The organism is Nocardioides caricicola (genome assembly GCF_039541135.1).
Lineage (GTDB): Bacteria > Actinomycetota > Actinomycetes > Propionibacteriales > Nocardioidaceae > Nocardioides > Nocardioides caricicola.
Window position 1 is genome coordinate 957,642 of sequence record NZ_BAABFQ010000003.1, and the last position, 55,868, is coordinate 1,013,509.

Here is a 55,868-nt window from a genome sequence, read left to right on the forward strand (position 1 = left end):
GGACGGTGCCTTCCTTCTCGTCGTCGATGTCGACGACCTTGCGCAGCTTGGACGTCGCCTCGTCGTTGCCGGTCTCGGCGGCCAGCTGGACGGCGCGGCCGAGCTTGGTCGTGGCGGTCGCGGTGTCGCCCGCGGCCTTGGCGGCCAGGCCTTCCTGGATCATCGCGGCGAGCTCGGTCTGGCCGGTGTAGTGCGCGACCTGCGGGTCGATCTTGGCCGTCTGCTCGGAGTTGTTGGACCAGGTCGCCTTGACCAGCCCCTGCGCGACGACGTTCTCCCCGATCGCGAGCTGGACGCGGGCCGCGAGCTGCTCCTGCCCGATCGCCTTCGCCGCGACCCGGACGCCCACGTGGTAGTCGCGGGACTCGTCGGCCCAGGCACCGGTCGGGTAGGCGCCGGTGAGCGCGTTGACCTCGACCCGGCGTCCGGTGAGGTCGTCGACCGACGGCGCGACCTGGCGGACGAACAGGATCTGCGCGCCCTGCGGGGTCCACACCCGCAGCTGCGCGTCGGCGACGCCGCGCGCCATCGAGTTGCGCATCATCTCCTGGAACTGCGCCTGCATCTGCGCCGGCTCCGGGATGATGTCGACGGTCCCGAGCAGCGCCTGCGAGATCCGGCGGAGCTCCTCGACCTGCCAGTCGGTGCCGGCGCCGCGGCAGTCGCACTGGAAGTAGCCGGTGGCCCGGCCGATCGCCTCGGTGAGGGCGCCCTCGGACTCGCGGTTCTCGCCGTCGGTCAGCAGGATCGCGTGCCGCTGGGTCACCTCGGGCACGGACGCGAACACCGAGCCGGCCAGGTCCAGCCAGGTGCTCATCGCCGTACCGCCCGAGCCGTGGAACCCCTCGATCGCCTGGCTGGCGAACTCCCGCGCGCGTGCGTCCATCGGCACCATGGCCGGGCCGGAGCGGACCTGCGGGAAGACCAGCTGGGCGCGGTTCGAGCCGGAGATCACCGCGACGTACGTGCCGTCGACGATCTCGGCGAGCGCGGCCTGCGCCGCCCGCTTCGCGGCCGCCATCGTCTCCGGACCCATCGACCCCGACGTGTCCACGATGATGATCTCGCCCGCCGAGCCCGCCCCGGTCTGACCCGCGGTGCCGGCACCGGAGCAGGTCACGGTGACGATCGCGTTGACGTCCGTGCCCCCGTCCGGGAGGAACTCGTTCTGGTAGACGGTGGCGCTGAACTCAGCCATCAGGCTCCTCCTGCGGTCGCGGGTTCGCTGGCATTCTGCTCTACGCGGGCAACGGCCGCGGTGATGTTGTCGCGCCCGCCCTGGGCGTTCGCGAAGGCCACCAGGGCGAGGGCGAGGTCGAGCGGTACGGCGGTGCCGGCGGCCGCGACCTGGGCCGCGAGGGCGTCCGGCTCGGACGCGTAGTTCCACAGCCCGTCGGAGCACGCGACGAGCCAGCCGGGGCCGGTGAGCTCGACCTGACCGGTGCGCGGCGTGACGTCGGGGGCGTCGCGGCCGAGCCACTTCGTGATCGCGTGCGCGTCCTTGGACGTCTCCGCGACCGCCCGCGGGACGCCGGCCTCGATCTGCTGCTGCGCCGCGGAGTCGTCGACGGTGAGCTGGACGGCCGGTCCGCCGTCGGGCAGCCAGTACACCCGGGAGTCGCCGATGTTGGCGTAGGCCAGCAGGCTCCCCTCCAGCACGGCGACCGCGAACGTCGCGGACGCGGGGTTGGTCGACGCCGGGTCCGTGGCGGCGACGACGGCGTCGTTGGCGGCGGTGGCTGCCTCGGCGAGCACCTTGGTGATCGCGCCGGTGCGGCTGGCCGGCGTACCCATGCCCTGCGGGAACGGCGTCGCGAGCACGTCGCGCGCGGCCTTGGCGCCGGCGAGCGAGGCGACGTCGGAGTCGATGGAGTTCGAGACCCCGTCGAGCACGACCAGCACCGCGCGTCCCTCAGACGCGAGCAGCGCCATCGCGTCCTCGTTGCGGTGGTGGACGATGCCGCGGTCGCAGACGCCCGCGACCCACGACGCCGGGGTCTCGCGGAAGTGGTCGCGCTCGGTCGGCGCCTTGGCCCCGCACGTCTCGCAGTAGCCGTCCGGTCCCACCGCTCCCCCGCACGACAGGCAGGGGCGCGGGCCTGCCACGACGTCGGAGTCGGCGACCTTGCGGTGCGTGGGTGCGCTGATCGGGCTCAGGTCGTCGACCGCGGTGGGCGCAACCGGAGCGGCCGGCGGGTTACCGCCGAGCGGCTTGCCGCAGCTCTCGCAGAACTTCGCGCCGACGGCGACGACGGCGCCGCAGGACGGGCAGGTGGCGTCGGTCATGTCAGCGTCCAGCTCCTGACGGCGTTCGCCTGGTTGACCAGGCTGACCCGGTCCTCGCGCAACGGCGCCTCGCGAGCGAGCGTGCGGAACGCCTTCTCCAGCCCGTCGCGGATCCCGTCCTCGGTCGCGGGGTAGCTGCCGATGGTGCCGCCCGGCGTGCCGGTCGCCACCGCCTCGAGCGCCTCCGACAGGATCCGCACCGTGTAGAGCTGGCGTGCGGTCGCGTCCATCGACACCGACTCGATCGAGCGCATCGCCTGGTCGAGCACGGCCAGGTCGGCGCTCCCGCCGGCGAGGAGGACCTCGGCGCGCAGCTGCCGGCTCTCGGGGTAGCCGCGGCTGGTCGACGGCACCATGTCGAGCGCGGCGACCGCGCCCTGGGTGTCCGAGCGCTGGGCGCGCACGCGGGCCATGCCGAACGCCGCGGGCGCGACGTACGTCGCGTCGGTCGCGGCGCACGTGCCGTACAGGCCCTCGGCGACGTCCGGGAGACCGCCCTTCTCGCACGCGATCGCCAGCGCGAGCTTGGGCGCGAGCTCGCCGGGCACCTGCTGGTAGACCGCGTTGAACGCCGACTGCGCCGACGCCCAGTCCTCCTCCTGCATGGCGGCGAGCCCGTCCATCCACAGCGCCCGCCAGTCCCACGGGTCCTGGGCGAGCAGCTCGTCGGCGAACGCGTGCGCACGCTTCGGGTCCCCCAGCTCGAGCGCCGCGTGCGCGCGGGCCAGCAGCACCTCGGCGGTCGAGTCGGCCGCGGCCGCGAGGTCCTCGAGCCGCCGGGCCGGGTCGTCGCTGCCGATGGTGGACAGCCAGGCGTGCTGGGGGTCGGTGGTGTCGGGGCGCAGCGCGGGCAGGTCGTCCCAGTGCAGCACCGAGGCCGAGGCCGACGGCGACTCGAACAGCACCGACGCCGCCGAGGTGAGCGCCGTGCCGGCGGTGCGCGCGGCGACGACCTCGCGCAGGACGCCGAGCAGCTGGCCGCGCAGCTCGTCGGCCGACGCGAACCGGTCGGCCGGGTCGGGTGCGCAGCACTTGGCGATCAGCTGGTACAGCGAGTCGTGCTGGGCGAACAGCGGCGTGGACTCCGGCGGGGGCAGCGTGTGCAGGTAGGTGCCCTGGTAGCCGCGGAACTCCATGCACAGCACGACGAGGGTGCGCCCGATCGTGTAGATGTCGCTGGCCACGCTGGGGCCGACGTGCGCGACCTCGGGCGCCTGGTACCCGACGGTGCCGTAGATCGCCGACTCCTGGTCGTCGATGCGGCGGACGCCGCCGAGGTCGATCACCTTGACCGCGTCGCCGACCTGAATCAGGTTGTCCGGCTTGAAGTCGCAGTAGACCAGGCCGAGGTCGTGGAGGTACTGGAACGCCGGCAGCACCTCGAGGATGAACGCCAGGGCCTGGTCGACCGGCAGCGGGTCGTAGGCGCCGTTGTTGGCGGCCATCCGGGCCTTGAGGATCTGCTTCAGCGACTTGCCGCCGACGTACTCCATGACGATGTAGCCGGCGCCCTCGTGGGTCACGAAGTTGTAGATCTCGACGATCAGCGGGTGCTCGACCTGGGCGAGGAAGCGCTGCTCGGCGATCGCCGCCGCGAGCGCGTCCGGGTCGCCGGAGTTCAGCAGGCCCTTGAGCACGACCCAGCGGTCGGAGACGTTGCGGTCCTTGGCGAGGTAGATCCAGCCGAGACCACCGTGCGCGATCGCCCCCGCCACCTCGTACTGGTTGCCCACGACGTCGCCGGGCTGCAGCTTCGGCGTGAACGAGAACTCCTGTCCGCACTGCGGGCAGAAGCCCTCGGTCCGGCCGGGCTTGCCGTCGATGCTGCGGCCGATCGCGTTGCCACACTTGGAACAGGTGCGCTTGTCCTCGGGCACCCGCGGATCTGGGTTGATCGCCTTGCTCGCGTCCACCGGCGGCGCGGGAGGCACGACCGTGAGCCCGGCGCCGAGGCGGGCGGCGCGGACCCGCTGCGAGCCGGTGCGGGTGCGGTGGGTCGACGTGGATCCGGTCGAGCTGGCGAGCCTCGACCCGATCGCGGCCGACTGCATCTTGCTGGCGGACGCGGTCGCGACGGACACACCGCCCGAGAGTGGCTGGGCTTCGTGGGCGACCGACGGCGCGGCCGCGGCGGGCGAGCCGCAGACGTCGCAGTACCCGTCGAGGATCTTGCCGGTGCAGCCCGGCTGGGTGCAGGCCGAGCCGTCGGACGCGGCCGGCGCAGGCGCGGCGGCCGCAGCGCTCCCGGGCTGGGCGGCCATGCCGCACACGTCGCAGTAGCCGTCGGCGATGGTTCCGCTGCAGCCGGGCTGGGTGCACCTCATGCGGACTCCTTCGAGTGGTCGAGCTGGCTGAGCCACGTCTGGTACGTGCTCACCAGCTGGCGGCACACGGCCATCGGCGCCGGCTCGCGGTCGAGCACCTCACGCGCCCGGCGCTCGCTGTCGGCGAGGTCGGGCCGGTCGGCGACACCCAGCGAGCGCGCCTTGGTGACGTACGCGTCGAGCAGCTCCACGAGCTGGGTGTGCTCGGCGAGCGCGCCGGCGTACTCCTGCTCCGCCAGGGTGAGCGCGGCCGCGACCCGCTGCAGCTTCTGGACGTACGCCGCCAGCGCGTCGGGGGTGTTCGGGATCGGGCCGAGCGCGTCGACGTCGGGCACCGCGTAGCGCGGTGACGGGTCGACGGTGCGGACGCACGTCTCGGCGAGCACGTGCAGCGCCGCGGCCCGCGCGGCCAGGTCGGCGCGCAGCTCGCGCGCGTCCTCGAGCTGGTCGCGCGCCTCGCGGCGCCGGGCGTTGCCGACGATCAGGTCGCGCTCGAAGGTGGACGCGTCCGCCTCGAGCGGGCCGAGCAGCCCACCGACGTCGGCGCCGCGCGAGGCGCGTTCGGCGACCTCGGCCAGCCGCTGCAGCAGCCCGGCGAGCCGCTCGACCGGCTCGTCCCGGGCGATCGCGGGCTCGAGGGCGACCTGGTCGCGGACCCGCTCGAGCTGGGCGCGCAGCTCCTTGATCCGGGCGGCCGCGGCATCCGCGCCGGGCATCAGCGACAGGGTCGCGCGCAGCTGAGCCGCCAGCGCATCCGACAGCCGGCAGGCCTCGGGCACGGACACGGCGCCGGTCGTACCGTCCAGGCGGCCCCAGGCCAGCGTGGTGATCCGGGCCCGCTCCGCCTCCCCCACCCGGCCGCCGTCCCACGTCGCCCACATCAGCTGCCAGCGGTCGGAGACCGCCTTCCAGAGCGAGAGGGCCAGCGCCATGTCGGCGGCGACCTCGTCGCCGCGGCCGGCCGCCAGCGCGGCGGCGTCCAGCTCGTCCAGCTCGAGCTTGCGGGCGCGCACCCACGCGTCCAGGTCGTTCAGGTAGCCCTGGAGCACGATCGGCTCGGGCGCGGAGCCGAGCGCGCCGGGAGGCGTGGGGGCAGCCGTCATCGGCCGTAGACCGGTTGCGGCTGGGTGGCGGGCGCCTTCAGCGAGGGCTGCAGCCACTTCTTGTACGACGCCTGCCACGACCCGTCGGCCCGCATGTCCTCGAGCACGCCGTTGATGAGCTGGACGAGGTCGACGTCGTCCTCGTTGACGCCGATGCCGTACGGCTCGTCCGTCAGGGCCTCGCCCGTGAGCACCTCGGCGTACGGGTCCTGCGCGGCCAGGCCGGCGAGCACGGTGTCGTCTCCGGTGATCGCGTCGGCCTCGCCGTTCTGGAACTTCAGCAGGCAGCCGGTGTGGTTGCCCGCGGTCACCGGGATCGCGTCGGGCGCGATCTGCTGGATGTTGTCGAGGCTGGTCGTGCCGGACGGCGCGCAGACGCGCTTGCCGGACAGGTCGGCGACGCTGCGGATGCCGGAGTCCTGGGCGACCAGGACCTTCTGGCCGGAGCGGAAGTACTCGGCGGAGAAGGCGATGTCCTTCCACCGCGAGCAGTTGATCGTCATGTTGCGGGCGACGATGTCGAGCTCGCTGCTCTGCAGCAGCGGGATCCGGTCGGCCGCGGAGATCACCCGCAGCTGCACGTGACCCTGCGCGGTGCCGAAGATCGCGGCTGCGATCGCGTTCACCATGTCGATGTCGAAGCCCTCGATCTGCCCGGTGAACGGATTGCGCGAGCCGAGCAGGTAGCTGTCGGCCGACACCCCTGCGCGCAGGAACCCACGCTCGCGGATCTCGGCGATGGTGGGGCCGTTGGTCACGCCCGCAGGCGCGTACGACCGGGTCGGGTCGCCGGTGTCGTCACAGGGCGGGGCCGGCGTGACCTTCGCGGGTTCCGGCGTGACTGCGGCCGGGACCTCGGTGTCGGAGTAACCGCACCCGGCGAGCAGGGCGAACGTCGCGACGGCGAGAACGAGGCGTCTCATGCGTACTCCCTCCGTCGCAGGCCGATCCCCCAGGTCGCGGCGCCGGCGGCGGCGATCCCGATCGCCAGCGTGAAGAACGCGAGGACCAGGATCCCGGTGTTGCCGCTGCGCAGCGCGTCGGTCGTCTCGAAGCCGGCGTCCGCGATGACCTCCTGCGAGCGGGAGTCGAACGCGTCGAGCGTGGTGTCCGTCGTCGACAGCTTCACGGCCTGGTCGTACTGACCCTCGGTGTCGAGCCGGACGACGTCGTCGTGGACCGCGACGTAGTCGGCCCAGAACGGCAGCGTCTCGCTCGAGGCGTTGTCCTCCACGGTCTGCGAGGCGACCACCCACTTGTCCTCGTAGACCTGGCCGGATCCGCGCGAGATCAGCCGCAGGCTCTCGTTGGCCTTCGCGTCGTTGGCGGCGGTACGGGCGGTCGACTCGCGGTACGACGTGGCGTAGCTGCCGTCCTCGAGGTCGTTGTTGTTGCCGGCCTGGACCGCGGCTACGAAGAAGCCGACGACGGTGAGGACTCCCACGGCGATGAACGCGGCCGCGAGCCCGACGTTGATGCGCCGCCGGAAGCGGCTCGCGATCTGGCGGTTGACCCAGTACAGGACGCCGAGAGCGGCCAGCCCGGGCAGCAGGATGAGGTACGGGTGCTGGGCGCCGAGCTCGTCCTCGGCACGCTCGGCGTTCGCGGCCACGAGCGCCTGCGCGATCGGGATCGCCGAGCCCTCGACCGCGGTGTTGCGCAGCCCGGTCGAGGCGGTGCGGAGGTACTCCGCGCCCACCGGGAAGCCCTGGCGGTTGTTGGCCCGCGCCTGGGCGATCGTCGCGTTGTAGTCCGTGACAGCTGTGTTGAGCGCCGCGAGCGCGTCGCGGTCGGCCGGCTGGGCCTCGGCCGCCTCGGCGATCTGCCGGGTGACCGTCTCGATCGCCTCGTCGTACTCCGCGCGCTGCTCGGGCGGCTCGAGACCGCCGGTGAGGAACGCCGTCGTCGCGAGCGCGTCGGCGCGAAACAGCGTCGACTGGATGTTCTGCACCCGCACCAGCTGCTCGGTGTTGTTCGCGGCCTGGCGGTTCGCGTTCCACGACAGCGCCTGGATGCCGGCGGTCAGCGCGGCGAAGACCAGGCACGCCAGGACGGCGAACAGCTGCCAGCGGCTGAGCAGGCCGGGGACGTCCTCGGTGCGCTTCTCCGCCTTCGCGGGAGGCGCCTGGGTCACCGTCATGATGGCTCCTCTGCGACCGGGGCGAGGTCCTCGGCGAGGATCGTGCGCAGCTGCTCGACCGTCGGCGACCCGACGTCGCGCAGCCGCCACGCGTGGGCGCCGATCGCGGCTTCGAGGAGGTTGCGCACGTACCGAGCATTGCCGAAGGTCGGCCCGCGCGTCACCGTCCCGAGGATCTCGCGCAGCCGGTCGACCACGGTCTCGGCGACGTCGTACTCGGCCGCGGCGGCCATCACCCGGAAGATCTCGGCGAGCTCGTCGTCGGTGTAGTCCGCGAAGTCGATGGTGGTGCGGAAGCGGCTCTCGAGCCCGGGGTTCTGCGCGATGAACACCGCCATCGGGAGCGGGTACCCGGCCACGATCACCACCAGGTCGTCGCGCTTGTCCTCCATCTCCTTGACCAGGGTGTCGATCGCCTCGGTGCCGTACTGGTCGCCCGCCAGCGCGTAGGCCTCGTCGATGAACAGCACCCCGCCCTCGGCGGACTTCACGACCTCGGCGGTCTTCATCGCGGTCTGGCCGAGGTAGCCCGCGACCAGCTCGGAGCGGTCGACCTCGACGAGCTGGCCCTTCGAGAGCAGCCCGAGCGCGCGGTAGATGCCCGCGACCAGCCGCGCCACCGTGGTCTTCCCGGTGCCGGGGTTGCCGTTGAAGATCATGTGCCGCGTGATCGTCGGTGCCTTCAGCCCGGCCTCGGCGCGCAGGCCCTCGACGCGCAGGACCGCGGCCTGGCGGTGGATCTCCGCCTTCACCTCCGTCAGCCCGACCAGCGCGTCGAGCTCGGCGAGCAGCTCCTCGACCGTCTTCGGCTCCGGCTCCGGCTCCGCCTCCGGCTGCTCCGCCGGCGGCGCGGCCGCCTGCTGTACCGGCTCTCGCGGCGAGGCGAGCGGCGCCTCCATCAGCTGCGCCGAGGCGGCGGTCGCGGCGTTCCCGACCGCGCGAGGGTTGACCTCCCCGAGCTCGCTGCCCGCGAGCGCGACGTCCGCGAGCGCCTTGGCGTACGCCGCCGCGTGCGCCGAGCCTGCGAGCGCGAGCGCGCTCATCGTCGGGGTCGGCGCCGAGCGGTAGCGACGGCCCTTCGACGCGGCCGCCATGAAGTCCTCGGCGCTGCGTCCTCCACCGGTCAGCTCGACCCAGTCGACGTACGCGCCCTTGGCCGGCTCGGCCACGGTCGCAGCCAGCCGCTCCCCCTCGACCCGCGCCTCCCCGGGGTCGACGCCGGCCGCGGTGGCGGCGTCCTCGAGCGCCTTCAGCGCGTCGCGCAGGTTCATGGCGTCGGTCCCAACGTGAGGTCGGGCCCGGAGGGCGGGCCGAACTTGGCCTGCAGGAACATCCCGTGCGCGATCAGGGCCTGCGCGTCGGCACGGTTGGCCGCATCGAGGATCTTGTCCATGGTCGCGGCCAGCAGCTCGAGCTGGTCGACGAGCACCATCAGCGAGGTCTTGTAGCCGTCGATCGGCCGGGTGTCGGCCCACTCCCGCGGGAGCCGCAGGTAGCCCCCGACCGCCTCCGGGAGGTAGTCGGTGGCGGTCGCCATCACGGAGTAGCTCTCGATCGTGCCGACGCCGAGGTGGCGCAGCTGCGGCAGCGTGTCGCGGATCGTGCGCGCGATGCGTTGCACCCGAGAGGTGATGACCGGCGGGGCGTTGCCCTCGGCGAGCATGGCGTTGACCCGGTTGAGCGCAGCCAGGATGTCCTGCTCGGTCGGCGCGGGCGGGACGGCCGCCGCCTGCTCCTCACCGCGTCGGCGCCCCAGCCACGACTTCAGGCCCACGTCAGCTGGTCGGCAGCGTGGAGAGGTCGAGGGTCCCGGCCGCGTTGCGCGCGTCGTGCGCCTGCACCCGGTCGAGGTAGGCCCTGGACTTGTCGACCTCGGTCTCGAGGACCCCGATCGTCTGGGACATGGTGTCCAGCGCCTTGATCTTGAACTCGTCGATGGAGTCCATGGTCGCGTAGATGTTGGCGAACGCCGCCTGCAGCTGCTCGATGCCGATGCTCGACGAGGCCGCCTGCTCCTGGATCTGCGCGGAGTTGTCCTTGAGCATCTCCGAGGTCCGCTCGATCATCCCGGAGGTCGTGGTGTTGAGCGCCGAGATCTGGTCGAGGACGAGCTTCTGGTTGCCCAGCGCCTGCGCCACGATGACCGCCGTGCGCAGCGCGGAGATGGTGGTCGTCGACGCCCGGTCGACGCCCTTGATGAGCTCGATGTTGTTCTTGATGATGATGTCGATCGCGAGGTAGCTCTGGATCGAGACCGCGAGCTGGGTCAGCAGGTCCTGGTGCTTCTGGCGGACGTAGAACAGCACGTCCTGCGACAGCGTCCTCGCCGCATCGGGGTCGGTGAGCTCGAGCTCGGCGATCTTGGCCGACAGCTTCGTGTCGAGCTGCTCGGCGACGTAGACGTACTGGTTGAGCCGGCCCATCGACGCCCAGAGGTTCGTCTTCTCGAGGTTGAGCGCGACGTTGTCCTTGGTGAGCTCGTCCTGGCCGTTGCGCAGGCTGTGCAGGATGCCGTTGAGCTGGCTCTGCGCGGACTGGTACTTGCGGAAGTAGTCGGTGACCTTGTCGCCGAAGGGCAGCAGGTCCAGCCAGCGCTTGGCGCCGGCGGCCTGGCTCGGGTCGAGGTCCTCGACGGTGCGCCGCAGCTCGAGCAACGTCTTGCCGACCGCGGAGCCCTCGGAGATGCCGCCGTCCTTGAGCGCCTTCACCGGCTGCTGGAGCATCCGGTTCGACGTCTCGGCGGCCCGGCGGATGTCGTCGTCACCCATGGTCCGCACGCTCTCCGCCTGCTGCGCGAACTCCGGGCTCCCCACGGCCGTGCTGCCCAACGCGGACATGAAGCCCTCGACCTTGGCGTCGAGCTCCGGCAGCACGGCGGACGGCACCTGCGGCGCCATCTTCGGCGCCTGGGTCGCGACCACCGGTGCCGGCGCCGCGGGCGCGACGAGGGTCAGTGACGCGTCGGGCGGGGCGAGCGGCGCGACCGCGGCCGCACTCGCATCGGACTCTCCGGCTGGCGTGGTCATGGCATCCTCCGAGCGACGTTCGGCCCCTGCGAGCCAGAGTCTTGCAGACCATCGAGAACTACGCTGCCCACATGACGCCCGACGAGGTCGGCCGGTACGCCGAGTCGCTGCCGGAGGTGAAGCGCAAGGGCACCGAGGCGCGCCCGGCGTGGTACGTCCGCGACCGCCTGGTCGCCCGTCTCGACGACGCGCGGACGGTGGTCATCCGGGTGCCGCTCGAGAAGCGGGAGTCGCTGCTGGAGAGCCACCCCGGCAGCTTCGGCGTCCCGCCGCGCATGGAGTCGCACCACAAGGTCGAGGCCTACCTCGACGAGGCCGACCCCGCCGCGGTGCGCGCGGCGATCGACCTGGCGTGGGAGATGCAGCGGTACTGATCCACGGGGAGGACGAGCGCTGTCCTCAGGTCCCGCGACCCGGCACCTGCGACGGAGGTGCGCACCCGCCGGCGTTGACACCGTGGTGAGGTGCCCACGAACCTCCGCCTTCCTGCCGCCCTCCTCGCCGTCGTCCTGGTGACCGCGGCCTGCGGGAGCGACGACACCCTCGGGGCCGGCGGCCAGCCGCTGTTCCGCCCCGCCGTGCACCTGCCGCAGGGACAGGCGGCGGTCAACCGGGTCGACCCCGACCTCCGCGCCGCGTTCCTCGACGCGAAGGACGCCGCCCGCGCCGACGGCGTGACGCTGGTGGTCAACAGCGGATGGCGCAGCCCGGCGCACCAGCAACGGCTCTTCGACGAGGCGGTCCAGAAGTACGGGAGCGAGGAGGAGGCGAGCCGGTACGTCGCCACCCCGGACGAGTCCGCGCACGTCACCGGCGACGCCCTCGACATCGGCCCGCCCGAGAGCGCGGCGTGGCTGGGCGAGCACGGCTCGGCGTACGGCTTGTGCCAGATGTTCGCCAACGAGCCCTGGCACTTCGAGCTGGCCACCTCTCCCGGCGGCACGTGTCCCGAGATGCTGCCGGACAGCAGCTACCGCGGCTAGGGGCCGAAATCGCAACAGCCCCGGAGGATCGCCCCGGGGCCGCTGCTCCATCTCACCCTCAGATGTCGGTGGGCATCACGTTCGTGCCGGAGCGCATCCGCTCGCGGTAGCTCCCGGTCGGGAACTCGCGGTCGACGAGCTTCTCCATGAAGCCCTTCAGCGTGCGGGTGCCGTAGGCCGGCGCGACGTGGTCGACGACCGACCAGTACTTGGCGGCCTCGAGGTAGAACACGACCGGCTTGAGCTGCTTGGTCAGCTTGCTGAGCCGGGCCAGACGCTTGATCTTCTTGTCCCAGCTGGCCATCGTGACGACCTCCCACTGGGGCTCCTTGCCGGTGAGCTCGAACATGAACTCGCCGGCGCCCTTGAGCGTCACGGTGTTGTCGGCGCTCCACGGGCCGCCGACCGGCAGGATCCGGCCGATCGCGTCGTCGTTGAGCACCTGGTTGACGATGAACTCCGCCAGGTCCTCGCGCGCGATCGGGTTCACGACGTTCCACTCGCCGTGGTCGTAGATGCGGTAGGCGAGGCCGTTCTTGACGTCGCCGAACGCGACCGAGAGGTACGGGAAGTACGCCGTGGGCCGGATGATCGTCCACGGGACGTAGCCGTGGTGCTGGCCGATGAGCTCGCCCTCGACCTGGATCTTGTAGACCTGCGGGATCAGCTCGGGTCGGTAGACGCCGTAGTCGCTGATGTGGATGAACTGCTTCACGTCGTTCGCGACGGCGGCCTTGATGCCGTGCACGACGGCCTCGTGGTCGACCTGGCGGCAGTCCTCGGCGTCGTTGGGCTTGCGGCCCGACAGCAGCGAGATCACGACGGCGGTCGGTGCGGCGGCGACCGCGGCGGCCACGTCGGCGGCCTTCGTGGCGTCGCCGACGATGACCTCGGCGTCGGCGTACTCCGCCTCGTTCTTCACCTCCGCGCTGCGCGACAGCACCGCGGGCCGGTAGCCGCGGCGGGCGAGCTCGGGGACCAGCGCCCGGCCGATGTACCCGGTGCCACCGAGGACGAGCACGCGCTCGCCGTTCCCGGTGCCCGTCGGGCCGGTGACGTAGGTGCTCGACTCGGTGCTCAGGACCCGCTGGAGCAGCTCGTGGCTGTGCCGCTGGGCGGCGTCCTTGTCGAGGTCGGTGATGGTGCTGTAGGCCATGTGTACATCATATACACATTCACTCCTCGAGCCGCACGACCCAGGCCGGGAGCATCAGCTGAGCGAGCGGACCGATGGCCAGCGCGTACAGGACGGTGCCGAGCCCGAGCGTCCCGCCGAGCAGCAGGCCGATGACCACGACGGTCACCTCGAGGGCGGTGCGCACCAGGCGGAGCGAGAGGCCGGTACGCCGCGCGAGCCCGGTCATCAGCCCGTCGCGGGGGCCGCGGCCGAGCTGGGCGCCGATGTACATCGCGGTCGCCAGGCCGCACAGCACGATGCCGCCGACCATCAGCGCGACCCGGACGGCCAGGCCGTCGGGCCGGTCCATCAGCGCGAGCGTGGCGTCGGCGGAGAAGCCGACGACGATCGCGTTGGAGATCGTGCCGAGACCGGGCTTCTCGCGCAGCGGGATCCAGAGCAGCAGCACGACGAAGCTCATGACCACGACCACCTCACCGATCGTGAGCGGGACGTACTCGGTCAGGCCGGAGTGCAGCACGTCCCACGGTGCCAGGCCGAGGTCGCCGCGGATCATCAGCGCGAGCGAGACGCCGTACGCCACCAGGCCGACGTACAGCTGCGGGAGCCGGCGGCCGAGCCGCCCGGCGCGCACCTGCGCGATCGGGCCGAGGTCGGCGAGCATGGGGGGCGCGGTGGCGATCGTGGACACGGTCCGATTCTGGCGGCCGATTGGCCTTCTCTGAAATAGCCAATCGTGCGAGAGTGGCCTGCATGTCGCGCACCATCTCCGCCACCCGAGTGGCCACCCTGGTCGACGGGTTCGACCGGTCCCCGGCGTACGCCGGTCTCGCCGACGCGCTCACGCTGCTGATCGGCGACGGGCGGATCGGGCTCGGCACGCGGTTGCCCAGCGAGCGCGAGCTCACCGAGGCGCTCGGGGTCTCGCGGACCACGGTGACGCGGGCCTACGCGGCGCTGCGCGAGACCGGGTACGCCGAGGCGCGACAGGGCGCCGGCACGTTCACGCGGGTGCCGGGCGGCCGGACCCGAGCACACGACCGGGCGCTGCTCCCCCGGCCCGGCGACTCCGACGCGATCGACCTCAACTGCGCGGCGCCGTCCGCCCCACCCGGGCTGGCGCAGGCGTACGCCGCCGCCGCCGGGGACCTGCCGGCGTACCTCGGCGGGCACGGGTACTTCCCGGCCGGGCTGCCCGAGCTCCAGGCCGCGATCGCCGCGTCCTACGCCGAGCGCGGGCTGCCGACCTCGCCCGACCAGATCATGGTCACGCCCGGCGCGCTGACCGCGGGCGCGATCGTGGCTCAAGCGTTCACCTCGCCAGGCGACCGGGTGCTGGTGGAGTCTCCGACGTACCCGAACGCGACCGACGCACTGCGGCACGCCGGCGCTCGGCTGGTCCCGTCCGCGGTCGACCCCGAGGGCTGGGACCTCGACGCGGTCGCGGCGACGCTGCGCCAGACGTCACCCAAGCTCGCGTACCTGATCCCCGACTTCCAGAACCCGACCGGCCACCTGATGACCGACGCGCAGCGCGAGGAGTACGCCGGCCACCTCCGGCGCACCCGCACCGTGCCGGTCGTCGACGAGGCGCACCAGTCGCTGGCGCTCGACGGCCAGCAGATGCCGCGGCCGTTCGCGGCGTTCGCCCCCGACACGATCACGATCGGGTCGTCGAGCAAGTCCCACTGGGGTGGCCTGCGCCTCGGCTGGATCCGCGCGCCGCGCGAGCGCATGGAGCGCCTCACCCAGGCGCGGGTCTCGCTCGACCTCGGCGCGCCGGTGTTCGAGCAGCTCGTGCTGACGCACCTGCTGGCCGACGACTCGATCCTCCCGGCGAACCGGCTCCGGCTCCGCGAGCAGCGCGACGCGCTCGCCACCGCGGTGGCCGAGCTCCTCCCGGAGTGGACGTTCCACCTGCCGACCGGCGGCCTCGCGCTGTGGTGCCGGCTGCCCGGCACCTACGGCACCGCGCTGGTCACCGAGGCCGAACGGCACGGCGTGATCATCGCCCCCGGACCGGTCTTCGCCGCCGAGGGCGGCCTGGACTCCTACGTCCGCATCCCCTGGACCCGCCCGGCCGACGAGCTCACCGAGGCCGCGCGGCGGGTCGCCGAGGCCTGGGGCGTCGTCCGGTCCCGCCCCACGGGTCCGGCCCGCGCCAGCCGGGTGATGGTGGCCTGACACCACACGCACGAAGGGCCCCGACCGCGTGCGCGGTCGGGGCCCTTCGAGGTGAATCAGGAGACGCGGACGTTCTCCGCCTGCGGGCCCTTGGGGCCCTGGGTGAGGTCGAACTCGACCTTCTGGTTCTCGTCGAGCGACTTGTAGCCACCGGACTGGATCGCGGAGAAGTGGACGAACACGTCCTCGCCGCCGCCATCCTGCGCGATGAAGCCGAAGCCCTTGTCAGCGTTGAACCACTTGACGGTGCCCTGAGCCATGATGTTTTCCCTTGTTTCGTTCGGGGCGAGGTGCCTCCGAACCGCTGAAGACATCCACGTGTACTGATGTCCAGCGAACCGAAACCAGGAGTACTAGATACAAGCCCCACCATCGGGTGCGGCCAGGACGACGGTGGCGTCATCCCTTCAACAGGACCACCGTACGCCATCGGGCGGATTCTCGGCTCTTCGCCGACGTCAGCCGCGTGACGTCACCACGGCTGGATGCCGGAGTCGTCGCGGAACGTGCCCGACGGGCCGCCGTCCGGAAGGGTCGCCAGCTCGAGGAAGATCGCCGCACCCTGCTCCGGCGTACGGAACCCCTGGAAGTTGTTGAGGTCCGTCGCGACGTAGCCGGGGCACCCGAGGTTGACGAGGATGCCGGTGCCGGCGAGCTCCTTGGCGTACTGGATGGTGACCGCGTTGAGGAACGACTTGCTCGGCGAGTACGCCGCCGAGATCGGGCCGACCGCGTCGGCCTGCGCGGTCTGCAGGGTGAGCGAGCCGACCGTGCTCGAGACGTTGACGATCCGCGGCGAGGAGGAACGTCGGAGCATCGGGAGCATCGCGTTGGTGACCCGGATGACCCCGACCACGTTGGTGTTCACGACCTCGAGGACCTGCTCGGCGCTGACCTTCGTCGGCTCCTGCGGCGCACCGCCGGTGATGGCGGCGTTGTTGACGAGGACGTCGAGACCGCCCTCCGCCTCGAGCTGGGCGGCGGCGGCCGCGACGCTCGCGTCGTCGGCGACGTCGAGCCGGACGCCGAAGACGTCGTGGCCGTCGGCCTGCAGCTTCGCCACGGCCTCCTCGCGGCGGGTGGTGTCTCGGGCGCCGACGCCGACGCGGAACCCCAGACGGGACAGGCCGGCGGCGATCTCGTAGCCGATGCCCTTGTTGGCCCCGGTGACCAGGGCGATCTTCTTCTCAGTCATGCCACGATCGTGTGCTCGCCGGTGCATCGCGTTCCAAGACCGATCGGGTCAGGCCTGATACCGCGGCGGTATGACACCAGGTCAGGGGTACCGTCGGCCGGGTGGAGACCCGTGAGCTGCGCTACTTCGTCGCCGTCGCCGAGGAGTCGCACATCGGCCGGGCGGCCGAGCGGCTCGGGATCGCCCAGCCACCGTTGTCGCGCGCGATCGCGCAGCTCGAGCGGAGGCTCGGCGCGGAGCTGTTCGTGCGGACGCCGCGGGGCGTGACGCTCACCAGCGCCGGCGAGACGCTGCTCAGTGAGGGGCGCGCCGCGCTGGCTGCGATCGAGGCGGCCGAGCGGCGCACCCGCCGTACGGTCGCGAACGCCGGCCGGGCCTCGGTCGTGCTCACCGCCAAGGCGGGCGCGTCCAGCGAGCTGATGGCCAAGCTGCTCGACGCGTACGCCGCCGAGCCCGACGCCGTCGATGTCGAGGTGGTGCTGAGCCCGCCCGGCCACCAGGCGCCGATGCTGCGCGACGGGCGGGCCGACGTCGCGATCCTGCACCGACCGTTCGACGACCTGAGCGGCTTCGACACGGACCCGCTCAACGTCGAGGGTCAGGTGCTGGTCCTGCCCGCCGGCCATCCCCTGAGCACCCGGAGCTCGATCACCCTCGCCGAGGCGACCTCGATCCCCGACCTGCCGCTGCCGCGCTGGCCCCGGCTCGACGGCAGCTACCCGGACGGACCTGGGCCCGAGCTGCGCGACCAGACGCAGGTGCTGCAGCTGGTGCGGCTCGGCCGGACGGCGATCGTGCTGCCGGAGTCGGCCCAGGCGAACCTCCACTCCGAGCTGACCGTCGTACCGGTGTCCGACGCGCCGCAGGTCACCACCGTCATCGCCTGGCCGCCGCACAGCACGTCGCCCGGCGTGGCTGGGCTGGTGCGCACGGCGGCGCGCCTGTGAGCCGGCTCGGCGACGCCGCCGTCGGCGAGCGGTGAGGAGCCCGTGAACGGCGCCTCGTTCGGGCACGTCCACTTGGTCTCGGCGTCGAGACCAGGCTAGGACGGCCCTCCACGTACGGACCGCGGCGTCGACGCCGGGTCGACCAGCTGCACCGCAGCCCAGATAGACCACGCGTAACCGGCGCACACCACAGTGACGGCCACGCACCCGAGGGTGACCATGCGCGACTCGGCCCCGTCGAACAGCCCACCGAGAAGGATCGCGATGAACGAGAAGAGTCCGACCAGGCCGGCGATGAGGACTGCTGGAACCGCCGTGACGGCCGCGAGGTAGAGCAGCGGCAAGGACGTCCTTCGCCCGAGGCTGACGTCGTAGAGCATGAGCGCCGACACGACGAGCAGTGCGGTGGACACGTAGATCGTCACCTCGGTGACATGTCGCAAGGCGAAGAGGTCAGCGAACACGTCACGCAAGGACTCGTAGTCGAGGGCACCGACATCGCCTGCCATCACCGTCAGCGCTTGGCTGGACGCCGTGCCCGTGACGACGAGCACGGCCCCCGCAGCCAGAGCAGTCGCGAGACGTTTCAGGACGACGGGAGTGCGTTCGATCCCGATCGTGCCGGCGGTCACCACGAACGTGATGCCCGAGGCCACCACCGCCGCGACTCGCAGCCAGGAGAAGAAGGCGAGGATGTAGACGAGAACCGCCACGACGGCCCAGGGAACTCCGTGCCCGACGAGGGCATTGAAGAGCACGCCAGCGGGATCGACGTCGGGCAGCGGCCGCTCGTCTCCATTGCCTTGCTCGGCCGCCAGCACGGACCCATGGTGCCGCAGCGGGGAGCCACGCACATCCGTGTTCAAGCGGTTCCGAGAGAAGAATATATCCTCTATTCTTGCTCCGCGTTGTCCGCCGAAGCCGTCTAGGAGCCGTCGATGAGTGCCGTCCTCACCAAGGGCAAGAAGTTCGCCCTGGTCCTGCCCTCGACCAACACGTCGGTGGAGCGCGAGTTCCACCACCTCCGGCCGCAGGACTGCTCCTGGCACACCGGCCGGATCATGATCAAGGCGCCGGCGCTCGACTCGGCGAACGCGTTCCAGGCGTTCCGGGAGTGCCTCAACGAGGCGCTGCCGAGCGCGCTCGAGGTCGTGATGACCTGCAAGCCCGAGTACATCGTGATGGGCATGTCGGCCGAGACGTTCTGGGGCGGCGTGCAGGGCAACGCGGCCTTCGAGCAGGGCGTGCGCGACATGACCGGGCTCGAGGTCACGACGGGCGCGACCGCGGCCGGTGAGGCGCTGAAGGCGTTCGGGGCGAAGCGGATCGGCATCGTGACGCCGTACCAGCCGGTCGGCGACGAGCAGGTCGTCGCGTACTTCACCGAGCTCGGGTACGACGTCGCCGCGATCCACGGCCTGTGCTCGGAGTCCGCGACGTCGATCGCCGACGAGACGCCCGAGACGCTGCGCGAGGCGTTCTTGAAGGTCGACGGCCCGGACGTCGACGCGCTGATCCAGTGCGGCACCAACCTCGAGTGCATCGCGGTCGCCGCGGAGCTCGAGAAGGAGCTCGGCAAGCCGGTCATCGCGATCAATCTCGCCACCATGTGGCACGCCTTCCGCACCAACGGCATCGACGACAAGATCGCGGGCTACGGCTCGCTGATGGAGCTGCACTGATGTTCAACCACCACGGCCACCTGACCCTCTCCCCCGAGGCCACCGACGCGCAGGTCGAGGCCATCCTCGACGGCCTGCTCGCGCTGCCCGGCCAGATCGACGGGCTGCGGGAGGCGCGCGTCGCCCGCGACGCCGGCCTCGCCGACGGCAACGCCTCGCTGCGCTTCCACATGGTCTTCGACGACGAGGCGTCGTGGCGCGCGTACGGCAGCCACCCGGCCCACGTCGCCGTGGTCACCGACCACATCAAGCCGGTGCTCGCCGGCAAGGCGATGGTCCAGCACGACGACCGGGACCTCCGCGTCGCGACCGCCTGACGGCATAGGTCCTTTCAGGACCAAAGACCGTGGTCGGCCCGGTCGGGCCGGCGTAGCGTCGTCACCGGAGGCGAGTGATGACGATGATCGAACACGCAGAGCAGCAGACCACCGCCTGGGACGGCTTCGTCGGAGGCCCCTGGAAGGGCAGCATCGATGTCGCGGACTTCGTGCGCCGCAACCGGACGCCGTACGAGGGTGACGCCTCCTTCCTCGCCGGGCCGACCGAGCGCACCACCGCGGTGTGGCAGGCGGTGAGCAGCCTCTTCCCCGAGGAGCGCTCCCGCGGCATCTACGACGTCGACCCGGCCACGCCGGCGGGCATCACGGCGTTCGCGCCCGGCTACATCGACGCGGACAAGGAGCTCATCGTCGGCCTCCAGACCGACGCTCCGCTGAAGCGCGCGATCATGCCCAACGGCGGGCTGCGGATGGTCGAGGCCGGCCTCGAGGCGTACGGCTACGAGGTCGATCCGCTGGTGCGCGAGATCTTCACGAAGTACCGCCGCACCCACAACGCCGGCGTCTTCGACGCCTACACCGATCAGATGCGCGCGGCCCGCAAGGCCGGCATCATCACCGGCCTGCCGGACGCCTACGGCCGCGGCCGGATCATCGGCGACTACCGCCGCGTCGCGCTGTACGGCGTGGACCGGCTGATCGCGGACAAGAGGCGCGACCGCGCCGCGCTGGACCTCGTCCCGTCCTCCGACGACGTGATCCGCGACCGTGAAGAGCTCGCCGAGCAGATCCGCGCACTCGCCGAGCTGAAGGAGATGGCGCAGTCCTACGGCTACGACGTCTCCGGTCCGGCCACCACCGCCCGAGAGGCCGTGCAGTGGCTGTACTTCGCCTACCTGGCCGCGACCAAGGAGCAGAACGGCGCCGCGATGTCGCTGGGCCGCACCTCCTCCTTCCTCGACGTCTACCTCGAACGTGACCTGGCCGCCGGCCGCATCGACGAGACCCAGGCCCAGGAGCTCGTCGACGACTTCGTGATCAAGCTGCGCATCGTGCGGTTCCTGCGCACCCCGGAGTACGACGCGCTCTTCTCCGGCGACCCGACCTGGGTCACCGAGGCGATCGGCGGGATGAGCGCCGACGGCGCGACGCTGGTGACGAAGAACAGCTTCCGGTTCCTCCAGACGCTCTACAACCTCGGCCCCGCGCCGGAGCCGAACCTCACGGTCCTCTGGTCCCCGGCGCTGCCCGACGGCTTCAAGCGGTTCGCCGCGCAGGTCTCCCTCGACACCAGCGCGATCCAGTACGAGTCCGACGACCTGCTCCGCGGGAGCCTCGACGACGACACCGCGATCGCGTGCTGCGTGTCGGGCATGCGGGTCGGCAAGGACATGCAGTTCTTCGGCGCGCGGGTCAACCTCGCGAAGGCGCTGCTGTACGCGATCAACGGCGGCCGCGACGAGATCACCGGCGAGCAGGTCGCGCCGGCCTCGCCGCCGATCACCGGCGACGTGCTCGACCACGCCGCGGTGCTGGCGGCGTACGGGCGCACCCTCGACTGGCTCGCCGCGCTCTACGTGGACACCCTCAACGTCATCCACTACATGCACGACAAGTACGCCTACGAGCGCATCGAGATGGCGCTCCACGACTACCCCGTGCGGCGCTTCATGGCCTGCGGCATCGCCGGCCTGTCGGTCGCGACGGACAGCCTCTCGGCCATCAAGAACGCGACCGTGCGGGTGCAGCGCGACGAGTCCGGCCTCGCGGTCGGGTACGAGGTCGAGGGCGACTTCCCGACCTACGGCAACAACGACGACCGCGCCGACGACATCGCGGTGTGGCTGGTCGAGGGCTTCATGGAGCGGATCCGCCGCCAGCCGACGTACCGCAACGCCGAGCACAGCCAGTCGGTCCTGACGATCACCTCGAACGTCGTCTACGGCAAGCACACCGGCGCGACGCCGGACGGCCGCCAGGCCGGGGAGCCGTTCGCGCCGGGCGCCAACCCCATGAACGGGCGCGACCACCGCGGCGTCGTCGCCTCGGCACTGTCGGTCGCGAAGCTGCCGTACGACGCGGCGCGCGACGGCATCTCGCTCACCTCGACGATCACCCCCTCGGGGCTCGGCCGGCAACGCGCGGAGCAGATCGGCAACCTGGTCGGCGTGCTCGACGGGTACTTCGACGCGGGCGGCTTCCACATCAACGTGAACGTGCTCGACCGCGCGACGCTCGAGGACGCGATGGAGCACCCGGAGAACTACCCGCAGCTGACGGTGCGGGTGTCGGGGTATGCCGTGAACTTCGTGAAGCTGACGCCCGAGCAGCAGCGCGACGTCATCTCGCGGACGTTCCACCACTCCATGTGATGCCGGCGATCACCGAGGCCTCGGTCCACTCCTGGGACCTGTCCACCGGCGTGGACGGGCCGGGAACGCGGTTCGTGCTGTTCCTGTCGGGCTGTCCGCTGCGCTGCCTGTACTGCCAGAACCCCGACACCTGGTACATGCGCGACGGCACCCGACGCCGCCTCGACTCGATCCTGGAGGACGTCGCGCTGTACCGCCGGTTCCTCCAGGTCGCCGGCGGCGGCGTCACCGCGTCGGGCGGCGAGCCGCTGCTGCAGTCGGAGTTCGTCACGTCGTTCTTCACGGCCTGCCGGGAGTGGGACCTGACCACGGCGCTCGACACGTCGGGCCACCTCGGCATCCGCGCCGACGACACGTTGCTGTCGGTCACCGACCTCGTGCTGCTGGACATCAAGTCGTGGGACCCGCGCACCTACCGCGACCTGACCGGCAAGGAGGTCGAGCCGACGCTGCGGTTCGCCGAGCGACTCGCAGCGGTGGGGCAGAAGATGTGGATCCGCTTCGTGCTCGTCCCCGGCGTCACCGACGACCCCGCCAACGTCGACGGCATCGCCAGGTTCGCCGCCACCCTCGGCCCGGCCGTCGAGCGCGTCGAGATCCTGCCGTTCCACCGGCTCGGCCAGCACAAGTACGACGCCCTGCGGCTGCCGTTCCCGCTGGCCGACACCGCGCCGCCGTCCGACGAGCTGATCGCGCGGACGACCAGTCAGTTCGCCGAGCGCGACCTGCCGGTGCTCATCGCGTAGCGGCGACCTTCGCGAGCAGCCGCTCGCGCTCGTCCTCGGTCAGCGGCACCTCGAGCGTGTCCAGCCACTCCCCCAGCTCGCCGTCGCGCAGCGGCCGGTGCTCGGTCGGCTCGCCGGGCGTGCGGACCGTCAGCGTCTGGTGGGTGACGGTGACGTGCCGTCCGGGAAGGTGCTTGGCGACGACGAGCGTCGTCGTGAAGTGCGAGCCCGGGTAGGTGCTCGTGTAGTGGTGCCCGTGGACGACGTCGAGCGGGATCACCTTCAGCTCGTCGGTGAGGTGCATGACCTCCCAGCCGCCCTCGCGGTGCCGGCTCATCAGCCAGCCGTCCTCGGTCTCGGCGATGCGGTAGGCCCAGCCGCGGTAGTCGTCCTCGGCGCCGTCGGACAGCTCGATCGGCCGCAGCGTGCTCATCCCGAACCCGGGGTCGCACAGCAGCCGGCGTCCGTCGATCGTGACCACGACCATCATGTGGGTGCGCGCCTGCTGGGTGCCGGCCGCGGGGTCGCCGACGCGGGCGAGCTGGCGGCGTACGTCGTACCCGAGCCGCTCCAGCGCCGCCGCGAAGATCGTCGAGTGCTCGAAGCAGTAGCCGCCGCGGCCGCGGCGGACGAACTTCCCCTGCACGGCGTCGAGCGAGACGCCCGGGTGCTGCTGGAGCAGCACGTCGATGTTGTCGAACGTGAAGGTTCGCACGTGCGCCTCGTGCATCTCGGCGAGCGCGTCGGCGCTGGGTTCGCGAGCTGGTACGCCGAGCCGTGCGAGGTAGCCGTCCAGGTCGAGCTCGTCGATCCGCCACTCATCGGTCACGGTGACAGTCTGCCGGGTCAGGGCCCAGGAGCGCAGAGCCGTTCAGGCGAGGTGCAGGTCGACCCACTCGGCGGTGTCACCGTCGAGGACGTACCGGTCGTGCTCCTCGAAGCCGAGGTTCTCCGCGAACCGCAGTCCGTCGGCGTTCGCCGCCAAGACGACGGTCTCGATCCGCTCGGCGTCGAGCTCGGCGGCGCGGGTGAGGACCCGGTCGTAGTACTCCGTCCCATGACCCTTGCCCCGGTGCTCAGGGAGCACCCGGACGATCACGGTCGCGATCCGTTCCTCGTCGCTCGGCGGTCGCAGCGTGGCGTTGCCGACGAGCACGTCCCCGTCGTACGCCAGCGTCAGCTCGTTGCGGCCCATCCGCTCGACGACGTCGGCCTCCGACAGCGGGTCGGCCGGGATGATCCGGTTGTGGACCTCGGCCCACAGCCCGGCGGTCGCCTCGGTGACCGGCACGATGGACAGCTCCATCCGCACATCATCGTCGACCCGCACCGTCGACCGGCACTGTCGACCGGCACTGTCGACCGGCATCTTCGTCCGCACGAACGAACCACCGCCACCAGGTGCGGGGCAGGCTGGGGGTCATGGCGACGACGCTGATGATCACCGGGGGCACGGTGTACGACGGCACCGGGAGCGCGGGCCGGCACGCCGACGTCGCGGTCGAGGGCGACCGGGTGGTGCAGGTCGCTCCGCCCGGGCAGCTGCCCGAGGCGCCCGGGGCGCGGGTGCTCGACGCGACCGGGCTGGCGGTGGTGCCCGGGTTCGTCAACGTGCTCAGCCATGCGTGGGGGTCGCTGCAGCAGGACGGCGCGGGTACGTCGGACCTCCTGCAGGGCGTGACGACCCAGGTGTTCGGCGAGGCGTTCTCGCTCGGGCCGGGCAACGACGACGTGCGCGACATGGTCGGCGCGCTGGCGGGCGGGCACGAGAGCAGCGACGTACGCCTGGTCTTCGAGCGCCTCGCCGACGGCCTCGACCACCTGGAGAGCAAGGGCGTGGCGCAGAACGTCGCGAGCTTCGTCGGCGGGCACAACCTGCGCGTGCTCGGCGCGGCCTTCGACGACCGGCCGCTCACCGCGGCCGAGCTCGACCGCCTCGTCGGGCTGATGCGCGAGGAGATGCAGGACGGCGCGCTCGGGATCGGGACGGCGCTGATCTACCCGCCCGGCAACTACGCGAGCACCGACGAGCTGGTCGCGGTGTGCGGCCCGGTCGGCGAGCACGGCGGGACGTACGTCTCGCACCTGCGCAGCGAGGGCGACGAGCTCCTCGAGTGTCTCGACGAGCTGCTGCTGATCGGCGAGCGAGCGGGCTGCCGCGCGGAGGTCTACCACCTCAAGGCCGCCGGGCCGCGGAACTGGCCGAAGATGGCCGCCGCGATCGAGCGGATCCAGGCCGCCCGCGACGCCGGCCGCGCGGTGGGCGCGAACATGTACCCCTACACCGCCGGCGGCACCGCGCTCGCGGCCTGCATCCCGCCGCGGTTCCACGACGGCGGACCGGACGCGCTGGCGGCCCGGCTCGCCGACCCCGTCGTACGCCGGGAGATCTCCACCGCGATGCGGACCGAGACCGGCGGCGGGTTCGAGAACCTCTTCCTCGCCGCCAGCGAGGGCGAGGGCATCGGGCTGTCGTCCGGCCAGCGGCTCCCGGAGGTCGCCCGCGACCTCGGCCTCGCGCCCACCGACGCCCTGCTCGAGCTGGTGGCCCGCGACCCCGAGACGCCTGCGACGTACTTCCTCATGGACGAGGCCAACGTCGAGCTCGGCCTCGCCCAGCCGTGGGTCTCGCTCGGGTCCGACGCCGAGGCCTGCGCCGCCGTGCCGCCACACACCGACGAGCCGACACACCCGCGCACCTACGGCACGTTCGCGCGGTTCCTCGGCCACTACGTCCGCGACCGCGGCGTCACCACGTTCGCCGACGCCGTACGGCGGCTGACCTCACTGCCGTGCGACGAGCTCGGCCTGAGCGGGCGGGGCCGGCTGACGCCGGGTTCGTACGCCGACATCGTCGTGCTGGACCCGGTGACCGTCGGCGACCACGCGACGTACGACGACCCGCACCGCTACTCGACCGGGGTGCACCACGTCGTGGTCAACGGCGAGCCGGTGGTCACCGACGGCGTCGTGCTGGGCGCGCGGCCCGGACGGCGCCTCAGACGAGGTTGACGGCCCGCACGGACTCGGCGTCGATCGCGTGCTGGATGTCGGCGAGGGTGTCGGCGGGGATCGCGGTGTCGACGGAGAGCGCGACCAGCGCCTGGCCGCCCGGCGCCTGCCGCGAGACCTGCATGCCGGCGATGTTGATGCCGGCGTCGCCGAGGATCACGCCGACCGTGCCGACCATCCCGGGGCGGTCGCCGTACGTCAGGAACGCCAGGTGCGCGGTGGGCTCGAGGTCGACGTCGAAGCCGTTGACCTCGACCAGCCGCTCACGCTGCCCGATGCCGACCAGGGTGCCGCTCACCGACACCTGCGACCCGTCGGCGAGGGTGCCGCGGATCGTCACCAGGTTGCGATGGTCGGGGCTCTCGGGGTCGGCGACCAGGCGGACCGCCATGCCGCGCTCGGCCGCGAAGAGCGGTGCGTTCACGTACGACACCTGCTGCTCGACGATGTCGGCGAAGATCCCCTTGAGCGCCGCGAGCTCGAGCACCTTCACGTCGTAGTCGGTGATCTCGCCGCGGACCTCCACGTCGACCTGCTGGGCGACCTCGCCCGCGAGGCCGGTGAAGACCCGGCCGAGCTTCTCGGTGAGCGGGATGCCGGGCCGCACGTCCTCGGCGATCACGCCGCCCTGCACGTTGACCGCGTCGGGCACCAGCTCGCCGGACAGCGCCAGCCGCACCGAGCGGGCGACCGCGATGCCGGCCTTCTCCTGCGCCTCGTCCGTGGACGCGCCGAGGTGTGGGGTGGCGACGACGTTCTCGAGCTCGAACAGCGGGCTGTCGGTGCAGGGCTCCTCGGCGAACACGTCGAGGCCGGCCGCGGCGACGCGGCCCTCCTTGAGGGCGGCGTACAGCGCGGTCTCGTCGACGATGCCGCCGCGGGCGGCGTTGACGAGCACCAGCGAGGACTTCGCCTTCGCGAGCTGCTCGGCGCCGATGAGTCCCGCGGTCTCCGGCGTCTTCGGCAGGTGCACCGACATGAAGTCGGCCTCCGCGAGCAGCGTGTCGAGGTCGACGAGCCGGACGCCCATCTGGGCCGCGCGGCCGGCCTGCACGTACGGGTCGTAGGCGACGACCTTCATGCCGAAGGCGCTCAGCCGCTGCGCGACGAGCACGCCGATGCGGCCCAGGCCGACGATGCCGACGGTCTTCTCGTACAGCTCGATGCCGGTGTAGCGCGAGCGCTTCCACTCGCCGTTCTTGAGCGCGGCATGCGCCGGCGAGACGTGCCGCGCCGCCGCGAGCATCAGCGCGACCGCGAGCTCGGCGGCGGAGACGATGTTGGAGGTCGGGGCGTTCACGACCATCACGCCCGCCATGGTCGCGGCGCGCACGTCGACGTTGTCGAGGCCGACCCCGGCGCGAGCGACCACCTTCAGCCGGCGCCCGGCGGCCAGCGCCTCGGCGTCGACCTTGGTCGCGGAACGGACCAGGATCGCGTCCGCCTCGGGGATCGCGGCGAGCAGCTCCGCGCGGTCGGCGCCGTTGCAGTACCGGATCTCGAAGTCCGGCCCGAGCGCCTCGACGGTCGCGGGGCTGAGCTCTTCGGCGATGAGTACGACAGGCATGGTCACAGCGCTGGGGTCCTGACGGAGTGTGCGGGAAGCAGAGGGGCGCACGACGCTGTGCTGGCTCACGACTGTACCCGACGGGTCCCGATTAATCGGTGGAGTCCACGGGCGGTCCCGGCCTACGCTCGTGCGGTCCCATCCCCGACGAAGGCAGGTCGAGTTGCTCCTCTGAGGTGACCTCGCGTCCGCAGCACCCACCTCACCTGGAGCCTCCATGTCTTCATCTGTCATCAGCGCGTCCGGCCTCTCGTTCTCCTGGCCGGACGGCACCCCCGCCCTCAGCGGCCTCGACCTCCTGGTCGGCCCCGGGCGGTCGGGCCTGGTCGGCACCAACGGTGCCGGGAAGTCCACCCTGCTGCGCCTCGTCGCCGGCGAGCTGCAGCCCACGTCCGGCCACATCACCGTCGCCGGCGAGGTCGGGTACCTCCCCCAGGACCTGACCCTCGACGTCGACCAGCCGGTCGAGGACTTCCTCGGGATCGGGGCGGTACGCCGCGCGATCCGGGCGGTCGAGGGCGGCGACGCCGATCCGGCCCACTTCGACGTGATCGGCGACGACTGGGACGTCGAGGACCGAGCCGAGGCCGAGCTGTCCCGGCTCGGCCTGCCCACCGACGTGCTCGACCGGCGCCTCGGCCAGCTCTCCGGCGGCGAGGTGACCGAGCTCGGTCTCGCGCGGCTGCTGCTGCGCCGACCCGACGTGCTCCTGCTCGACGAGCCCACCAACAACCTCGACACCGCCGCCAAGGCCCGGCTGTACGACGTGATCGACGGCTGGAGCCGGTCGCTGCTGGTGGTCAGCCATGACCGCGAGCTGCTCGAGCGGATGGACCGGATCGGTGACCTGCGCGACGGCGGGGTGCGGTGGTACGGCGGCGGGTACTCGTCGTACGCCGCCCAGGTCGAGGCCGAGCAGGAGGCCGCCCAACACGCGGTGACGAGCGCCCGCTCCGACCTGCGCCGGCAGCGCAACGACCGGGCCGAGGCGGAGCGACAGCTCGCGCAGCGGCGCCGTACCGCGAAGAAGGCGGAAGGGTCGGCGGGGCTCGGCAAGGCGCAGATCAACTTCAAGAAGAACCAGGCCGAGAAGTCCGCGGCCGGCCTGCGTGGCGTGCACGAGAAGCGGATCGAGAGCGCGAAGGACCGGCTCGACGCGGCCGAGTCCCGGCTCCGCGGCGACCGGGAGATCCGCATCGACCTGCCCGGCACCGAGGTGCCGCGTGGTCGGGTGGTGCTCGACGGCGAGCTGTACATCGGTGGTCCCGACCGGGTCGCGCTGGTCGGGCCGAACGGCTCCGGCAAGACCACGATGCTGCACCGGGTCGCGGGCGACGCGCGGGTCCCGGTCGGGCTGCTCCCCCAGCGGCTCGACCTGCTGGACCGCGACGACACGGTGTTCGGCAACGTCGCGCGGCGCGCGCCGGGAGCGGAGCCCAACGAGGTCCGCGCGCGGCTGGCCCGCTTCCTGTTCCGGGGCGCGGCGGCTGACCGCAAGGTGGGCGACCTGTCCGGAGGCGAGCGGTTCCGCGCGACCCTGGCCGCGCTGCTGCTCGCCGATCCCGCCCCGCAGCTGCTGCTGCTCGACGAGCCGACCAACAACCTGGACTTCGCGTCGTACGACGCGCTCGTCTCCGCGCTCGCGTCCTACCGGGGCGCGCTCGTGGTCGCGAGCCACGACCCGGCGTTCCTCGAGGACATCGGGATCGACCGCGTCGTGGAGCTGGGTGGCTGAGTCAGGCTCCGGCGGCCTCGAGCACGTCGTTCTCGGTGTCGGTCGCGGTGTTCACGAACGGGACCACCGTGATCAGCGCCCAGACCGAGGCCAGGGCCACGGCCAGCAGAGGTGAGTCCCAGCGCGCGAGCACGAAGCACGCGATCGCGCCGAGCTGGACGACGAGCATCAGCGCCAGCACCGCCAGCAGCGGGTAGACCCCCACCTTGAGACCGCGCCGCGCGTCCGCGACCGCCTCGGTCGCGCCGCGGTCCTGGAGGTGGTGCAGCCGGTCGAGCGAGCGCGAGTGCCACGACCAGGTGGCCAGCAGCCACATCGCGCCGGAGGCGAGGGCGACGGTGAACGCCAGAGCCGCCGCGAGCTCGCTCTCCCGGCGGCTGAACAGGTCGTCGGCCACCTCCCAGAAGGCCACCGCCGCGAGCAGTCCGCTCAGCACGAACGTGAACATCTCCGAGCGCGTCAGCGACCGGTACCGGGTCCAGGCGAGCAGCTTCACCGCGCGGCTCTCGACGCTGTCGCTCAGCTCGGCGCGGGCGCCTCCGGCCGGCAGGTTCTCGAGCATGCCGACGTCGACCGCCAGCTCGCGGCGCAGGGCGCGGGTCGGGAGCAGGGCCGGGGTCAGCAGCGCGGCCAGCCCCGCCACCGCCAGCGGCACGACGGCCTTGAGGAGGAGCAGCGCCCAGTCGTTCACGCGCGACATAGTGGCAGCGATCGGCCGGCTGGCAAGGTAGGCGCGTGCACGTGGAGACAGAACGTCTGGTCATCCGGCCGTGGCGCCGCGACGAGGGGCCGCGGCTGCTGGACATCCTCAGCCGCGAGGAGGTCATGAAGTGGCTCGGCGACGGCCCGCCGGTGCTCCTCAAGACCCTCGGCGAGGCCCACGCGCGCATCGACCGCTACAACAACGAGCGCAACGACCCGCCGCTCGGCATGTGGGCCGTCGAGCGCAAGGAAGACGGGCTCGCGGTCGGGACCGTGCTGCTGCTGACGCTGCCGAACGACGAGCACGGCGAGGTCGAGATCGGCTGGCACCTGCACCCCGACTCGTGGGGCCACGGATACGCGACCGAGGCGGCGAGGGCCGTGCTGGCGCACGGGTTCGCGGCCGGCCTGCCCGAGATCATCGCGGTCGCACACCTCGACAACGACGCGTCGATCAACGTGATGCGCAAGCTCGGCATGACCGACCACGGCGTCGTGCGGAAGTGGTACGACGAGCCCTCGCGGTGCTTCGTCATCACCGCCGAGGACTACGCGAAGAGTCCCTGACCGACGTACTCCCCCTCGCCGACCCCGGGCGGTACGGCGAACAGCGCGGACCCGGTGACGCGGAGGTACTCCATCAGCGCGTCGGACTTCGCCATCGCGTTCTGGACCGGGATGAAGTGCGTGTCCGGGTCGCGCACGAACGCGATGAAGAACAGCCCCGCGTCGAGGCCGCCGAGCGGGTTGGAGCCGTCGACGAAGTTGTAGCCGCGGCGCAGCATCCGGGCGCCGCCGTTGAAGTCCGGGTGGACGACACGCACGTGCGAGTCCGTCGGGATCACCGGTCCGTCGCTGCCGGGCATCGAGAAGTCCGGCTCGGTGAACTCGCTGCCACCCGAGAGCGGGGCACCGGCGTCCTTGGTGCGGCCGATGAAGGCTTCCTGGTCTCCCAACGGCTGCCGGTCCCAGACCTCGATGGTCATGTTGATCCGGCGGGTGACGAGGTAGGAGCCGCCGGTGAGCCACTCCGCGCGCGGATCGTCTCCGGCGCCCACCCAGACGTGCTCGTTGACATCGGCGGTCTGCTCGGCCTTCACGTTGGCCGTGCCGTCCTTGAACCCGAAGAGGTTGCGCGGCGTGGACTGGGAGGTCGACGTGGTCGAGGTACGTCCGAAGCCGAGCTGGGACCAGCGCACCGCGACGGTGCCGAAGCCGATCCGGGCCAGGTTGCGGATCGCGTGCACCGCGACCTGCGGGTCGTCGGCGCAGGCCTGGATGCAGAGGTCGCCGTACGACCGCTCGGGGTCGAGCACGTCCCCCGGGAAGTGCGGCAGCGTGCGCAGCGCCTTCGGCTGCCGGCCGGCGAGCCCGAACCGGTCGCGACCCTCGGCGTCGCGGAACAGCCCGGGACCGAAGCCGAACGTGATCGTGAGCCCGCTCGCCGGCAGCCCGATCGCCTCGCCGGTGTCGTCGGGCGGCAGGTTGCTGGCGCCCTCGGTGGGGCCGACCTCACCGGCCGACAGACCGCGGGTCATCCGGTCCGCGGCGACCGTCCACGCCTGCAGCAGCGCGATCAGCTGCGAGCGCGAGCCGGTGGTGACGTCGAACGCCGCGAAGTGCAGCCGGTCCTGGGCGGGGGTCGTGATCCCCGCCTGGTGGTCGCCGCGGAACGCGAAGGCGTCGCGGCCCGTCGGCTCGGGCTTCGGCTCGGCAGCGGTCGCCCGGCCGGCCGCGAACGCACCGGCCGCCAGGCCGGCCGCGGCGACGCCGCCTCCGACCAGCCCTCGTCGCGAGATCCCCTCGGTCAGGACAACACCGCCGCGGTCAGGCGGGACAACGGCTCCGAGAGCGCGTTGACCGCGTTCGACAGCTCCTGGACCTGCTCCGGCGTGAGCTCGTCGTAGTAGACGAAGCCGTCGTCGGTGCGCTGCGCGTCGAGCAGCTCCTGCAGCTCGGCGAACCGGGCGTCCAGGGTCTCGGCGAGCTCGGGGTCGGACTGCTCGACGATCGGCTTCACGCCCTCGAAGCCCACGCGGGCGCCGTCGACGTTCGCCTGGAAGTCCCACAGGTCGGTGTGCGACCAGATCTCCTCCTCGCCGGTGACCTTGCCGAGCGCGACCTCCTCGAGCAGGCCGCGCGAGCCGTTGGCGATCTGGTCCACGGTGTAGGTGAGCTTCTGGACCCGGCTGTCGAGGATCTCGGTGTTCGTCAGGAGGTCGTCGGCGTACGTCGCCCGCTCCTTGTCGGTGAGCGGGGTGTAGTCGACGGCCTCCTGCGGCCACAGGTCCTTCTCGATCAGGTGCCAACCGGTCCACTTCTGGCCCTCCTCGAGGTCCGCCTCGCGGGCGTCCATCTTCGGGTCCAGGTCGCCGAAGGACTCGGCGACGGTCTCGATCCGCTCCCAGTGGGTCCGCGCGACGGGGTACAGCGCCCGAGCGGCGTCGTCGTCGCCGTTCTTGTACAGCTCGACGAACTCCTGCGTCTTCGTGAGGAGCTGGTCGGACTGGTCCTGGACGTAGGCCTGGTAGTTCGCCAGCGCCGCGTCGACCAGCTCCTGCTCGTCGGCGGAGATGCTCGGCTCGTCACCGGACTCGGTGACGGTGAAGTCGGCGCGGATGCCGTCGCCCTTCATCCCCGGCTTGCAGGCGGTGAGGTAGGTCCCCGCCGGCGCGTTGACGACGAGCTCGCGGGAGAGCTGCGGACCGATGTTCTCGACCTCGCCGACGATCCGCAGACCGTCCTCGTCGAGCAGGTAGAACTCGGTGACCTGCGAGCCGTCGTTGGTGACGTCGAACGTGAGGGTCCCCGACGGCGCCTCGACCGCCGACAGCTCGCAGCCGTCGTCGGTCGAGGTGACCGCGACGGTGCGCTCGTCGCCGGAGTCGGCGTCGCCGCGGGTGTTCTCGGTGCACGCGGCGAGGAGCGGGACAGCCACCGCAAGGGCGGCGACGACGGTGATGCGCATCAGGTTCCTTCAGCTCACAGGGGTGGGGTCGGTGGCGGGCGCCGGCGTCGGCTTGCTGCGCCGACGGGCGGAGAGGAGGAACAGGGTCATCACGGGGACGACGTACAGGACCCAGACCGTGGCTTCGAGCACGGTGGTCTGCGGGGAGAAGTTGAAGATGCCCTTGAGCAGGGTGGCGTACCAGGTCGTCGGGTCGATCGTGTCCGACACGTCCCACGCGAGGTTGTTCAGGCCGGGCAGGATGCCGGCTTCCTGGAGGTCGTGGACGCCGTACGAGAGGACGCCGCCGGCGACCAGGATCAAGAAGGCGCCGGTCCAGGTGAAGAACTTGCTCAGGTTGATCCGGATCGCGCCGCGGTAGATGAGGTAGCCGAGCACGACCGCGGTCGCGATGCCGAGGGCGGCGCCGACCAGGGGCTGCCAGGTGCCGGTGTCGTCCCGGACCGCTTCGGTGGCCGACCAGAGGAACAGCGCGGTCTCGAGTCCCTCGCGGCCGACCGCGAGGATCGCGACCAGGACCAGCGCGAACCACGGTCCCTCGGCGGCGTCGTCGATCCGGCCGCGCAGCTCGCCGCTCAGGGAGCGGGCCGCGCGGGCCATCCAGAAGATCATCCAGGTGACCAGGCCGACCGCGACGATCGACAGGATGCCGCCGATCGCCTCCTGCGCCTCGAAGGTCAGGGTGCGCGGGCCGTAGAACAGGGCGAACCCGAAGCCGAGCGACACGGCGACCGCGATGCCGACGCCGACCCAGATCCGCGGGAGCAGCTCCTGTCGCTCGGTCTTGACCAGGTAGGCGACGAGGATGCTCACCACGAGGGCCGCTTCGAGGCCCTCGCGCAGTCCGATCAGGTAGTTGGCGAGCACGCCGCGACGATACGCCGCTCGGTTAGGATTGCCTAACCAAAGGTGAGGCGGCTCACCCAGGTCAGATCGGGCAGCCGTCCGGGCCGCACGCGCCCGCCTCGGACCCGGCGTCGCCGCCGACGGACTGCAGCACCGGGTGGGCCTCGGCCCACGCCTGCTCCAGCACCTGGCTGAACGTCGCGGCCGGCTGGGCGCCGGAGACGCCGTACTTCTGGTCGACGACGTAGAACGGCACGCCGGTGGCGCCGTACGCACGGGCCTGCGCGACGTCCGCGGCGACCGCGGCGGCGTACTCGTCGCTCGCGAGGACCTCGGCCACGCGGTCCCGGTCGAGGCCGGTCGCGACGGCGACCTCGGCGAGCACGTCGTGGTCGCCGATGTTGCGCGCCTGCTCGAAGTACGCCGAGAGCAGCGCCTCCTTCAGCTCCCGCTGCAGTGCCGGGCCACCGGACTCGAGCGCGAGGTGGAGCAGCCGGTGCGCGTCGACGGTGTTGGTGTGCACGGTGTCGAACAGCCGGAACGCCAGCCCCTCCTGAGCGGCCAGGTCGACCAGCTGCTGCTGCATCTGGCGCATCTCGTCCTCGCTGCGGCCGTACTTGCGCGCGATCACGCCGGTCGACAGCTCGTGGCCGTGCCGCGGCGCCGTCGGGTCCAGCTCGAAGGAGCGATAGACGATCTCGACGTCGTCGGCGTGCTCGAAGCCGGCGAGCGCCGTCTCCAGCCGGCGCTTGCCGACGTAGCACCACGGACAGACGACGTCGCTCCAGATCTCGATCTTCACGGTGGTGGAACGTCGCACGACCGGCGTCCTGTTCCGAGACGCCGATCACGTGGGAGGTGGTTTCGAGGCTCGCTTCGCTCGCACCTCAACCACCGAGGTCGGCTCGCTTCGCTCGCACCTCAACCACCGCAGCGGCCCGCTTCGCTCGCACCTCAACCACCGCAGCGGCCCGCTTCGCTCGCACCTCAACCACCGCAGCGGCCCGCTTCGCTCGCACCTCAACCACCGCAGCGGCCCGCTTCGCTCGCACCTCAACCACCGTGTCTCGGTGGTTGAGGTGCGAAGGCCGCTAGGCCTGAGCCTCGAAACCACCGCCGTCGGCCATCCGCCGCTGCACTGCCGCCCGTCTCGAGAGGTCCGGCAGCGCCTCGAAGTCGCCCCGGATCAGCGCCTCGCGCTTCTTGCGACTCCACCCCTGGACGCGCTTCTCGAACAGGAACGCCTCCTCGATCGAGTCGTACCAACAGCTCCACGCCAGGGTGACCGGCTGCCGGCGCCGGGTGTACGCCGCACCGAGGTCGGGGCTGTTGTGCTGCCAGACCCTGCCCTCGAGGTCCCACGTGCTGCCGACGTAGTAGGAGTCGTCGGCGCATCGAACGATGTAGGTGTACGGCACCAGTGCAGGCTGCGCTCGCCGTCACGCCCGAGCAAGCGGCGTACCCATGCCTGTGGAGAACGGTGGTTTCGAGGCTCGCTTCGCCCGCACCTCAACCACCGGTGGAAACCGTTTCCGATACACTTTATATCGTATATAGTTCCGCAGACATCGAGCTCAGGAGGGACAGATGGCGATCGCGTCCGGCGGCGCGCAGATGACCATCGCGGGCGGGATCCGGGAGTTCGCCCGGGCCACGCCGCGGGCGACGGCGGTCATCGACGGGGACCGCACGCTCACGTTCGGGGCGCTCGACGAGCGGGCCAGCAGGCTCGCCACCTGGCTGCTCGGCAAGGGCCTGCAGCCGGGCGAGCGGGTGGCGGTGCTGCTCGGCAACCGGCTGGAGTACCCCGAGGTCGCGGCCGGCATCGCCAAGGCCGGGCTCGTGATGGTGCCGCTGAACCCGCGGCTCACGCCGGCGGAGAGTCGCTACATCCTCGAGCACTCCGGCGCCCGCGCACTGGTCCTGGACGACAAGCTCGCGGCCCTGGCCGGCGACGCCGCCGAGGAGCTCCAGCTGACGGTGCTCTGCATCTCGTCGGGCAACGGCGCCACCCAGCTCGGGCCGGAGTACGAGGCCGCGCTCGCGGCGGCCGACGCCCGCGACCCGTACGCCCCCGTCAGCGAGCTCGACCCGTTCTGCATCGCCTACACCTCGGGCACCACCGGACGCCCGAAGGGCGTGGTGGTCTCGCACCGCAGCCGGGCGCTCACCTTCTACCTCTCCGCGCTGGAGTGGGGCCTCGGCCCGGGCCGCACCTCGGCCGCGGTCGCGCCGATGTACCACGGCGCTGGCTTCGCCTTCGGCTACGCGCCCGTGTTCGCCGGCGGCACCGTGACCATGCTGCGCTCGTGGGACCCCGAGGAGTTCCTCGCGCTGTGTGCCCGCGACCGGGTGCAGTCGACGTTCCTCGTGCCGACCCACGCGCAGATGCTGCGCGGCCTGGGTGAGGGAGCGGTCGCCAAGCACGACCTGTCCTCGCTCGACACCCTGTACTTCAACGCCGCCGCGCTCCCCTGGCCGCTCAAGCAGTGGGTGATGGCGGAGTTCCCGCAGTGCGGCATCCACGAGCTCTACGGCTCGACCGAGGGCGGCATCATCACCAACCTCCGCCCCGCCGACCAGCACACCAAGCCCGGGTCGGTCGGCCACGCCTGGTTCCTCACCGAGCTGCGCGTCGTCGACGACGCGGGCAACCCGGTGCCCAACGGCGAGCCCGGCGAGCTCTTCAGCCGCTCGCCGTTCCTCATGAACGGCTACCACGACGATCCCGAGGCCACCGCCGCGTGCACCACCGACGACGGGTTCCTCACCTGCGGTGACGTCGTGGTCCGCGACGAGGACGGCTACGTCCACATCGTCGACCGCAAGAAGGACCTGATCATCTCGGGCGGCGTGAACGTCTACCCGCGCGAGGTCGAGGACGTCCTCGCGACCCACGCCGCCGTCGCGGAGTCCGCGGTCGTCGGCGTCCCCAGCGAGACCTGGGGCGAGGAGGTGGCGGCGTACGTCGTGCTGCGCGGCGGCGTCAGCGTGTCCCCGGAGGAGATCGCCGCCGAGCTCGAGGCGCACTGCCGCACCGGCCTCGCCGGCTTCAAGGTCCCCCGCCGCTGGACCGTCACCGACACCCTCCCCCGCAACGCCGCCGGAAAGATCCTCAAGCGCGAGCTGCGCGACCGCCTCATCCCATCCACGAAGGAGCTGTAAGTGCGACCGCACGTCGAACTGATCCAGGAAGACGACTACGTCTGGCACGGCGCCGAGCTGCCGGGCGGCGAGGGCCGCGCCAGCGAGCGCCGGCTCTCCGTCGACGAGGAGGACGGCTCGTCCTCGCTGCGCGTCGACTTCCACACCGACTGGGGCCGCGGGCCGGGCATCCACCACGCCAACACCGAGTACTACGTGCTCGAGGGCGAGATCGACTACGGCGGTCGCACGATCGGCAAGGGCGGCTACGTCTACGCGCCGAAGGGCGTTCCGACCGACTACCTCAAGATCGCCGAGGGATCGAAGCTCCTGCACTACCGCGAGTACGGCGACGCCGGCTTCGACGCCGTCGAGTCGGTCGCCGCGGCCCAGCGCTGGGCCGACGCCCGCGAGGACGTCATCGTCATCGACTCCGAGGCGATGCAGTGGGACGCCGTCCCGAACCCGGGCCCGATGCCCGGCCTGTACATCAAGTACCTGCACGTGGACCCCGTCACGGGCTTCTACACGCGCCTCGTGCACGCCCAGGAGGGCTGGTCGGACCACCGCCTCGCGCACCACCCGTGCTACGAGGAGGCCTACACGACCCAGGGCCACATGGAGTACAACTTCGGCACCCTGGACCTCGGCACCTACTTCTTCCGCCCGGCCCGCGTGAAGCACGGCCACTTCACCACCATGGAGGGCGGCGCCACGTGGCTGCTGCGCTCGGACGGTGAGCTGAAGAACTGGTACACCCAGAACGAATGGGTCCGCTGGGGCGGCGACGGCGTCAACTACACCGCCGAGGGCCTCAACGAGGAGCCGCACACCCCGCAGCGCTGGTCGTCGTCCACCCACGACCTCGCCACCCCGTGGCGGTCGGAGGAGGACATGCGGCAGATGAACGCCGCCTGGCAGTTCCAGATCGACCAGGGCCAGAACAACTCGCCGGTCAAGCACCAGGGCACCGGGGCGGACCCGTCGATCCTCGCGTTCATGAAGGCGATGGACGCCGCCAACCTGCAGGGCGGCCACGGTCACGACCACGCGCACGACCACGACCACGACCACGATCACGCGCACGACCACGCGCACGAGACCCCCGAGCTGGACTGGGGCTGGTCGGGCAGGGACGTCGAGCACCGTGACGAGCGGACCAACGAGCACGCCCACAACTGGGGCACCCGCGTCGACTGGAAGGACGGGGACCCGATCCCCGCGCCGATCATCTCCTCGCTGCCGGTCCGCAGCCGCTCGCGCGGCCGCTGGGACGGCGACGGAATGTGATGACCCCTCTCGTTGCCCAAGCAGCGGAGGCCGCCCACGGGTTCAACGGGCAGACCGTCGCGATCTTCCTGCACGTCGTCCTGTTCGCCTACTGGCTGGGCGGCGACGTCGGGGTCTTCTACGCGAGCCGGTACATCATCAAGAGCGAGGTCGGCCCGGAGGCGCGTGGGGTCGCCACGAAGATCATGCACGCGACCGACATCGCGCCGCGGGTCTCGTTGGTGCTGATCCTGCCCAGCGGCGTCACGCTGATGGCGTGGGGTCCACTCGGGGACGAGTTCTTCGTGCACGGCTGGCTGCTCGCCCTCACCTGGGTGGCCGGCCTGGCCTGGCTGGCGGTGTCCCTCATCGACTACCGCGGCGGTGACACCCCGCTGGCCCGGCTCTCGCAGAAGACCGACCTCACGGTCCGCTACGCGCTGAGCGTGGGGCTGGTGGCCGTCGGCGTCTACACGATGATCGTGTCCGAGCCGTTCGGCGTGGACACGAACCCGAAGTGGCTGGGGGCCAAGGTCGTGGCGTACGCGCTGTGCATCTTCAGCGGCGTGATGATCCGCCGGCAGCTCAAGCCGTTCGGGCCGGCGTTCGGCAAGCTCGTGACGTCCGGCTCCACCCCCGAGGTGGAGAAGCAGATCCTCGGCTCGATCAGGCGCTGCGAGCCGTGGGTCTACGCGATCTGGGCGCTGGTCCTGGTCGCCGCGCTCCTCGGCGTGATGAAGCCCGGTTCCACCGCGTTCTGAGCACGCGTCCCGAAAGCCCCGTCCCGCAACCGGGACGGGGCTTTCGTGGTGGTGCAGCCGCTACGCGATCTGGACGGCGGCGCGGCGCGGGGCCGGGACGCCGGGAACCGGGGTGCCCTTGCGGCTGTGGGCCAGGGGCAGGCCGACCGTGAAGGTGGTGCCGGCGCCGAGCTCCGACTGCACGGCGACCGAGCCCTCGTGGCGCTCGACGATGGTCGCGACGATCGCCAGCCCCAGCCCCGTGCCGGGCTGGGCGAGCGCCTCGGGGTTCGTCGTACGGAAGAACGCGCCGAACAACCCGGCCTGGTCCTCCTCCGAGATCCCCATGCCGTTGTCGGACACGCGGATCACCACCTCGTCGGTGCCGAGCGCGACCTCGACGGTGACCGTGCCGCCCGCGGGCGTGTACTTGACGGCGTTGCTGACCAGGTTGCCGATCAGCCGGTCCAGCTCCGTCGGGTCACCGGGCACGACCAGGTCGGTCGGCTCGAGCGCGAGCTCGACCGTGAGCTGCTTGGCCCGCGCCGAGGTCTCGATCAGCTCGACGACCTCGAGCGTGATGTCCCGGACGTCGACCGGCACCGTGGCCAGCGGGTAGCGCGGGTTGCTGACCCGCGCCAGCATCAGGAGGTCGTCGACGACCTTCTTCATCCGGTCCGAGCCCCGCGTCATCGCCGCGTGGTGCATCATCGCGACCGCCTCGAGGTCCAAGGTGCCGAGCATCTCGAGGTTCCCCGCGATCACCGCCAGCGGCGTGCGCAGCTCGTGGGACATGGTGGCGATCAGCTGGCTGCGGTAGTCGTCGAGCTGCTTCAGCTCGCGCACCAGCGCCCGCTCGCTCTCGAGCGCCCGCGCGGTCATCAGCGCGGCGCCCAGGTCGTGGCCGATCTGGCGGGCCGAGTCGATCTCGACCGGCGACCACGGCGGGTCCTGCTCGCGCCGGGTCAACGCCATGAAGCCCAGGCACTCCTCGCCGGCACCGAGCGGTACGGCGAGCACCGTCGACAGGCCGAGCGCCTCGAGCTCGCGGTGGATGACGTCAGGCACGCCGGGGGTCTCGCCGGCGACCACCACCAGCACGGTCTGGTCGCGCCACAGTCGTGGCGCCACCCGCCGCGCCTCCTCGACCACCTCGGGCCGCATGGTCACCGTCTCGCCGTCATGCTGTCGCGCGTAGCTGCCGCCGGGACAGTCGGCGTCGAGCACGTGGATCCACGAGCCGCTGGCGCGGAAGCCCTCGACGAGCGGACGGTGGGTGCTGCGCAGCACGGCCTCCAGCGAGGCGTGCGCGGGCATCGAAGCGGCGCGGATCATCCGGCGCGCGGACTCCGCGTGGGCGACCTGCTGCAGCAGCTCCTCGCGCTCGAACGCCGTGAGCACGGCGCGCTCGGCCTGGGCGGCGTACCGCTCGAGCAGGTCGCGCTGGACGGCGTCGGGGCGCAGGCCCGACAGCGGCCGGTCGACCGACACCGCGCCGACCATCGTGCCGTCGTCGTCGGTCAGGACCGCGAGCAGCACGTCCTGGGCCCGCCAGGCGTCCGGGTGGTCGAGCTGCTCCTGCTCGAACTCGACCCAGTGCCCCTCGAGCTCGGCGTGGTCCTCGGCGGCGAGGAAGCGCAGCCGCGGCCCCCACTGCTCGGCAGCGACCAGCACCGGCTCCAGCACGTCGGCCGGGTCGGGCTGCTCGACGTACGCGCGGTACTCCTCCGGGCCGACGTAGGCGACGGTGACCAGCTCGTCCTCGATCACCACCGACAGGGCGGTCACCTCGAAGCCGACCATCTGGGCGACCGACTCGGCCATCAGCTGCAGGACCGAGCGCGCAGAGGAGTCGGACCAGCCCGAGGGGTCGGCGTAGCGCCGCTGCTGCTGATCCGGGGTCGACACGTGGCTGAGTATGCCTACCGACGCTCCCATCGGACGGGATCTGGCCGTTTACGCGCGGCGCGTCTCGGCCAGACGGTCGCCGAGGAGCCGGCCGAAGACGAGCGCCGGCGTGAGCAGCATCCCCGAGCAGAAGCTGTTGCCACAGGTGGCACCGGCGCCGATCACCTCACCGATCGCGAACAGCCCGCCGATCCGTGCGCCCGCCTCGTCGAGCACGGCGAACGTGTCGTCGATGTCGAGGCCGTCGAACGTCACGACCGCGATCCCCTGGTTGTGCAGCGCGTAGAACGGCGGGACCGCGATCGGCGCGGGCAGGTGGGTGCGCCCGAACTCCTCGTCCACACCGGCGGCCACCGCGCGGTTGTACGTCGCCACCGCGGCGACCAGCCCGTCGGGGTCGATGCCGGCGGCCGCCGCGACCTCCTCCAGGGTGTCAGCCGCATGGATGCCGGGGCGCACGTTCGCGTGCCGCCGCAGGTCGTCGGGCTCCCAGCCCAGCACGATCGGCGGCTGCCCGCCGCCGGACCGGGCCACGGCGTCGTCGTCGAAGATCGTCCAGAACACCTGGTCGGGCAGCGCGGTCAGCGCCCGCTCCTTCACGTCGATCGACGGCTCGTCCTCGGCGATCCAGCGGCGACCGGTCCGGTCGACGTAGATCTCGCGCGGCGGGCGCTCGACGGTCAGCAGCAGCCGCTCGGCCCAGTTCGCGCGGTGGGGCGCCTGCGGGTCCGGCAGCCCGCCGAACGTCGGCAGGTAGGTGCCCTCCCCCTGCAGGGCCGCGCCGACCGCGCGGCCGAGGTGGATGCCGTCGCCGGTGGACGTGCGCGCCGCGACGGTCACCAACTCGACGCCGTGCCGCTCGGCGAACAGCTCGGCGTCCGCGCCGTACCCCCCGGTCGCGAGGACGACCGCGGCCGCGGCGACCTCGACCTCCGCGCCGTCGCGGTAGACGTCCACGCCGACGACCCGGCCGTCGTCGTCGGTGCGCAGCCCGGTCACCGGGGCGTTGCTCCAGAGGGTGAGGTCGTGGGCCGCGAGCGCCTCGGTGAGCTCGGCCTCGAGCACCTGCAGCACCGACAGCCCGCCCTCGACGCCGTACACGGTGCGCGGGACCTCGTAGGGCTCGTGGCCGTAGACGATGCGCGGGGTCTCGGGGTCGAACGGCATGCCGCTGCCGACCAGCCACTCGACGACGCCCGGAGCCTCCTCGACCACCAGGCGGACGAGGTCCTTGCGGGCGGTGCCGTTGCTGATCCGGTCGATGTCGGCGAGGTGCCGCTCGGGGTCGTCCTCGATGCCGGCCGCCCGTTGCAGGCTGGTGCCGCCCGCGGACAGGTGGCCGCCGCTCAGGTGGAGGGCGCCACCGATGCGCCGGTCCTTCTCGACCAGGAGCACCCGGGCACCGCCACGGGCGGCGCGCACCGCGCAGGTCAGCCCGGCCGGACCAGCGCCGACCACCACCGCGTCGTACTCCCACCCGGCCACGCCTAGATCATATATGATTCGCCGCGATGACTACCGCGAACGGACCTCTCGCCGGCATCCGGGTCGTCGACGCGTCGACGATCCTGGCCGGGCCGCTGGCCTGCCAGATCCTCGGCGACTTCGGCGCCGAGGTGATCAAGATCGAGCACCCGTCGGCCGGGGACGGCATGCGCGGGCACGGCCCGTCCGTGGACGGCACGCCGATCTGGTGGTCGGAGATCTCACGCAACAAGCGCACGGTCGCGCTCAGCCTCTCCTCCGAGGCCGGCGCCGGGGTGCTGAAGAAGCTGGTCTCGACCGCCGACGTGCTCGTCGAGAACTTCCGGCCCGGCACCCTCGAGCGGTGGGGCCTCTCCCCCGCCACCCTGCAGGAGCTCAACCCCCGCCTGGTGATCGCGCGGATCACCGGCTTCGGCCAGACCGGGCCGTACGCCGCCCGCGCGGGCTTCGGCACCCTCGCCGAGGCGATGAGCGGCTTCGCGCACCTGACCGGGCAGCCCGACGGGCCGCCGACCCTGCCGGCGTTCGGCCTCGCCGACTCGATCGCCGGCATCGCCGCGAGCTCGGCGATCTCGATGGCGCTCTACGAGCGCGAGAGGTCCGGCACCGGCCAGGTCATCGACCTCAGCCTGCTCGAGCCGATCATGACCGCGGTCGGGCCGGGCCCCTCCGTGTACGGCCTCACCGGCCAGGTCGGCCAGCGGCACGGCAACCGCTCCACGAACAACGCACCGCGCAACGCCTACGAGACCAGCGACGGGCACTGGGTCGCCATCTCCACCAGTGCCCAGGCGATCGCCGAGCGGGTGCTCACGCTGGTCGGCCACTCCGAGGTGCTCGACGAGCCGTGGTTCGCCTCCGGCCACACCCGCGCCCAGCACGCCGACCTGCTCGACGGGTACGTCGGCGGCTGGATCGCCGAGCGCACCCGCGACGAGGTCGTCAGAGCGTTCACCGAGGCCGGCGCCGCGGTCGCGCCGGTGTACAGCGCGAAGGACCTGGTCGAGGACGAGCACGTCCGCGCGACCCAGATGCTGACGCCGGTCGACGACCCGGCGCTCGGCGAGGTTCTCCAGCACAACGTGATGTGGCGGATGTCCCAGACCCCCGGCGCGATCCGCTTCCCCGGCCGCCCGCACGGCGCCGACACCGACGACGTCCTGACCGAGCTCGGCCTCAGCGCCGACGAGATCGCCACCCTCCGTTCCCAGGAAGTGATCAAGTGACCACCCAGGCCCTCCTCGACGCCGTCGCCGGCGGCGTCCGCGTCGTCGACCTCGGTCGCCGGCTGACCGTCGGCATGCCGCAGTCGCCGAACCACCCGGCGTACTGGCACGCCCACCCGCGCCGCCACGGCGACATGGTGCGCGCCGACGGCGGTTCCGCCGCGAACGACATGATCTCGATGGGCACCCACGTCGGCACCCACATCGACGCGCTCTCGCACGTCTCGCAGGACGGCCGCATGCACGACGGCCTGGGCATGATCGAGCTCGGCGTCCACACGATCGAGCCGATGGTCCGCCGCGGCGTCCTGCTCGACGTCCCCGCGACGCTCGGCGTGGACCGGCTCGACGCCGGTCAGGAGATCACCGTCGCCGACCTCGAGGCGACGGTCTCGCGCCAGGGCACCGCGATCGGTGCCGGCGACGTCGTGCTCGTGCGCTCCGGCTGGGGCCAGCACTTCGACAGCGGTGATGGCGACACGTTCCGCGGCCTGAGCACCGGCGTGCCCGGCGTCTCCACGGCCGGCGCGACCTGGCTCGCCGAGAAGGGCGTGCACGCGGTCGGCGCGGACACCATCGCCTTCGAGATGCTCTCGCCCGGCGCCGGCCACGGGCTGCTGCCCGCGCACCGCGTGCTGCTCGTCGAGAACGGCATCTACATCGTCGAGACGATGGCGCTGGAGGAGCTCGCCCAGGACGCGATCCACGAGTTCGTGTTCGTGCTGTCGCCGCTTCCGCTGTTCGGCGCGACCGGCTCCCCCGTCCGGCCCCTCGCGGTGGTCGGCGCATGACCGAGCCGACGCTCGCCCAGCAGCTCGGCGAGTTCGCCGAGAAGGCGTATGCCGACGGCGTGCCCGACGACGTCGCGGTCTCGGTGCAGCAGCGCGTCCTCGACGTGCTCGGTCTCTGCGTCGCCGCGCACCGGTTGCCGACCAGCGCCGCCGCGCTCGGCCACGTCCGCGACCAGGGCGGCCACCCGCAGGCGACCGCCGTGGGCGTGCGCGGCCGGGTGACCGCCGCGCAGGCGGCGTTCGCGAACGGCGTGCTGGCGCACTCCCTCGACTACGACGACACCCACCTGCCGTCGGTGCTGCACCCGAGCGCCAGCGTGGTTCCGGCGGCGCTGGCCGCGGCCGAGCACGCCGGTGCGAGCGGCGCCCAGACCGTCCGCGCGATCGCGGTCGGCCTCGAGGTCGCCGTACGCCTCGGCATGGCGGGGTACGACGACGACCTCGGCAACTCGGTGTTCTTCGAGCACGGCCAGCACGCCACGTCGATCACCGGCGCGATGGGCTCGGCGGTCGCGGCGTCGCTGCTCTACGGCACCGACGTCGTCGACGCGCTCGGCCTGACCGCGTCCATGGCGTCCGGTGTCATCGAGGCCAACCGCACCGGCGGCACCGTGAAGCGGCTGCACTGCGGCCTCGCCGCACAGGCCGGGGTCAACGCCGCCCAGCTCGTGCGCCGCGGGTTCACCGGACCGCCGACCGTGCTCGAGGGCCGGTTCGGGTTCTTCCAGGCCTGGCTGCACGGTCAGTTCTTCCCCGAGGCCGTCAGCGACGGCCTCGGCGAGGAGTGGTCGGTGCCGGGCATCTTCTTCAAGCCCTACCCGGCCAACCACTTCACGCACACGACCGTCGATGCGGGTCGCGCGTTCCGCGAGCGGGGCATCGCGCCCGACCAGGTGGCGTCGGTCGTGATCGGCGTCGCCGGGTCGACCGTGCGCACCATCGGGGAGCCGATCGAGGTCAAGCGCGCCCCCGAGACCGGCTACCAGGCGCAGTTCTCCGGCCCCTACGCCTTCGCCGCCGGGCTGCTCGGCGGCGGGGGCCTCGGCACCGGCCTGGACGACTACAGCGACGCCCTCGCCCAGGACCCGCAGCGGCGCGCGCTGATGGCGAAGGTCGACGTCGTCGCCGACGACGAGTGCAACGCGATCTACCCCTTCCAGTTCCCGGCCGTCGTCACGCTCACCACCACCTCGGGCGAGACCCTCGTCGAGAAGGTCCTGACGAACCGGGGCGGACCCGCCCGGCCGCTCAGCGACGACGAGCTGGCCACCAAGTTCCGCGACAACGTCGCCGGCCGGCTGGACGCCGGCGCCGCGGACGCCGTACGGCGTGCCGCTCTCGACCTGCGTCACGCCGACGGCGTGACCGACCTGCTGTCCCCTCTCGCCGTCCCCAAGGAGACCCACGCATGAGCGAGCTCGACCTGATCATCACCAACGTCGCGGTCGTCGTGCCGGGCCAGGACGAGCCGCAGTCGCTCGACATCGGCGTCAAGGACGGCAAGATCGCGCGGCTCGAGGCCGGCCTGTCCGGTGCCGACCGTGTGGTCGACGGCGGCGGCAAGGTCGCGTTCCCGGGGGTCGTGGACGCCCACCAGCACTGGGGCATCTACAACCCGCTGCCCGAGGACGCGGTCAGCGAGAGCCGCGCGTCGGCGCAGGGTGGCGTCACCACCGCGATCACCTACATGCGCACCGGGCAGTACTACCTGAACAAGGGCGGCCCGTACTCCGAGTTCTTCCCCGAGGTGCTGTCGCTGACCGAGGGCAAGGCGCTGATCGACTACGCGTTCCACCTCGCGCCGATGAGCAAGGGCCACATCGCCGAGATCCCGTCGCTCGTCGGCGACCACGGCGTCACGTCGTTCAAGATCTTCATGTTCTACGGCGGCCACGGGCTGCACGGCCGCAGCGCCGACCAGAGCTCGTTCCTCATGACCCCCGAGGGCGAGCGGTACGACTACGCGCACTTCGAGTTCGTGATGCGCGGCATCCAGGAGGCGCGGGAGAAGTACCCCGAGATCGCCGACCAGATCTCGCTGTCGCTGCACTGCGAGACCGCGGAGATCATGACCGCGTACACGAAGCTGGTCGAGGAGGACGGCACGCTCACGGGGCTCCCGGCGTACTCCGCCTCGCGCCCGCCGCACTCCGAGGGCCTCGCGGTCACGATCGCGTCGTACCTCGCGCACGAGACCGAGCTGCCGACGATCAACCTGCTGCACCTCACCTCGCGCAAGGCGGTCGAGGCGGCGCTGATGATGGCGAGCACGTTCCCGCACATCGACTTCCGTCGCGAGGTCACCGTCGGCCACCTGCTCGCCGACTGCGACACCGCGCACGGGGTCGGCGGCAAGGTGAACCCGCCGCTGCGTCCGCGCGAGGACGTCGAGGCGCTGTGGCAGTACCTGCTCGACGGCAAGATCGACTGGGTCGTCTCCGACCACGCGTGCTGCAAGGAGGAGCTGAAGTTCGGCGAGCCTGCCGATGACGTCTTCCTGGCGAAGTCCGGCTTCGGCGGCGCGGAGTACCTCCTCGCCGGCATGGTCTCCGAGGGCTCGAAGCGCGGCCTGCCGTTCGGCCGGATCGCCGAGCTCACCTCGACCAACCCGGCCGTGCGCTACGGCCTGGGCGGCACCAAGGGCTCGCTCGAGGTCGGCAAGGACGCCGACATCGCGCTGGTCGACACGACGGTGACCTGGACCGTGCGCGCCGAGGAGTCGGAGTCCACGCAGGAGTACACGCCGTTCGAGGGTGCCGAGCTGACCGCTCGCGTGACGGACACCTTCGTGCGTGGGCACCAGGTGATGGCCGACGGCGTCGTCTCGACCGAGCCGGTGGGTCGCTACCTCTCGCGTCCGACGACCGCCTGACCCTCGCTCCTCAGGCTCTCCTGTCCCGCTGCGCCATCAGCCCGGGAACTTCCGGCACGGCTGGCTGCGCAGCGACGCGCACGGCGGCGCCTTGCGGGGCACGTCGACGCCGGGCACCACGGGCAGCACCAGCCGCGAGCGGTGGGTGCGGTCGGTCGCGATCCACACCCGCTCACCGCCGGCGATCGTCGTGTCGAAGTCCCACAGCGGCCGGGCGCCGCCCGGCGCGTCGACGGTGATCCGCAGCCGCGAGCCCTTGCGGAACGGCTGGGCGAACGGGAACAGCTCGACCCGCACCTTGGTGAAGGTGTCCGCGGGCAGCGGGCGGTAGTCCGCCTCGAGGTCGGTGTGCACCGGCCGGATCGGCGTCGACTCGTCGAGGTCGAGCGCGCGGTGGCCGGCGCGCAGCCAGCCGGACTGCACGTAGATCTCGGTGCCGTTCGGCCGCACCTCGCTCAGCGTCACCTCCAGGTCGGTGTCGTCCGCGTTGCTGCGGATCCACAGGTCCACCGACCCGGTGCCCACCGCGACGGTGTCCTTCTTCAACGGCCGGCTGATCCAGCCCAGCCCCGTGCGTGCGGGGATCTGCCGCCAGTCGTACTCCGGGTGCGCCTGCCAGATCCCCGAGTTCGAGCCCGAGTACGTCGTGGCCGGGAGCGCCTTCGGGCGCGCCCGGTAGCTGCGCGCCGAGAGGTCCTTCGCCGCTTGGGTCAGTGGGCGCCCGCGCAGCTCGCCGCGGCCGCCGAGGTACCACGCGGTCGCCTTGGCCCTGGGGACCGGCCACGCCGGGAACGACTCCACGAAGCGCGGCAGCGGCGACCCGGACGGCTGGCCGTCGGCAGCCCCCTCCTCGAACAGCACCTGGATCGGGTCCCGCGACTCGAACGACGCCAGAGCCTGCTCGAAGGTCATGCCGGCGTACGACGGGCCGGGCGGCATCGCGAGGCCGTCGACCCCGGTCAGCGACTTGGCCAGGGTCGTGGCGATGAAGCTCCGCGGGAACGCGTCGTTCGGCGCCGGCACCCGGCGGGCGACGTACAGGTCGAGGAAGTCGGCGTACCGCCCGAGGATGCCGAGGCTCAACGACTCGGTGTGCGAGCCGTTGACCAGGGACGCGTAGACGTGCGGCGAGCCGGTGAGCTCGTCGAGGATCTCCGGCGAGTGCCCGCCGGTCTGCTCGTCCTGCCAGGCTGCGGCGAGGAAGACCGGTACGTCGATCCGGTCCGCGAACAGCGTCGGGTTGACCATGTCGTAGTAGCGCGCCCCGTAGAACGGGTTGTCGGTGACCAGCGCGAGCGGGTCCGGGTTCTGCAGCCGGACCTCCTGGTTCGCCGCGCAGGTGGTGTCGCCGGCGTCGACCCGGCCCTGCTCCCAGCCCTGGCCGAACGGCGCGGACTGCTCGGCGCGCTCCTTCGCCCACGGGACCGCGAAGCCGGTGTTGAGGACGCCGCCCGGGTAGAGGGTGCTCCGGTAGGTGTCGTCGATGACCGACAGCGGCGTGATCGCGGACAGGTGCGGCGGCTGGGTGCGCGCGACGTACAGCTGGGTGATGCCCGGGTACGAGATGCCGACCATGCCGACCTCGTGGTACTTCGCCCACGGCTGCGCGGCCACGGTCTCGATCACGTCGTACCCGTCGAGGCTCTGGATCGGCTCGAAGTTCAAGAACGAGCCGCCGGAGCAGCCGGTGCCGCGGATGTTCACGCCGACGTAGGCGAAGCCGAGCGCGTTGTAGAGCTGGGCGAACGTCGTCTCGCCGGGGTCGCTCGGGCTGTAGCCGGAGTACTCGACGACGGTCGGGAACGGACCCTCGCCGGGCGGGAACCACACGTTCGCCGAGAGCGTCGTGCCGTCGCGGGCGGTGATGTAGTTGAAGCCCTCGTCGAGGCTCTGGCCGTCGTAGAACGACTGCGGCGGCGCCGGGTCGTCGAAGTCGGGCACCGTCACGTTGCTGCCGGCGACGGAGTACTCCCCCGCGTCGACCTCACGCCACACCAGGCTGCCCGCCGCGTCCACGGTCCCGCTCTGCACGACCGCGCCGTCCTGCACGAGGTCGAGCGCGGTCCCCGGCGTCGCGTCCAGCACGTAGAGCTGGTTCGCCCCGGGCCGGAGCGTGAAGCCGGCCGGGTCGTCAGCCTGGGCGAGGCCGGGTGCGGTCAGCAGCCCCGCGAACAGGGTGGCGGCCGCCAGCGCGGCACGTGACGTACGTCGCATGGCGCAGATGCTGCCATGCGATCACTCCGCCGCGGGGACGATCCTGATGTCGCGCACCGCGCCGCCGTCCAGCGCGGCCAGCGCCTCCTGGTACGCCGCGCTGTCGTGCGCCGCGACCGCCGCCTCGACGGAGTCGAACTCGATGAGCACGGTGCGGGTCTTCTCGCCCGCCTCGAAGGTCGCCTCCGGGAAGCCGCGCGCCAGGAACGTGCCACCGGCACCGGTCAGCGCGGGGCCGGCGAGGGCGGCGTACGCCTGGAGCTTCGCCTCGTCGGTGATCTCCTGGTAGATGCTGATCCAGTAGGCAGTCATGCGGGCCATCCTGCCGGAGGGCGCGAACCTACAGCTTGGTCATCTTGTGGAACGGGCTCGGGACCCGGACCTTCTGGGTGCGGAAGTCGACGATCACCGCGGCGGAGTCGGCGTGGATGACGCGCCCCATGCCGTAGGCGTCGTGCTGCACCAGGTCGTCGCACGCGAACGTCTCGACAGAGATCTCGGGAGCGGGCGCGAACGGGCTGGTCGCGAGGTGGCGCTGCGGCGGCTGTGAGCTGGACACCCCTCGAGTATGCGCCCTCCCCCTATTCACCGGACATCGTTTCACGGTAAATCCTCTTTTGAGGACCCCGGCGCCGACCTCCATGATGGATCCGTGCTGACCTCGACCCCGATCACTCCTGACCTGGTCCGCGGCGCCCTCGAGCTCGAGCCCACCGAGCAGGGGCTGAGGCCCCACCGGTTCCCAGCCTCCGCCCGCGCCCAGGCCGACGGCCAGCTGGCGATGGCGGAGGCCCAGCCCTCCGGTGTGCGCCTGGTGTTCCGCACGAAGGCCACCGTGATCGAGCTCGACACGATCCGCACGACGGTGACGTACGTCGGTCTCCCGGGTCGGCCCGACGGCATCTACGACCTCGTGGTCGACGGCCGGCTCGCGCGGCAGGCGACGGGGTCGGCCGGGCACGTGCTCGAGATCGACATGGCCACGGGCGAGGCCGACTTCCGGGCCGGCCAGGCCGGGACGGTGCGGTTCGAGGGGCTGGCCGACACCGCCAAGGACGTCGAGATCTGGCTCCCCTGGAACGAGGCCACGGAGCTGGTGGCGCTGCGCACGGACGCGCCCGCCGAGCCGCTGCCCGACAACGGGCGGCGGGTCTGGCTGCACCACGGCAGCTCCATCAGCCACGGCTCGAACGCGGCGAGCCCCACCACGACCTGGCCCGCCGTCGCCGCGGTCGGCGGCGGCGTCAAGCTGGTCAACCTCGGGGTCGGCGGCAGCGCCCTGGTCGACCCGTACACCGCGCGGGTCATCCGAGACGCCCGAGCGGACCTGATCAGCGTCAAGCTCGGGATCAACGTCGTCAACCACGACGCGATGCGGCTGCGGGTCTTCGGCCCCGCCGTGCACGGCTTCATCGACACGATCCGCGAGGGGCACCCCGAGACCCCGCTGCTGGTGGTCTCGCCGATCTGCTGCCCGATCCACGAGGACACGCCCGGGCCGAGCGCGCCGAGCTTCGACGAGAACGGCATCCACTTCGCGGCCGGGGGCGACCCGGCGGACGTGCGCGCCGGCAAGCTCACGCTGTCGGTGATCCGCGACGAGCTCGCCCGGATCGTCCAGGCGCGCGCCAAGGACGACCCGAACCTGTACTACCTGGACGGTCTCGAGCTCTACGGTCCCGACGACTACGCGGAGAACCCGCTGCCCGACGAGCTGCACCCCGACGCCGCGACCCAGCGGCTCATCGGCCGCCGGTTCGCGGCGCGCGCGTTCGGCGCGGCCGGGCCGTTCAGCATCTACAGCCCGTAGCGCGCGAGCTTGTCGTCCTTCTTGCCCAGGAACTTCTTCATCATCCGGCCGGTCGTGAGCCAGGCGATCTCGTCGCCGTTCTTGGTCGAGGCCAGCATCTTCTCGACGAGGAACGGCGCGACGTCGTCCACGTGGTCACTGAGGATGTTGACCATCTTGCGCTGGCTCTGGACCGACTCGGGGCTGGTCGCGGCCTCCCGCAGCCAGCCGTCGGTGATGAGGATGCCGGGGCGGACCTGGCCGACGCGCACGGGGGTGCCCTCGACCTCCTTCACCAGCGCCTTGGTGAACATGTCCAGGCCGCGCTTGGTCGTCGAGTAGACGCCCATGCCCGGGCGGACCGAGCCGTCGCTGCCGCCGCCGAGGATGTTGAACAGCTGGCCGCCGCCGTTCGCGGACATGCCGCGCAGCGCGACCTGGGATCCGTAGATCGTGCCGAGCATGTTCGTGCTGACCATCGTCGAGACCTCGTCGGGCGTGGTCTCGGCGATCGTGCGCATCGTGTACGCGACACCGGCGTTGTTGACCCAGAGGTCGACCGAGCCGAGCGCGGTGACCGCGGCGTCCCAGAGCGACTGGACGGACTTGGCGTCGCTGACGTCGACCACCTGGCCGGCCGCGCGACCGCCGTTCTTGGCCTCGAGGCCGAGCTTCTCGACGGCCGCGTCGACCGCGGCCTGGGTGCGGCCGGTGACCACGACGGCGTGGCCGCGGCGCACGAGCTCCTGCGCGAGCGCGTAGCCGATGCCCTTCGTGCTGCCGGTGATGACTGCATTGACCATGTCGTTCTCCTCGGGTATCAGCGGGCTCGGGCGAGCACGAGTCGGGCCTGGCGGATGACGGCTTCGTCGACGAAGTGGCCGCGGTCGTCGACGGCGACCCCGGCGCCGTCTCGCTCCCACTGCTCGACGAGCGCCCGGGCGCGGCTGACCTGCTCCTCCGAGGGCGTGAAGACCTCGTTGGCGATCGCGACCTGGGCGGGGTGGATGCAGGCACGGCCCACGAACCCGAGCCGGGCCAGCGCCTCGGTCGACGCACGGAACGCGTCGAGGTCGCGGAAGTTCGTCGACACCGGCGCGATCGGGGGCGCGATGCCGGCCGCGGCCGAGGCGAGCACGACCTGCGAGCGGACGTGCAGCAGCTCGCGCTCGTCGTCCCCGGGCGTGACGCCGATGTCGGCGCGCAGGTCGGCCTCGCCGATCTGCAGGCGCTGCACTCGCGGGGCCGCCGCGATCTCGGCGGCCCGCAGCACCGAGGCCGCGCTCTCGAGCAGGGGTACGACGGCCGCGGCACTGCCCAGCGACGTCAGCAGCCCGTCCAGCTCGACCAGCTCGTCGGCGGTCTCGGTCTTGGCGACCATCACTCCGGTCAGTGCGGGGGCGTCGGCGATCGCACGGACGTCGGTGTCGCGCAGGTCCCCGGTGTTCAGCCGCACCCAGACCCCGACGTTGGCGAGCATCGGCAGGTCGTGCAGCCAGACCCGGACCCGCTCGCGCGCGGCGTCCTTCGCGGGCGGTGCGACGGCGTCCTCGAGGTCGACGATGATCTCGTCGGCGCCCCGGTCGAGCGCCTTGGCGAGCTTGTCGCCCGCGTCGCCGGGGACGTAGAGCGCGGATCGCGCGAGCATGTCAGCCAACCTTGGTCTCCCCCTTGATGAGCGACTTCGCCACGACCGTGCGCAGGATGTCGTTGGTGCCCTCGCCGATGCTCATCAGGATCGAGTCCCGGTAGAGCCGCTCGACCTCGAACTCGGTGGAGTAGCCGTAGCCGCCGTGGACCTTCATCGAGTCGATCGCGGCGTTGAGCGCGACCTCCGAGCAGAAGATCTTCGCCATGCCGGTCTCCCCGTCGGCGCGACCGCGACGTACGGCGTCGGCGGCCCAGTAGGCCATCAGCCGGGCGGCCTGCACCTGGGTGCCGAGCTCGCCGAGCTTGAGCTGGATGGCCTGGAAGTCCGAGATCGGCTGGCCGAACGCCTTGCGCTGCTGGGCATAGGAGAGCGCCTCGTCGTGCGCGCGCTGGGCGATGCCGACCGAGCGGGCCGCGATGTTGACCCGGCCCCACTCGAGCGCGGACAGCACCTGCTGCATGCCCTTGCCCTCGACGCCGCCGACGAGCTGCGTCACCGGGACGCGCACGTTGTTGAGCGAGATCTCGCAGGACTCGGTGCCCTTGTAGCCGAGCTTCGGGATGTCCTTGGTGACCTCGTAGCCCTCCGTGTCGGACTCGATGAGCAGGACGCTCATGCCCTTGTGCGCCGGCGAGGCGGACGGGTCGGTCTTCACGAGCACCGGCAGGGGCGAGGCGTAGCGGGCGTTGGTGATCCACATCTTCGCGCCGTTGACGACGTAGTGGTCGCCTTCCAGCCGCGCGGTGGTGCGGATGCCCTGGAGGTCGGTGCCCGCGTCCGGCTCGGTGAGCCCGATGCCGCTGCGCAGCTCGCCGGTGGCGAGCCCGGGCAGGTACTTCTGCTTCTGCTCGTCGGTTCCGTGCATCGCGATCAGGCGGCAGGCCAGCGAGTGGCTGCCGAGGATGCCGGCAACGCCCATCCAGCCGCGGGCGATCTCCTCGAAGACGAGCGCGAACGAGACCGGGTCGAGGTCGAGGCCGCCGTACTCCTCCGGCACGGTGATGCCGAAGAGACCCATCTCCTTCATGCCGTCGACGATCTCGGTCGGGTAGCGCCCGGCCTGCTCCCACTCGCGCGCGACCGGGACGATCTCCTTGTCCACGAACGTGCGCAGCAGCGCCTTGAACTCGCGCTGGTCCTCGTCGAGCTGGAAGTCCATCACTTCTCCTGTGGTGTGAAGGCGGGCCGGAAAATGGGCAGCGCTCGACCATCGTCGAGGGGTCGCCAGGAAACGGTCACGGGGTCGCCGATCCGAACGGCCTGGGGGTCGTCGGTGACGACGTTGCTGAGGAGCACGACGCCCTCGGGCAGCCGGATGCGGGCGACGACGTACGGCGCTTCGTGCTCGGCGTCCGGCGCGCGCATGACGACCGTGCAGGCGTCGACGAGGCCGGTGCCGGCGCTGTCGTGGTGGCCGAGCGCGTCGGTGCGGCCGCAGCCGGTGCAGAGCGTGCGCGGCGGGTGCTGGGCGTGGCCGCAGCTGCCGCAGGTCTGCACGACGAGCCGCCGATCACGGGTGGCGTCCCACCAGGTGCGGGTGGCCTCGTCCGGCTCGGGAACGGTGCTCATCGGTCCACCCCCAGCAGGACGGTCGCGTGCGTCGACAGGATGCCGCCGGTGCCGTGCGCGAGCGCGACCTCGGCGCCCGCGACCTGCCGGTCACCGCACTCGCCGCGCAGCTGCCGGACCGCCTCGACGAGCAGCAGCACGCCGAGCTGGCCGGGGTGGCAGTACGACAGGCCGCCGCCCGAGGTGTTGAGCGGCAGACTGCGGCTGCGCACGAGGTCGCCCGCCTCCCCCGGCGCGCAGAAGCCGAGCGCCTCGAGGCTGAGCAGCACGGTGATCGTGAACGAGTCGTAGAGCTGCGCGACGTCGACGTCGGCCGGCGTCAGACCGGCCCGGGCGAACGCCGCGGCACCCGAGGCGACCGCGCCGGTGACCGTGAGGTCGTCGACCGCGGTCATCGACGCGTTGGTCGTGCTCTCGCCGTAGCCGAGCACGAGCACCGGCGGCTTCGGCAGGTCGCGCGCCCGCTCCAGCGAGGTGAGCACGATCGCGCCCCCGCCGTCGGTGACCAGGCAGCAGTCGGCCACGGTGAGCGGCGTCGACAGCGGCTTGGCACCGAGGACGTCGTCGACGGTCAGCGGGCCGGCGTCGTACCGGAACGCCTGCGGGTTCAGCAGGGCCCACTCGCGCGCGGCGACCGCGACCTCGGCGAGGTCCTCGCGCGCCGCGGTGTACTTGTGGAGGTACTGCCCGGCCGCCATCGCGTAGTAGGACGCCGGGTAGAGCGGGCCGTACGGCTGCTCGAACTGCGCCTCCGGCGTGTGCGCCTCGTAGACGCCGCCGAGCGAGCGGGATTTCGCCGAGCGCTGGTTGGAGGCGAACGAGATCACGACGGTGTGGCACTGGCCGGCCTCGATCGCCTGCGCGGCGCGGGCCACGAACATCTCGTAGGCGCTGCCGCCCGCGAACGTCGAGTCGGTCCAGGCCGGCTGGATGCCGAGGTGCTCGGCGAGCGACGTGGCGGAGAACCGCGCCACGCTGGTCGTCGCGATCCCGTCGACGTCGCTGAGCGACAGACCGGCGTCGGCCAGCGCGCGGGTGATCGCCTGGGTCTGCAGGCCGAGGATCGACAGCCCGGTCGAGCCCAGGTCGCACTCCGCGGCGCCGACGATCGCGACGGTCATCGGGGGCTCCCCCCCGGTCCGTCGGCGCGGCCGAGAAGTACGACGGCACGGCACGGCGCGGCGGCGGTGCGGGCGTCGGTGCCGTCCTCGGCGACCACGACCACGGTCATCTCGGCGACCAGCCGGTCGGCCGAGACCTCGGCGACGGTGCCCGCGCACCGCAGGGTCTCGCCGGCGAAGACCAGGTTGCGGAAGCTGAACTCCAGCTCGCGCACGAAGGACTGCGGGCCGAGCCAGTCCTGCAGCATCTCGACGAGCAGGGCGCCGTACACCTGTCCGTCGACGATCGGGCCGGGCAGCTGCTTCTCGGCGACGTACGCCTGGTCGTAGTGCAGCTTGTGCCAGTCCCAGGTGGCGCCGGCGTAGGCGACCATGTCGGTCAGGCCGATGGTGCGCTCGAGCGGAGGGATCGCGTCGCCGACCGAGATCGCGGCGTGGTCGACGGAGCTCACTTCTTCTCCAGTCCGACGAAGATGATCGTCTCGGCGTTCTCGGCGAGCAGCTCGCCGTCCTGGTTCGTGTACGTCGCGGTCGAGGCGATGACCAGCATCTCGTTGCCGGAGCCGGTGACCTTCTCGGTCACCGAGGTGATGCGCCACGTCGCGGTGACGACGTCCTCCGGCCGGATCCGGCGGTGGAACGTGTACCGGTTGCCGCCGCGCACCTGCCGGGTGCCCGGGATGTCGAGACCCCAGGTGTGACCGGCGTAGCCCTCGTGGTCCATCGGCAACGCGGCGTACTGGTTGGTCTCGCAGACCAGCGTGAGCGGAGCGGTCACGCCGGCCAGTCCCTGCGCCTGCGCGTACGCCGGGTCGGAGTAGAGCGGGTTGTCGTCGCCGATCGCGAGCCCGAAGTAGCGGCCGGCGGCGGCGCCGA

The 55,868-nt window shown here is 71.8% G+C and carries 54 protein-coding genes (2 of these 54 cut by a window edge); 19 read left to right on the plus strand and 35 right to left on the minus strand.

The genetic code is table 11. From position 1 onward, the window contains the following. The 9 genes in view from ABD875_RS06470 to ABD875_RS06510 are tightly spaced (at most 1 nt apart) and all read right to left on the minus strand, a layout consistent with a single transcriptional unit that may run on beyond the window. A protein-coding gene (locus ABD875_RS06470; protein WP_345172402.1) for a vWA domain-containing protein crosses the window boundary here: on the minus strand, positions 1-1,198 show its 5' portion. Its footprint begins 80 nt before the window's first position; 1,198 of the gene's 1,278 nt are visible here — the first part of the coding sequence; the start codon lies at positions 1,196-1,198; its stop codon lies beyond the left edge, outside the window. After that, positions 1,198-2,286, minus strand: coding sequence for a protein phosphatase 2C domain-containing protein (locus ABD875_RS06475; protein ID WP_345172404.1), 1,089 nt, complete (start codon positions 2,284-2,286; stop codon positions 1,198-1,200). The genes ABD875_RS06470 and ABD875_RS06475 overlap by 1 nt, the downstream gene beginning before the upstream one ends. Continuing rightward, the gene (locus tag ABD875_RS06480) at positions 2,283-4,610 is read right to left on the minus strand and encodes a serine/threonine-protein kinase (RefSeq protein ID WP_345172406.1); all 2,328 of its coding nucleotides are present in this window, start codon (positions 4,608-4,610) and stop codon (positions 2,283-2,285) included. The genes ABD875_RS06475 and ABD875_RS06480 overlap by 4 nt, the downstream gene beginning before the upstream one ends. Beyond that, positions 4,607-5,713: a hypothetical protein gene (locus ABD875_RS06485; protein ID WP_345172408.1), complete on the minus strand. Its 1,107-nt coding sequence runs from the start codon at positions 5,711-5,713 to the stop codon at positions 4,607-4,609. The genes ABD875_RS06480 and ABD875_RS06485 overlap by 4 nt, the downstream gene beginning before the upstream one ends. Continuing rightward, positions 5,710-6,636: a glutamate ABC transporter substrate-binding protein gene (locus ABD875_RS06490; RefSeq protein WP_345172410.1), complete on the minus strand. Its 927-nt coding sequence runs from the start codon at positions 6,634-6,636 to the stop codon at positions 5,710-5,712. Before ABD875_RS06490 ends, ABD875_RS06485 begins: the two co-directional genes overlap by 4 nt. Beyond that, positions 6,633-7,853, minus strand: coding sequence for a hypothetical protein (locus ABD875_RS06495; RefSeq protein ID WP_345172412.1), 1,221 nt, complete (start codon positions 7,851-7,853; stop codon positions 6,633-6,635). The genes ABD875_RS06490 and ABD875_RS06495 overlap by 4 nt, the downstream gene beginning before the upstream one ends. Continuing rightward, entirely contained in the window at positions 7,850-9,124 is a 1,275-nt protein-coding gene (locus ABD875_RS06500) for an AAA family ATPase (protein WP_345172413.1), read from the minus strand. Before ABD875_RS06500 ends, ABD875_RS06495 begins: the two co-directional genes overlap by 4 nt. After that, complete coding sequence (locus ABD875_RS06505; protein ID WP_345172415.1) at positions 9,121-9,627, minus strand: hypothetical protein; 507 nt, start codon at positions 9,625-9,627, stop codon at positions 9,121-9,123. The genes ABD875_RS06500 and ABD875_RS06505 overlap by 4 nt, the downstream gene beginning before the upstream one ends. A gap of 1 nt (position 9,628) precedes the next feature. Then, complete coding sequence (locus ABD875_RS06510; RefSeq protein WP_345172417.1) at positions 9,629-10,879, minus strand: toxic anion resistance protein; 1,251 nt, start codon at positions 10,877-10,879, stop codon at positions 9,629-9,631. 71 nt (positions 10,880-10,950) lie between these two features. On the opposite strand from ABD875_RS06510, the gene ABD875_RS06515 reads away from it, so the two are divergent. Together ABD875_RS06515 and ABD875_RS06520 are read left to right on the plus strand one after the other, a co-directional pair. Further along, on the plus strand, positions 10,951-11,253 hold the full coding sequence (locus ABD875_RS06515) for a hypothetical protein (protein ID WP_345172419.1): 303 nt from the start codon (positions 10,951-10,953) through the stop codon (positions 11,251-11,253). A gap of 90 nt (positions 11,254-11,343) precedes the next feature. Then, on the plus strand, positions 11,344-11,862 hold the full coding sequence (locus ABD875_RS06520) for a M15 family metallopeptidase (RefSeq protein ID WP_345172421.1): 519 nt from the start codon (positions 11,344-11,346) through the stop codon (positions 11,860-11,862). 58 nt (positions 11,863-11,920) lie between these two features. On the opposite strand, the gene ABD875_RS06525 is transcribed toward ABD875_RS06520, so the two are convergent. Both ABD875_RS06525 and yczE read right to left on the minus strand, forming a co-directional pair. After that, complete coding sequence (locus ABD875_RS06525; protein WP_345172423.1) at positions 11,921-13,018, minus strand: NAD(P)H-binding protein; 1,098 nt, start codon at positions 13,016-13,018, stop codon at positions 11,921-11,923. A 19-nt stretch (positions 13,019-13,037) separates the two neighbouring features. After that, a complete protein-coding gene (gene yczE / locus ABD875_RS06530) occupies positions 13,038-13,691 on the minus strand; it encodes a membrane protein YczE (protein WP_345172426.1) in 654 nt (217 codons plus the stop codon). 62 nt (positions 13,692-13,753) lie between these two features. On the opposite strand from yczE, the gene yczR reads away from it, so the two are divergent. Next, positions 13,754-15,184: a MocR-like transcription factor YczR gene (gene yczR / locus ABD875_RS06535; protein ID WP_345172428.1), complete on the plus strand. Its 1,431-nt coding sequence runs from the start codon at positions 13,754-13,756 to the stop codon at positions 15,182-15,184. Positions 15,185-15,240: 56 nt separating this feature from the next. Here the strand turns inward: yczR and ABD875_RS06540 are convergent, their stop codons facing one another. Together ABD875_RS06540 and ABD875_RS06545 are read right to left on the minus strand one after the other, a co-directional pair. Further along, complete coding sequence (locus tag ABD875_RS06540) at positions 15,241-15,444, minus strand: cold-shock protein (protein ID WP_179665248.1); 204 nt, start codon at positions 15,442-15,444, stop codon at positions 15,241-15,243. Between the two features lie 212 nt (positions 15,445-15,656). Continuing rightward, entirely contained in the window at positions 15,657-16,379 is a 723-nt protein-coding gene (locus ABD875_RS06545; protein ID WP_345172433.1) for an SDR family NAD(P)-dependent oxidoreductase, read from the minus strand. A gap of 101 nt (positions 16,380-16,480) precedes the next feature. On the opposite strand from ABD875_RS06545, the gene ABD875_RS06550 reads away from it, so the two are divergent. Next, entirely contained in the window at positions 16,481-17,326 is an 846-nt protein-coding gene (locus ABD875_RS06550) for a LysR family transcriptional regulator (RefSeq protein ID WP_345172435.1), read from the plus strand. Positions 17,327-17,421: 95 nt separating this feature from the next. Here the strand turns inward: ABD875_RS06550 and ABD875_RS06555 are convergent, their stop codons facing one another. Next, positions 17,422-18,147 (minus strand): hypothetical protein, encoded by a 726-nt coding sequence (locus ABD875_RS06555; RefSeq protein WP_345172437.1) that lies wholly within the window; start codon positions 18,145-18,147, stop codon positions 17,422-17,424. A 117-nt stretch (positions 18,148-18,264) separates the two neighbouring features. Here ABD875_RS06555 and ABD875_RS06560 point away from each other — a divergent pair, with 117 nt between their 5' ends. From ABD875_RS06560 to pflA, 4 genes are all read left to right on the plus strand, one after another. Next, a complete protein-coding gene (locus ABD875_RS06560; protein WP_345172439.1) occupies positions 18,265-19,008 on the plus strand; it encodes a maleate cis-trans isomerase family protein in 744 nt (247 codons plus the stop codon). After that, entirely contained in the window at positions 19,008-19,325 is a 318-nt protein-coding gene (locus ABD875_RS06565; RefSeq protein ID WP_345172441.1) for a Dabb family protein, read from the plus strand. The genes ABD875_RS06560 and ABD875_RS06565 overlap by 1 nt, the downstream gene beginning before the upstream one ends. A gap of 83 nt (positions 19,326-19,408) precedes the next feature. After that, on the plus strand, positions 19,409-21,658 hold the full coding sequence (gene pflB / locus ABD875_RS06570; RefSeq protein ID WP_345172443.1) for a formate C-acetyltransferase: 2,250 nt from the start codon (positions 19,409-19,411) through the stop codon (positions 21,656-21,658). After that, a complete protein-coding gene (gene pflA, locus ABD875_RS06575; RefSeq protein WP_345172445.1) occupies positions 21,658-22,404 on the plus strand; it encodes a pyruvate formate-lyase-activating protein in 747 nt (248 codons plus the stop codon). Before pflB ends, pflA begins: the two co-directional genes overlap by 1 nt. Here the strand turns inward: pflA and ABD875_RS06580 are convergent. Further along, positions 22,394-23,212: an arylamine N-acetyltransferase family protein gene (locus tag ABD875_RS06580; RefSeq protein ID WP_345172447.1), complete on the minus strand. Its 819-nt coding sequence runs from the start codon at positions 23,210-23,212 to the stop codon at positions 22,394-22,396. The two genes, pflA and ABD875_RS06580, sit on opposite strands and share 11 nt — an antisense overlap. A 42-nt stretch (positions 23,213-23,254) precedes the next feature. Beyond that, positions 23,255-23,689, minus strand: coding sequence for a GNAT family N-acetyltransferase (locus ABD875_RS06585; protein ID WP_345172449.1), 435 nt, complete (start codon positions 23,687-23,689; stop codon positions 23,255-23,257). Between the two features lie 116 nt (positions 23,690-23,805). On the opposite strand from ABD875_RS06585, the gene ABD875_RS06590 reads away from it, so the two are divergent. Further along, a complete protein-coding gene (locus ABD875_RS06590; protein WP_345172451.1) occupies positions 23,806-25,395 on the plus strand; it encodes an N-acyl-D-amino-acid deacylase family protein in 1,590 nt (529 codons plus the stop codon). Here the strand turns inward: ABD875_RS06590 and serA are convergent. Then, the gene (gene serA, locus ABD875_RS06595; protein ID WP_345172453.1) at positions 25,382-26,962 is read right to left on the minus strand and encodes a phosphoglycerate dehydrogenase; all 1,581 of its coding nucleotides are present in this window, start codon (positions 26,960-26,962) and stop codon (positions 25,382-25,384) included. The two genes, ABD875_RS06590 and serA, sit on opposite strands and share 14 nt — an antisense overlap. Positions 26,963-27,179: 217 nt before the next feature. Here serA and ABD875_RS06600 point away from each other — a divergent pair, with 217 nt between their 5' ends. Continuing rightward, positions 27,180-28,697, plus strand: a complete 1,518-nt coding sequence (locus ABD875_RS06600) for an ABC-F family ATP-binding cassette domain-containing protein (protein WP_345172455.1) — start codon at positions 27,180-27,182, stop codon at positions 28,695-28,697. 1 nt (position 28,698) lies between these two features. Here ABD875_RS06600 and ABD875_RS06605 read toward each other — a convergent pair whose 3' ends face one another. Then, positions 28,699-29,388 (minus strand): hypothetical protein, encoded by a 690-nt coding sequence (locus tag ABD875_RS06605; protein ID WP_345172457.1) that lies wholly within the window; start codon positions 29,386-29,388, stop codon positions 28,699-28,701. Between the two features lie 50 nt (positions 29,389-29,438). Between ABD875_RS06605 and ABD875_RS06610 the strand changes: the two genes are divergently transcribed. After that, positions 29,439-29,966, plus strand: coding sequence for a GNAT family N-acetyltransferase (locus ABD875_RS06610; protein WP_345172459.1), 528 nt, complete (start codon positions 29,439-29,441; stop codon positions 29,964-29,966). Here the strand turns inward: ABD875_RS06610 and efeB are convergent. The 5 genes from efeB to ABD875_RS06635 form a co-directional block, all read right to left on the minus strand. Further along, entirely contained in the window at positions 29,948-31,210 is a 1,263-nt protein-coding gene (gene efeB, locus ABD875_RS06615; protein ID WP_345172702.1) for an iron uptake transporter deferrochelatase/peroxidase subunit, read from the minus strand. The two genes, ABD875_RS06610 and efeB, sit on opposite strands and share 19 nt — an antisense overlap. Then, complete coding sequence (gene efeO, locus ABD875_RS06620) at positions 31,207-32,367, minus strand: iron uptake system protein EfeO (RefSeq protein ID WP_345172461.1); 1,161 nt, start codon at positions 32,365-32,367, stop codon at positions 31,207-31,209. The genes efeB and efeO overlap by 4 nt, the downstream gene beginning before the upstream one ends. 9 nt (positions 32,368-32,376) lie before the next feature. Further along, positions 32,377-33,234, minus strand: coding sequence for an iron uptake transporter permease EfeU (gene efeU, locus ABD875_RS06625; protein WP_345172463.1), 858 nt, complete (start codon positions 33,232-33,234; stop codon positions 32,377-32,379). Between the two features lie 61 nt (positions 33,235-33,295). Then, positions 33,296-34,033, minus strand: coding sequence for a DsbA family oxidoreductase (locus ABD875_RS06630; RefSeq protein WP_345172465.1), 738 nt, complete (start codon positions 34,031-34,033; stop codon positions 33,296-33,298). A 271-nt stretch (positions 34,034-34,304) separates the two neighbouring features. After that, positions 34,305-34,631 carry a GIY-YIG nuclease family protein gene (locus ABD875_RS06635; RefSeq protein WP_345172467.1) on the minus strand — a complete coding sequence of 109 codons (327 nt, stop codon included), beginning with the start codon at positions 34,629-34,631 and terminating at the stop codon, positions 34,305-34,307. A gap of 169 nt (positions 34,632-34,800) precedes the next feature. On the opposite strand from ABD875_RS06635, the gene ABD875_RS06640 reads away from it, so the two are divergent. Genes ABD875_RS06640 through ABD875_RS06650 form a run of 3 tightly spaced genes read left to right on the plus strand, consistent with a single transcriptional unit; the run spans position 34,801 to position 38,387 of the window. After that, positions 34,801-36,378: a class I adenylate-forming enzyme family protein gene (locus tag ABD875_RS06640; protein WP_345172469.1), complete on the plus strand. Its 1,578-nt coding sequence runs from the start codon at positions 34,801-34,803 to the stop codon at positions 36,376-36,378. Next, entirely contained in the window at positions 36,379-37,647 is a 1,269-nt protein-coding gene (locus ABD875_RS06645) for a DUF4437 domain-containing protein (protein WP_345172471.1), read from the plus strand. It abuts the gene before it with no gap. Next, a complete protein-coding gene (locus ABD875_RS06650) occupies positions 37,647-38,387 on the plus strand; it encodes a hypothetical protein (protein ID WP_345172473.1) in 741 nt (246 codons plus the stop codon). Before ABD875_RS06645 ends, ABD875_RS06650 begins: the two co-directional genes overlap by 1 nt. Before the next feature lie 60 nt (positions 38,388-38,447). On the opposite strand, the gene ABD875_RS06655 is transcribed toward ABD875_RS06650, so the two are convergent. After that, positions 38,448-40,274, minus strand: a complete 1,827-nt coding sequence (locus ABD875_RS06655) for an ATP-binding protein (RefSeq protein WP_345172475.1) — start codon at positions 40,272-40,274, stop codon at positions 38,448-38,450. Positions 40,275-40,322: 48 nt separating this feature from the next. Next, entirely contained in the window at positions 40,323-41,759 is a 1,437-nt protein-coding gene (locus ABD875_RS06660) for an FAD-dependent oxidoreductase (RefSeq protein ID WP_345172477.1), read from the minus strand. Between the two features lie 26 nt (positions 41,760-41,785). On the opposite strand from ABD875_RS06660, the gene ABD875_RS06665 reads away from it, so the two are divergent. The 4 genes from ABD875_RS06665 to ABD875_RS06680 are packed head-to-tail and all read left to right on the plus strand — an operon-like array spanning position 41,786 to position 46,648. Next, entirely contained in the window at positions 41,786-42,985 is a 1,200-nt protein-coding gene (locus ABD875_RS06665) for a CaiB/BaiF CoA transferase family protein (RefSeq protein ID WP_345172479.1), read from the plus strand. Beyond that, the gene (locus ABD875_RS06670; protein ID WP_345172481.1) at positions 42,982-43,776 is read left to right on the plus strand and encodes a cyclase family protein; all 795 of its coding nucleotides are present in this window, start codon (positions 42,982-42,984) and stop codon (positions 43,774-43,776) included. Before ABD875_RS06665 ends, ABD875_RS06670 begins: the two co-directional genes overlap by 4 nt. After that, positions 43,773-45,188, plus strand: coding sequence for an MmgE/PrpD family protein (locus ABD875_RS06675; RefSeq protein ID WP_345172483.1), 1,416 nt, complete (start codon positions 43,773-43,775; stop codon positions 45,186-45,188). Before ABD875_RS06670 ends, ABD875_RS06675 begins: the two co-directional genes overlap by 4 nt. After that, the gene (locus ABD875_RS06680) at positions 45,185-46,648 is read left to right on the plus strand and encodes a dihydroorotase (protein ID WP_345172485.1); all 1,464 of its coding nucleotides are present in this window, start codon (positions 45,185-45,187) and stop codon (positions 46,646-46,648) included. The genes ABD875_RS06675 and ABD875_RS06680 overlap by 4 nt, the downstream gene beginning before the upstream one ends. A 36-nt stretch (positions 46,649-46,684) precedes the next feature. On the opposite strand, the gene ABD875_RS06685 is transcribed toward ABD875_RS06680, so the two are convergent. Genes ABD875_RS06685 through ABD875_RS06695 form a run of 3 tightly spaced genes read right to left on the minus strand, consistent with a single transcriptional unit; the run spans position 46,685 to position 49,421 of the window. Beyond that, complete coding sequence (locus ABD875_RS06685) at positions 46,685-48,862, minus strand: CocE/NonD family hydrolase (RefSeq protein WP_345172487.1); 2,178 nt, start codon at positions 48,860-48,862, stop codon at positions 46,685-46,687. A gap of 21 nt (positions 48,863-48,883) precedes the next feature. Beyond that, positions 48,884-49,174, minus strand: a complete 291-nt coding sequence (locus ABD875_RS06690) for a DUF1330 domain-containing protein (protein WP_345172489.1) — start codon at positions 49,172-49,174, stop codon at positions 48,884-48,886. A gap of 28 nt (positions 49,175-49,202) precedes the next feature. Then, on the minus strand, positions 49,203-49,421 hold the full coding sequence (locus ABD875_RS06695; RefSeq protein WP_345172491.1) for a hypothetical protein: 219 nt from the start codon (positions 49,419-49,421) through the stop codon (positions 49,203-49,205). Between the two features lie 93 nt (positions 49,422-49,514). On the opposite strand from ABD875_RS06695, the gene ABD875_RS06700 reads away from it, so the two are divergent. Further along, entirely contained in the window at positions 49,515-50,672 is a 1,158-nt protein-coding gene (locus ABD875_RS06700) for a GDSL-type esterase/lipase family protein (RefSeq protein WP_345172493.1), read from the plus strand. Here the strand turns inward: ABD875_RS06700 and ABD875_RS06705 are convergent. The 7 genes in view from ABD875_RS06705 to ABD875_RS06735 are tightly spaced (at most 17 nt apart) and all read right to left on the minus strand, a layout consistent with a single transcriptional unit that may run on beyond the window. After that, the gene (locus ABD875_RS06705; protein WP_345172495.1) at positions 50,660-51,454 is read right to left on the minus strand and encodes an SDR family oxidoreductase; all 795 of its coding nucleotides are present in this window, start codon (positions 51,452-51,454) and stop codon (positions 50,660-50,662) included. The genes ABD875_RS06700 and ABD875_RS06705 overlap by 13 nt on opposite strands. 17 nt (positions 51,455-51,471) lie before the next feature. Continuing rightward, the gene (locus ABD875_RS06710) at positions 51,472-52,299 is read right to left on the minus strand and encodes an HpcH/HpaI aldolase/citrate lyase family protein (protein WP_345172497.1); all 828 of its coding nucleotides are present in this window, start codon (positions 52,297-52,299) and stop codon (positions 51,472-51,474) included. A 1-nt stretch (position 52,300) separates the two neighbouring features. Then, positions 52,301-53,461, minus strand: coding sequence for an acyl-CoA dehydrogenase family protein (locus tag ABD875_RS06715; RefSeq protein ID WP_345172499.1), 1,161 nt, complete (start codon positions 53,459-53,461; stop codon positions 52,301-52,303). Further along, positions 53,461-53,871, minus strand: coding sequence for a Zn-ribbon domain-containing OB-fold protein (locus ABD875_RS06720; protein ID WP_345172501.1), 411 nt, complete (start codon positions 53,869-53,871; stop codon positions 53,461-53,463). Before ABD875_RS06720 ends, ABD875_RS06715 begins: the two co-directional genes overlap by 1 nt. Beyond that, the gene (locus tag ABD875_RS06725; RefSeq protein ID WP_345172503.1) at positions 53,868-54,992 is read right to left on the minus strand and encodes an acetyl-CoA acetyltransferase; all 1,125 of its coding nucleotides are present in this window, start codon (positions 54,990-54,992) and stop codon (positions 53,868-53,870) included. The genes ABD875_RS06720 and ABD875_RS06725 overlap by 4 nt, the downstream gene beginning before the upstream one ends. Then, entirely contained in the window at positions 54,989-55,444 is a 456-nt protein-coding gene (locus ABD875_RS06730; RefSeq protein WP_345172505.1) for a MaoC family dehydratase, read from the minus strand. The genes ABD875_RS06725 and ABD875_RS06730 overlap by 4 nt, the downstream gene beginning before the upstream one ends. Beyond that, a protein-coding gene (locus ABD875_RS06735) for an FAS1-like dehydratase domain-containing protein (RefSeq protein WP_345172507.1) crosses the window boundary here: on the minus strand, positions 55,441-55,868 show its 3' portion. Its footprint extends 70 nt past the window's final position; the window shows 428 of its 498 coding nt (coding positions 71-498); its start codon lies off the right edge, out of view; its stop codon occupies positions 55,441-55,443. Before ABD875_RS06735 ends, ABD875_RS06730 begins: the two co-directional genes overlap by 4 nt.

Excerpts from the sequence above, each read along its gene's own strand:
- ABD875_RS06545 (WP_345172433.1), bottom strand. The coding sequence starts at position 16,379 with ATGACTGAGAAGAAGATCGCCCTGGTCACCGGGGCCAACAAGGGCATC.
- ABD875_RS06495 (WP_345172412.1), bottom strand. The coding sequence starts at position 7,853 with ATGACGGTGACCCAGGCGCCTCCCGCGAAGGCGGAGAAGCGCACCGAG.
- pflA (WP_345172445.1), top strand. The coding sequence starts at position 21,658 with ATGCCGGCGATCACCGAGGCCTCGGTCCACTCCTGGGACCTGTCCACC.
- ABD875_RS06515 (WP_345172419.1), top strand. The coding sequence starts at position 10,951 with ATGACGCCCGACGAGGTCGGCCGGTACGCCGAGTCGCTGCCGGAGGTG.
- pflB (WP_345172443.1), top strand. The coding sequence starts at position 19,409 with ATGATCGAACACGCAGAGCAGCAGACCACCGCCTGGGACGGCTTCGTC.
- ABD875_RS06510 (WP_345172417.1), bottom strand. The coding sequence starts at position 10,879 with ATGACCACGCCAGCCGGAGAGTCCGATGCGAGTGCGGCCGCGGTCGCG.
- ABD875_RS06560 (WP_345172439.1), top strand. The coding sequence starts at position 18,265 with ATGAGTGCCGTCCTCACCAAGGGCAAGAAGTTCGCCCTGGTCCTGCCC.
- ABD875_RS06490 (WP_345172410.1), bottom strand. The coding sequence starts at position 6,636 with ATGAGACGCCTCGTTCTCGCCGTCGCGACGTTCGCCCTGCTCGCCGGG.
- ABD875_RS06480 (WP_345172406.1), bottom strand. The coding sequence starts at position 4,610 with ATGAGGTGCACCCAGCCCGGCTGCAGCGGAACCATCGCCGACGGCTAC.
- ABD875_RS06665 (WP_345172479.1), top strand. The coding sequence starts at position 41,786 with ATGACTACCGCGAACGGACCTCTCGCCGGCATCCGGGTCGTCGACGCG.
- ABD875_RS06720 (WP_345172501.1), bottom strand. The coding sequence starts at position 53,871 with ATGAGCACCGTTCCCGAGCCGGACGAGGCCACCCGCACCTGGTGGGAC.
- ABD875_RS06640 (WP_345172469.1), top strand. The coding sequence starts at position 34,801 with ATGGCGATCGCGTCCGGCGGCGCGCAGATGACCATCGCGGGCGGGATC.
- ABD875_RS06485 (WP_345172408.1), bottom strand. The coding sequence starts at position 5,713 with ATGACGGCTGCCCCCACGCCTCCCGGCGCGCTCGGCTCCGCGCCCGAG.
- ABD875_RS06705 (WP_345172495.1), bottom strand. The coding sequence starts at position 51,454 with ATGGTCAATGCAGTCATCACCGGCAGCACGAAGGGCATCGGCTACGCG.
- ABD875_RS06680 (WP_345172485.1), top strand. The coding sequence starts at position 45,185 with ATGAGCGAGCTCGACCTGATCATCACCAACGTCGCGGTCGTCGTGCCG.
- ABD875_RS06525 (WP_345172423.1), bottom strand. The coding sequence starts at position 13,018 with ATGGCCTACAGCACCATCACCGACCTCGACAAGGACGCCGCCCAGCGG.
- ABD875_RS06690 (WP_345172489.1), bottom strand. The coding sequence starts at position 49,174 with ATGACTGCCTACTGGATCAGCATCTACCAGGAGATCACCGACGAGGCG.
- ABD875_RS06675 (WP_345172483.1), top strand. The coding sequence starts at position 43,773 with ATGACCGAGCCGACGCTCGCCCAGCAGCTCGGCGAGTTCGCCGAGAAG.
- ABD875_RS06540 (WP_179665248.1), bottom strand. The coding sequence starts at position 15,444 with ATGGCTCAGGGCACCGTCAAGTGGTTCAACGCTGACAAGGGCTTCGGC.
- ABD875_RS06685 (WP_345172487.1), bottom strand. The coding sequence starts at position 48,862 with ATGCGACGTACGTCACGTGCCGCGCTGGCGGCCGCCACCCTGTTCGCG.
- ABD875_RS06475 (WP_345172404.1), bottom strand. The coding sequence starts at position 2,286 with ATGACCGACGCCACCTGCCCGTCCTGCGGCGCCGTCGTCGCCGTCGGC.
- ABD875_RS06725 (WP_345172503.1), bottom strand. The coding sequence starts at position 54,992 with ATGACCGTCGCGATCGTCGGCGCCGCGGAGTGCGACCTGGGCTCGACC.
- ABD875_RS06585 (WP_345172449.1), bottom strand. The coding sequence starts at position 23,689 with ATGGAGCTGTCCATCGTGCCGGTCACCGAGGCGACCGCCGGGCTGTGG.
- ABD875_RS06565 (WP_345172441.1), top strand. The coding sequence starts at position 19,008 with ATGTTCAACCACCACGGCCACCTGACCCTCTCCCCCGAGGCCACCGAC.
- ABD875_RS06600 (WP_345172455.1), top strand. The coding sequence starts at position 27,180 with ATGTCTTCATCTGTCATCAGCGCGTCCGGCCTCTCGTTCTCCTGGCCG.
- yczR (WP_345172428.1), top strand. The coding sequence starts at position 13,754 with ATGTCGCGCACCATCTCCGCCACCCGAGTGGCCACCCTGGTCGACGGG.
- efeO (WP_345172461.1), bottom strand. The coding sequence starts at position 32,367 with ATGCGCATCACCGTCGTCGCCGCCCTTGCGGTGGCTGTCCCGCTCCTC.
- ABD875_RS06650 (WP_345172473.1), top strand. The coding sequence starts at position 37,647 with ATGACCCCTCTCGTTGCCCAAGCAGCGGAGGCCGCCCACGGGTTCAAC.
- ABD875_RS06590 (WP_345172451.1), top strand. The coding sequence starts at position 23,806 with ATGGCGACGACGCTGATGATCACCGGGGGCACGGTGTACGACGGCACC.
- serA (WP_345172453.1), bottom strand. The coding sequence starts at position 26,962 with ATGCCTGTCGTACTCATCGCCGAAGAGCTCAGCCCCGCGACCGTCGAG.
- ABD875_RS06500 (WP_345172413.1), bottom strand. The coding sequence starts at position 9,124 with ATGAACCTGCGCGACGCGCTGAAGGCGCTCGAGGACGCCGCCACCGCG.
- ABD875_RS06710 (WP_345172497.1), bottom strand. The coding sequence starts at position 52,299 with ATGCTCGCGCGATCCGCGCTCTACGTCCCCGGCGACGCGGGCGACAAG.
- ABD875_RS06715 (WP_345172499.1), bottom strand. The coding sequence starts at position 53,461 with ATGGACTTCCAGCTCGACGAGGACCAGCGCGAGTTCAAGGCGCTGCTG.